This is a genomic window from Pseudomonas sp. Z5-35 (assembly GCF_051131945.1).
GTDB lineage: Bacteria > Pseudomonadota > Gammaproteobacteria > Pseudomonadales > Pseudomonadaceae > Aquipseudomonas > Aquipseudomonas marvdashtae.
In genome coordinates this window covers 3,345,767-3,403,437 of sequence record NZ_CP071640.1, presented here as the reverse complement: position 1 = coordinate 3,403,437, position 57,671 = coordinate 3,345,767, and the positions used below count along the sequence as shown (strand labels likewise).

General features: G+C 60.2%; 48 protein-coding genes and 1 riboswitch (2 of these 49 running past the window's edge). Of the genes, 29 read left to right on the top strand and 19 right to left on the bottom strand.

Features of this window, described 5'->3' with window-relative positions; genetic code table 11:
- Nucleotides 1-500 carry the 5' portion of an NAD-dependent protein deacetylase gene (locus tag J3P95_RS15535; RefSeq protein WP_434557682.1) on the bottom strand. It extends 328 nt beyond the left edge of the window, so only the first 500 of its 828 coding nucleotides appear in the window; the start codon lies at nt 498-500; its stop codon lies off the left edge, out of view.
- Nucleotides 501-677: 177 nt separating this feature from the next.
- On the opposite strand from J3P95_RS15535, the gene J3P95_RS15530 reads away from it, so the two are divergent.
- The 11 genes from J3P95_RS15530 (at nt 678) to J3P95_RS15480 (ending at nt 9,175) form a co-directional block, all read left to right on the top strand.
- Nucleotides 678-1,187 carry a ferritin-like domain-containing protein gene (locus J3P95_RS15530; RefSeq protein WP_434557681.1) on the top strand — a complete coding sequence of 170 codons (510 nt, stop codon included), beginning with the start codon at nt 678-680 and terminating at the stop codon, nt 1,185-1,187.
- Between the two features lie 72 nt (nt 1,188-1,259).
- Entirely contained in the window at nt 1,260-1,529 is a 270-nt protein-coding gene (locus J3P95_RS15525) for a hypothetical protein (protein WP_434557680.1), read from the top strand.
- Nucleotides 1,530-1,555: 26 nt separating this feature from the next.
- Nucleotides 1,556-1,804 (top strand): metallothionein, encoded by a 249-nt coding sequence (locus J3P95_RS15520; protein ID WP_305500228.1) that lies wholly within the window; start codon nt 1,556-1,558, stop codon nt 1,802-1,804.
- Between the two features lie 513 nt (nt 1,805-2,317).
- Nucleotides 2,318-2,695: a general stress protein gene (locus tag J3P95_RS15515; protein ID WP_039589227.1), complete on the top strand. Its 378-nt coding sequence runs from the start codon at nt 2,318-2,320 to the stop codon at nt 2,693-2,695.
- A gap of 270 nt (nt 2,696-2,965) precedes the next feature.
- Nucleotides 2,966-3,847, top strand: a complete 882-nt coding sequence (locus tag J3P95_RS15510) for a manganese catalase family protein (protein WP_434557679.1) — start codon at nt 2,966-2,968, stop codon at nt 3,845-3,847.
- Between the two features lie 107 nt (nt 3,848-3,954).
- Nucleotides 3,955-4,884 (top strand): ZIP family metal transporter, encoded by a 930-nt coding sequence (locus J3P95_RS15505; protein WP_434557678.1) that lies wholly within the window; start codon nt 3,955-3,957, stop codon nt 4,882-4,884.
- Nucleotides 4,885-5,010: 126 nt separating this feature from the next.
- Nucleotides 5,011-5,511: a ferritin-like domain-containing protein gene (locus tag J3P95_RS15500; protein WP_434557677.1), complete on the top strand. Its 501-nt coding sequence runs from the start codon at nt 5,011-5,013 to the stop codon at nt 5,509-5,511.
- Between the two features lie 245 nt (nt 5,512-5,756).
- The gene (locus J3P95_RS15495) at nt 5,757-6,416 is read left to right on the top strand and encodes a hypothetical protein (protein WP_434557676.1); all 660 of its coding nucleotides are present in this window, start codon (nt 5,757-5,759) and stop codon (nt 6,414-6,416) included.
- The gene (locus J3P95_RS15490) at nt 6,416-6,847 is read left to right on the top strand and encodes a phage holin family protein (protein ID WP_434557675.1); all 432 of its coding nucleotides are present in this window, start codon (nt 6,416-6,418) and stop codon (nt 6,845-6,847) included. Before J3P95_RS15495 ends, J3P95_RS15490 begins: the two co-directional genes overlap by 1 nt.
- Entirely contained in the window at nt 6,844-7,653 is an 810-nt protein-coding gene (locus tag J3P95_RS15485) for a DUF3618 domain-containing protein (protein WP_434557674.1), read from the top strand. Before J3P95_RS15490 ends, J3P95_RS15485 begins: the two co-directional genes overlap by 4 nt.
- A 115-nt stretch (nt 7,654-7,768) precedes the next feature.
- Nucleotides 7,769-9,175 carry a saccharopine dehydrogenase C-terminal domain-containing protein gene (locus J3P95_RS15480; protein WP_434580645.1) on the top strand — a complete coding sequence of 469 codons (1,407 nt, stop codon included), beginning with the start codon at nt 7,769-7,771 and terminating at the stop codon, nt 9,173-9,175.
- Nucleotides 9,176-9,180: 5 nt separating this feature from the next.
- On the opposite strand, the gene J3P95_RS15475 is transcribed toward J3P95_RS15480, so the two are convergent.
- Nucleotides 9,181-9,375, bottom strand: a complete 195-nt coding sequence (locus J3P95_RS15475) for a hypothetical protein (protein ID WP_434557672.1) — start codon at nt 9,373-9,375, stop codon at nt 9,181-9,183.
- Between the two features lie 139 nt (nt 9,376-9,514).
- Here J3P95_RS15475 and glsB point away from each other — a divergent pair, with 139 nt between their 5' ends.
- A complete protein-coding gene (gene glsB / locus J3P95_RS15470; RefSeq protein WP_434557671.1) occupies nt 9,515-10,423 on the top strand; it encodes a glutaminase B in 909 nt (302 codons plus the stop codon).
- Between the two features lie 54 nt (nt 10,424-10,477).
- On the opposite strand, the gene J3P95_RS15465 is transcribed toward glsB, so the two are convergent.
- Both J3P95_RS15465 and J3P95_RS15460 read right to left on the bottom strand, forming a co-directional pair.
- The gene (locus J3P95_RS15465) at nt 10,478-10,807 is read right to left on the bottom strand and encodes a hypothetical protein (protein ID WP_434557670.1); all 330 of its coding nucleotides are present in this window, start codon (nt 10,805-10,807) and stop codon (nt 10,478-10,480) included.
- 681 nt (nt 10,808-11,488) lie between these two features.
- Entirely contained in the window at nt 11,489-13,435 is a 1,947-nt protein-coding gene (locus tag J3P95_RS15460) for a DNA topoisomerase III (protein ID WP_434580647.1), read from the bottom strand.
- Between the two features lie 241 nt (nt 13,436-13,676).
- Here J3P95_RS15460 and J3P95_RS15455 point away from each other — a divergent pair, with 241 nt between their 5' ends.
- Nucleotides 13,677-14,084 carry a response regulator gene (locus J3P95_RS15455; RefSeq protein ID WP_434580648.1) on the top strand — a complete coding sequence of 136 codons (408 nt, stop codon included), beginning with the start codon at nt 13,677-13,679 and terminating at the stop codon, nt 14,082-14,084.
- A 60-nt stretch (nt 14,085-14,144) separates the two neighbouring features.
- On the opposite strand, the gene J3P95_RS15450 is transcribed toward J3P95_RS15455, so the two are convergent.
- Together J3P95_RS15450 and J3P95_RS15445 are read right to left on the bottom strand one after the other, a co-directional pair.
- Entirely contained in the window at nt 14,145-15,767 is a 1,623-nt protein-coding gene (locus tag J3P95_RS15450) for an MFS transporter (RefSeq protein ID WP_434557667.1), read from the bottom strand.
- Between the two features lie 124 nt (nt 15,768-15,891).
- Nucleotides 15,892-17,535: a GMC family oxidoreductase gene (locus tag J3P95_RS15445; protein ID WP_434580649.1), complete on the bottom strand. Its 1,644-nt coding sequence runs from the start codon at nt 17,533-17,535 to the stop codon at nt 15,892-15,894.
- Nucleotides 17,536-17,666: 131 nt separating this feature from the next.
- On the opposite strand from J3P95_RS15445, the gene J3P95_RS15440 reads away from it, so the two are divergent.
- The 7 genes from J3P95_RS15440 to J3P95_RS15410 all read left to right on the top strand — a co-directional run bounded on the left by J3P95_RS15440 (nt 17,667) and on the right by J3P95_RS15410 (nt 27,172).
- Nucleotides 17,667-18,551 carry a LysR family transcriptional regulator gene (locus J3P95_RS15440; RefSeq protein ID WP_434557665.1) on the top strand — a complete coding sequence of 295 codons (885 nt, stop codon included), beginning with the start codon at nt 17,667-17,669 and terminating at the stop codon, nt 18,549-18,551.
- 131 nt (nt 18,552-18,682) lie between these two features.
- Nucleotides 18,683-19,300, top strand: a complete 618-nt coding sequence (gene lexA / locus J3P95_RS15435) for a transcriptional repressor LexA (RefSeq protein WP_434557664.1) — start codon at nt 18,683-18,685, stop codon at nt 19,298-19,300.
- Nucleotides 19,300-19,923, top strand: a complete 624-nt coding sequence (gene imuA, locus J3P95_RS15430; RefSeq protein ID WP_434580652.1) for a translesion DNA synthesis-associated protein ImuA — start codon at nt 19,300-19,302, stop codon at nt 19,921-19,923. Before lexA ends, imuA begins: the two co-directional genes overlap by 1 nt.
- A gap of 7 nt (nt 19,924-19,930) precedes the next feature.
- Nucleotides 19,931-21,352 carry a Y-family DNA polymerase gene (locus J3P95_RS15425; RefSeq protein ID WP_434580653.1) on the top strand — a complete coding sequence of 474 codons (1,422 nt, stop codon included), beginning with the start codon at nt 19,931-19,933 and terminating at the stop codon, nt 21,350-21,352.
- A complete protein-coding gene (locus tag J3P95_RS15420) occupies nt 21,328-24,426 on the top strand; it encodes an error-prone DNA polymerase (RefSeq protein WP_434580655.1) in 3,099 nt (1,032 codons plus the stop codon). Before J3P95_RS15425 ends, J3P95_RS15420 begins: the two co-directional genes overlap by 25 nt.
- A 258-nt stretch (nt 24,427-24,684) precedes the next feature.
- Complete coding sequence (locus tag J3P95_RS15415; RefSeq protein ID WP_434580656.1) at nt 24,685-26,796, top strand: ATP-binding protein; 2,112 nt, start codon at nt 24,685-24,687, stop codon at nt 26,794-26,796.
- 94 nt (nt 26,797-26,890) lie between these two features.
- Nucleotides 26,891-27,172, top strand: a complete 282-nt coding sequence (locus tag J3P95_RS15410; RefSeq protein WP_434557659.1) for a hypothetical protein — start codon at nt 26,891-26,893, stop codon at nt 27,170-27,172.
- An 81-nt stretch (nt 27,173-27,253) separates the two neighbouring features.
- On the opposite strand, the gene J3P95_RS15405 is transcribed toward J3P95_RS15410, so the two are convergent.
- On the bottom strand, nt 27,254-27,907 hold the full coding sequence (locus J3P95_RS15405) for a Pr6Pr family membrane protein (protein ID WP_434580657.1): 654 nt from the start codon (nt 27,905-27,907) through the stop codon (nt 27,254-27,256).
- A gap of 225 nt (nt 27,908-28,132) precedes the next feature.
- A complete protein-coding gene (locus J3P95_RS15400) occupies nt 28,133-28,654 on the bottom strand; it encodes a DUF4142 domain-containing protein (protein ID WP_434557657.1) in 522 nt (173 codons plus the stop codon).
- Between the two features lie 217 nt (nt 28,655-28,871).
- On the opposite strand from J3P95_RS15400, the gene J3P95_RS15395 reads away from it, so the two are divergent.
- Nucleotides 28,872-29,105, top strand: a complete 234-nt coding sequence (locus J3P95_RS15395; RefSeq protein ID WP_434557656.1) for a YdcH family protein — start codon at nt 28,872-28,874, stop codon at nt 29,103-29,105.
- A gap of 67 nt (nt 29,106-29,172) precedes the next feature.
- Here the strand turns inward: J3P95_RS15395 and J3P95_RS15390 are convergent, their stop codons facing one another.
- The 3 genes from J3P95_RS15390 to J3P95_RS15380 form a co-directional block, all read right to left on the bottom strand.
- Nucleotides 29,173-30,036, bottom strand: a complete 864-nt coding sequence (locus tag J3P95_RS15390) for a LysR family transcriptional regulator (RefSeq protein WP_434580659.1) — start codon at nt 30,034-30,036, stop codon at nt 29,173-29,175.
- 152 nt (nt 30,037-30,188) lie between these two features.
- A complete protein-coding gene (locus J3P95_RS15385; RefSeq protein WP_434557654.1) occupies nt 30,189-30,506 on the bottom strand; it encodes an SCP2 sterol-binding domain-containing protein in 318 nt (105 codons plus the stop codon).
- Between the two features lie 52 nt (nt 30,507-30,558).
- Nucleotides 30,559-31,269: a histidine phosphatase family protein gene (locus J3P95_RS15380; RefSeq protein WP_434580661.1), complete on the bottom strand. Its 711-nt coding sequence runs from the start codon at nt 31,267-31,269 to the stop codon at nt 30,559-30,561.
- A gap of 258 nt (nt 31,270-31,527) precedes the next feature.
- On the opposite strand from J3P95_RS15380, the gene sohB reads away from it, so the two are divergent.
- Entirely contained in the window at nt 31,528-32,559 is a 1,032-nt protein-coding gene (gene sohB / locus J3P95_RS15375) for a protease SohB (RefSeq protein ID WP_434580663.1), read from the top strand.
- Between the two features lie 76 nt (nt 32,560-32,635).
- Here sohB and J3P95_RS15370 read toward each other — a convergent pair whose 3' ends face one another.
- The 3 genes from J3P95_RS15370 to J3P95_RS15360 form a co-directional block, all read right to left on the bottom strand.
- Complete coding sequence (locus J3P95_RS15370) at nt 32,636-33,130, bottom strand: DUF934 domain-containing protein (RefSeq protein ID WP_053121484.1); 495 nt, start codon at nt 33,128-33,130, stop codon at nt 32,636-32,638.
- Nucleotides 33,114-34,772: a nitrite/sulfite reductase gene (locus tag J3P95_RS15365; protein WP_434580665.1), complete on the bottom strand. Its 1,659-nt coding sequence runs from the start codon at nt 34,770-34,772 to the stop codon at nt 33,114-33,116. The genes J3P95_RS15370 and J3P95_RS15365 overlap by 17 nt, the downstream gene beginning before the upstream one ends.
- Nucleotides 34,773-35,246: 474 nt before the next feature.
- Nucleotides 35,247-35,465 (bottom strand): DUF2970 domain-containing protein, encoded by a 219-nt coding sequence (locus tag J3P95_RS15360; RefSeq protein ID WP_186640381.1) that lies wholly within the window; start codon nt 35,463-35,465, stop codon nt 35,247-35,249.
- Between the two features lie 168 nt (nt 35,466-35,633).
- Here J3P95_RS15360 and J3P95_RS15355 point away from each other — a divergent pair, with 168 nt between their 5' ends.
- Nucleotides 35,634-42,542 (top strand): NEL-type E3 ubiquitin ligase domain-containing protein, encoded by a 6,909-nt coding sequence (locus tag J3P95_RS15355; RefSeq protein WP_434580667.1) that lies wholly within the window; start codon nt 35,634-35,636, stop codon nt 42,540-42,542.
- Nucleotides 42,543-42,620: 78 nt separating this feature from the next.
- Here J3P95_RS15355 and metH read toward each other — a convergent pair whose 3' ends face one another.
- Nucleotides 42,621-46,331 (bottom strand): methionine synthase, encoded by a 3,711-nt coding sequence (gene metH / locus J3P95_RS15350; RefSeq protein ID WP_434580669.1) that lies wholly within the window; start codon nt 46,329-46,331, stop codon nt 42,621-42,623.
- Between the two features lie 254 nt (nt 46,332-46,585).
- On the opposite strand from metH, the gene nfuA reads away from it, so the two are divergent.
- Nucleotides 46,586-47,170 (top strand): Fe-S biogenesis protein NfuA, encoded by a 585-nt coding sequence (gene nfuA / locus J3P95_RS15345; RefSeq protein WP_025214551.1) that lies wholly within the window; start codon nt 46,586-46,588, stop codon nt 47,168-47,170.
- 79 nt (nt 47,171-47,249) lie between these two features.
- Here nfuA and cobM read toward each other — a convergent pair whose 3' ends face one another.
- The 4 genes from cobM to J3P95_RS15325 all read right to left on the bottom strand — a co-directional run bounded on the left by cobM (nt 47,250) and on the right by J3P95_RS15325 (nt 49,363).
- Nucleotides 47,250-47,996 (bottom strand): precorrin-4 C(11)-methyltransferase, encoded by a 747-nt coding sequence (gene cobM / locus J3P95_RS15340; protein WP_434581192.1) that lies wholly within the window; start codon nt 47,994-47,996, stop codon nt 47,250-47,252.
- Nucleotides 47,997-48,066: 70 nt separating this feature from the next.
- The gene (locus J3P95_RS15335) at nt 48,067-48,471 is read right to left on the bottom strand and encodes a cobalamin biosynthesis protein (protein WP_434580671.1); all 405 of its coding nucleotides are present in this window, start codon (nt 48,469-48,471) and stop codon (nt 48,067-48,069) included.
- A complete protein-coding gene (locus J3P95_RS15330) occupies nt 48,468-49,163 on the bottom strand; it encodes a CbtA family protein (protein ID WP_434580673.1) in 696 nt (231 codons plus the stop codon). The genes J3P95_RS15335 and J3P95_RS15330 overlap by 4 nt, the downstream gene beginning before the upstream one ends.
- A gap of 11 nt (nt 49,164-49,174) precedes the next feature.
- Entirely contained in the window at nt 49,175-49,363 is a 189-nt protein-coding gene (locus tag J3P95_RS15325) for a CbtB domain-containing protein (RefSeq protein WP_434580675.1), read from the bottom strand.
- Nucleotides 49,364-49,462: 99 nt separating this feature from the next.
- Nucleotides 49,463-49,683, bottom strand: a riboswitch (cobalamin riboswitch).
- A 93-nt stretch (nt 49,684-49,776) separates the two neighbouring features.
- Between J3P95_RS15325 and J3P95_RS15320 the strand changes: the two genes are divergently transcribed.
- The 5 genes from J3P95_RS15320 to J3P95_RS15300 all read left to right on the top strand — a co-directional run.
- Nucleotides 49,777-50,964, top strand: a complete 1,188-nt coding sequence (locus tag J3P95_RS15320) for a pyridoxal phosphate-dependent aminotransferase (RefSeq protein WP_434580677.1) — start codon at nt 49,777-49,779, stop codon at nt 50,962-50,964.
- A 195-nt stretch (nt 50,965-51,159) separates the two neighbouring features.
- Nucleotides 51,160-53,988, top strand: coding sequence for a hypothetical protein (locus J3P95_RS15315; RefSeq protein WP_434580679.1), 2,829 nt, complete (start codon nt 51,160-51,162; stop codon nt 53,986-53,988).
- Between the two features lie 603 nt (nt 53,989-54,591).
- Nucleotides 54,592-56,745: an autotransporter outer membrane beta-barrel domain-containing protein gene (locus J3P95_RS15310; protein WP_434581194.1), complete on the top strand. Its 2,154-nt coding sequence runs from the start codon at nt 54,592-54,594 to the stop codon at nt 56,743-56,745.
- A gap of 181 nt (nt 56,746-56,926) precedes the next feature.
- Nucleotides 56,927-57,628 (top strand): response regulator, encoded by a 702-nt coding sequence (locus J3P95_RS15305; RefSeq protein WP_434580680.1) that lies wholly within the window; start codon nt 56,927-56,929, stop codon nt 57,626-57,628.
- 3 nt (nt 57,629-57,631) lie between these two features.
- Nucleotides 57,632-57,671, top strand: partial view of an ATP-binding protein gene (locus J3P95_RS15300; protein WP_434580682.1) — the beginning only. The gene runs 1,274 nt beyond the window's last position; 40 of the gene's 1,314 nt are visible here — the first part of the coding sequence; the start codon lies at nt 57,632-57,634; its stop codon lies off the right edge, out of view.

Here is a 57,671-nt window from a genome sequence, read left to right as displayed (position 1 = left end):
GTGTCGCCGTCGGGTGCCTGCACCGCATCGACGCCTGCCAGGTAAGGATTTTGTGCCTCCATCAATAATTGTATCCGCTGCCGCTCGCTCCGCTGGCTGCAATCCAGGCACAGCACCCGGTGCAGGTTGCCGTGCAGCTCGATGACCTGCTGGCTGCCGGCCTGGTCGTGCAGGGCGTCGACATTCTGGGTAATCAGGCCACTGATGCGTTCTTGTCCCTGCAACGCCGCCAAAGCTTCGTGGGCCTGGTTCGGCCGGGCTTGACGCATGCGCGGCCAGCCCAGCATCGCCCGCGCCCAGTAGCGCCGCCGTGCCTCGGGCCGGGCGAGAAACTCTTGATACATCATTGGCTGGCGGCCCCGTCGCACGCCGTCGGTGTCGCGGTAATCGGGAATGCCGGAGGGGGTGCTGATGCCCGCGCCGGTCAACACCAGGAAGCGGCGTCCGGCCATGTATGCCTGAAGCTGTTCGATAGGGTCACGGTGAAGATCGTCGGACATTTGCATTCTCCGCTGGGCTTGAATCCTGAGGTTAGCATCGGGCTCGCTGTGCGCCTTTCGTCGCCCTCCCTGGGTCTTTCTTCAAACTTTCCCGGCGCGAGGAACATCCACCTTATGTGCGGTATTTCAGATTTTTCGCACAACGGTGCGCTATGGATACTGAATAAGGAGAACGCAATGGCAACCCCTAAAGACAACCTGCTGGATTGGCTCAACGACGCTCACGCCATGGAACAGCAAGCGGAGAAAATGCTCAAGGCCCAGGCCGAGCGCCTGGAACATTACCCGGTGCTCAAGGCGCGGATCGAACAGCACATCGAAGAGACCCTCGGGCAGCAGAAACTGGTGGAGCAATGCATCCAGCGCCTGGGCGGTAGCCCGTCGATGCTCAAGGACATGGCCGGCAAGCTGATGGCGTTCGGTCAAGCCATGGGCGGCATGGCGATGAGTGACGAAGTAGTCAAGGGCGCCATGAGTGGCTACGTCTTCGAGAACCTGGAAATCGCTTCGTACACGGTGCTGATCGAAGCGGCGAAAGTAGCCGGCGATGTAGAAACGCAAAAGGCCTGCGAGCAGATTCTGCCCCAGGAAATCGCCATGGCTGAATGGCTGCGCGATCATCTGCCGGAAATCACCCAGGCGTTCCTTGAGCGTTCGGCCAATCCGCATACCGAAGCCAAGCGCTGAGGTGCAATGCGAGGCGCGGCCCGGCACGGTTCGGCCGCGCCAAACCTGCCATCAACCGCAAAGAGGACAGGTATGAAGCAGACCACCGGTGAGGTTAGAGCCATCAATCGACAGAGTGCCAGGGTGGGAGTCTACGTGGCGGAAGAGGAAGGCCACACGGTGCTTGAGCTGGGGCCCGCCAATGACGTCGATATCGGCGACGTCATTGAATGGGACAGCGGAACGGCCTTGGGCACACAGACTTATCGCAACCTGACCAAAGGCTGGACCGATGAAGTGTATGTAGCGAAGCACGGCGTCGCGGCGGCCAATCTTGAGGTTCAGCTACTGGTGGGATCCTGACAACCGCGGACCCTTGGAGGACAAACATGAGCGAACTGCAGTGTGGCTGCCCCGGCTGCCATTGCGAGGTAGATCCCGAGCGGGTGTTCAATCACGACGGCGAGGCCTATTGCAGCCAGGCCTGCGCAGAACAACACCCGAATGGCGAGCCATGTCCGGCGGCGGATTGTCATTGTGAACAAAGTGGCAAGGTCGGCGAGCGGGACATTACCAATAACCAACTGGATGAAGCGCTGGAGGAAACGTTCCCGGCCAGCGATCCGATTTCACCCTGAACATCGCTTTATCCGGGCATCGGCGACAGGGTGCCCGGACACCGCAAGCCGGTCAGTGCGGTGGTGCAAGACAACACCGGCAGCTCGCGAGTTTTGGCTTCCTGGAACGGCGCGCGGCCTGAGTGACGAGACCGGTGCAGTGGGGTGCCGGCGCCATTCGGCCTTTGGCGGACAGCGTGGAAAGACACGCACTGTTTTTACATGCTTGAGGTGAGAACTTTGTGGGAGCGAGCCTGCTCGCGAATGCAATAGAAAGTTCAAAATTTAGTATCGATTGATAAATTGCATTCGCGAGCAGGCTCGCTCCCACATGGCTCTGCATTTGATAGTGCTAATTGATCGCCGCTTGTTCGATAGCGATTTTCAATACATGACAAGCGCAGCGGTAGATAAACAACAGAATGACCGCTCGTCGCCGTTTGAAGAACTTTATTCAAACCTTGAGCGGTTCAGGTTTTCCGAATAAGTACGAGCCAACGGGGTTCGCAAATAGCAACTAACGAGGTGAATGAAATGGCAAATACAGGTAATAACAACCCTGGCAATTTCGCTAACGATCGTGAGAAAGCATCGGAAGCCGGCAAGAAAGGCGGCCAGGCATCGGGCGGCAACTTCGCTAACGATCCGGAACGCGCAGCCGAGGCCGGCCGTAAGGGCGGTCATATGTCGGGTGGCAATTTTGCCAACGATCCGGAACGTGCCGCAGAAGCCGGCCGCAAAGGGGGTCAAGCCTCGGGTGGCAACTTTGCCAATGACCCTGAAAGGGCTTCTGAAGCGGGCCGCAAAGGTGGCCAGGCGTCGGGTGGCAACTTTGCCAACGACCGGGAAAAAGCTTCCGAAGCTGGCAAGAAAGGCGGTGAAAACAGCCACGGTGGCGGTCGTAAATCGTAATGTCCCGTGGTATCCGCAGACCCCATGCCGTTGGCATGGGGTCTGTTCCGGCCTCACCATCAGTTCTATTCAACGTCGGTCATGTCATGCCCGGCTTCGTTGAATGATTCATATATATCAAGGCTTGGACGAGTTTGGGTCGCTTGCAACTACCATTCGTCTTCTGCCTTGAATAAAAAACAAATTTTATTCGTTTAACTTCTTCTGACTTTCATGGGCCTGCCGCCGGCAGTGTTCTCATGAACTGTGTCCTGAACGAGGAGTTTTACCATGTTCGTACATAACAAACGACTGCAATATACCGTGCGTGTCGCTGAGCCCAATCCAGGACTGGCCAATCTGTTGCTTGAACAGTTTGGCGGTGCCCAGGGCGAGTTGGCGGCGGCGTCGCGCTATTTCACCCAGGCCCTGTCCGAAGATGATCCAGGCCGCAAGGACCTGCTGATGGACATTGCCACCGAAGAGCTCAGCCATCTGGAGGTGATCGGTTCGATCATCGTCATGCTGAACAAGGGCGCCAAGGGCAAGATGGCTGAAGGCGTCGAGCAGGAGGGCCAGCTGTACCGGGAAATCAATGGGGCCGGCAATGATTCGCACATCACCAGTGTGCTGTATGGCGCCGGCTCGCCGTTGACCAACTCAGCCGGTGTGCCATGGACCGCCGCCTACATCGATACAATCGGCGAACCGACGGCGGACATGCGTTCGAACATCGCCGCCGAGGCCCGGGCAAAAATCGTTTATGAGCGGCTGATGAATGTCACTGACGATCCTGGTGTGAAAGAAGCCCTGGGCTTTTTGATGACCCGTGAAATCGCCCACCAACTGTCGTTCGAAAAAGCCCTGCACTCCATCCAGCCCAACTTCCCGCAAGGTAAACTGCCAGGCATGCCGGAGTTCACCAACGTGTACTTCAACATGTCCCAGGGTGAACCTACCGTGCGCGGCCCATGGAACCAGGGTGACGATTGGGAGTACGTTGAAAACCCAACGCCAGCGGTCGACGGCGGCGATGGCCTGGCCAGCGTGCAGTTGAGTGAAAAGGACGAAGCGCTATTGATGGACATGAAGGCGCGGACGATGTCCAACCCTGAAAGCAATCCCACCACGGGCGCCGACTTGGGTTCGGGGATGCAAGGTGACAAACTGTAAGAAGCCGGCGAGGGGGCTTAGCCCCCCCGCCTGAAAATATCGCCTGATCGTTATGCCATTGCGCTTGACGGTCGGGCATCGCACGGCCAAATCAACAAGGACCTTTGATGGACCAGCCCACCTCCCGGATCCGATCACCCTGGCGTACCTGGCTCGATCCTGTGCAAAACAACCTGCTGCTGGGCGTGAGCTTCTGGCTGGGTTTGGCGCTGGTCGCCGTACTGCTGTTGTACAGCGGTTACAACGCCTTGGTGGGGGCCGATCGTCAGCACCTGAGCTATGCGGCGTTGGGAGGGGTGTCCGGTTTTGCCGCTACCGCGTTGGGGGCGATGATGGCGGTGGTGCTGCGCGATATTTCATCGCGGACCCAGGACATCATGCTCGGTTTCGCTGCCGGGATGATGCTCGCGGCCAGCTCGTTTTCGCTTATCCTGCCGGGGATAGAGGCTGCACAGATCATCTGCGGCAACCAGTTGCTCGCCGCCCTGGTGGTCGTTATCGGCCTGGGGCTGGGCGTCGCGCTGATGGTCGGGCTCGACCGCTTCGTGCCCCACGAACATGAGCTGAGTGGGCGCCGCGGTCCTGAAGCCAAGCGCATCAACCGGGTGTGGTTGTTCGTCCTCGCGATTACCTTGCACAACCTGCCGGAGGGCATGGCCATCGGCGTCAGCTTTGCCAATGGCGACCTCAAGGTCGGCCTGCCCCTGACCACCGCCATCGCGATCCAGGACATCCCCGAAGGCCTGGCCATTGCCATGGCGCTGCGTGTGACCGGGATCAGCACTCTGCGGGCCGCGCTTATCGCGGTCGGTTCGGGACTGATGGAACCGCTGGGCGCGGTGATCGGCCTGGGCATGTCCTCGGGCGTGGCCGTGGCTTACCCCATCAGCCTCGGATTGGCGGCGGGGGCGATGATCTTCGTGGTCTCCCATGAAGTCATTCCGGAAACCCATCGCAACGGTCACGAGACCCCCGCGACCCTGGGCCTGATGATGGGGTTCGCGGTGATGATGTTCCTCGACACCGCGCTGGGTTAAAACGCACCCGGAACCCTCCGTCCAGGCGTTCACGGATTTTCTTGAACATCCGCATTTTGCTCCGGGTCAGTGTTGATGACAGGTGAAGCGGCGCTTCACCACTTCAACCCGAAGGAGGATGCCGAGATGGCCAGAAAAACCGTGACGGACCTGTTCATTCACGAACTGTCCGATGTCTACAGCGCCGAAAAGCAGATCACTCGTGCCTTGCCACGCATGGCCCGGGCCACCACCAACCCCTTGCTGGCGCAAGCCTTCAACGATCACCTTGAAGAAACCCAAGGCCAGATCGAACGCATTGACACCCTTGTCGAAGTGGCGGGTATCAAGCTCAAGCGCATGAAATGCATTGCCATGGAAGGGCTGGTGGAAGAGACGAAGGAACTGCTCGAGGAAATCGAGAAGGGCGCGGTGCTTGATGCGGGGCTGATCGCTGCGCAACAAAAGATCGAGCACTACGAAATCGCCAGCTACGGCACGCTGATCGCCATGGCCAAGCATTTGAACCTGGGCGACGAAGTGGTCGGTTTGTTGCTGGCCACGCTCAAGGAAGAGAAGGCCACCGATGAGAAACTTTCGAAGATCGCCGAGCAGGGCGGCAACCAGGCGGCGACGATGGAGACTTGAGGCGAACTGGCGAGGTCCCTCGCCACGGGTGCAGTGTTGAATAGGGCATTGGAGCTCATCCCAATGCCCTTTTTTTAAGCGAAACCCAGCTAAACGCCCCCAACGACCGCACAGCGTCCGGCAATAAAAATCGTTGGAACTACGCTCCAGCGCGTCCCGTCACTTGTTCTGAGAGGCACTTATCCAGGCAGCGTTTCGGCGCTTGCCTGTTGTTGAGTTTTTCATCACGGAGGCGATGGACAGACATGACTATCCCGGACAACAACCCCGAGCGACAAAGCGGCACTTCAAGTCAGGGGCGACCTGACGAGTCCCTTAACCACATCAAGGAGGACGTGAACGAAGCCATCGGCAGCGCCCGCGAAAAGGCCGATGCGCACTTCGGCCAATACCGCGATACCGCGGCGGACCAGATCGATGCCTTGGCGCGTGGCGCCAAGTCGGCCATGTCGGAACTCGAAGCCAACGACACCCTTGGCCTCTCGCATTACTTGGCGGACATGGCCGATAGCATGAGCGGTCTGGCCGGCAAGTTGCGCAACAAGAGCGCCGAAGAGTTGCTGCACGACGGCTCTCGCCTGGCACGGGATAATCCCGGTCTGTTCCTCGCCGGCAGCATCGCCGTAGGCTTCGGCCTGTCGCGGTTCCTCAAGGCCGGCACCTCGCCGGTGGCCACTGAGGTCGACGACCCTGCGGCCGGGAATTCGAATCCACCGGCCGGCGGATTCGGCGCCCAGCGACCCTTCGAGCCAACCCCTGACCCCATCGGTCCGGGTGCCGCAACAACACCAAGCAGTGGCCTGGCCACTGGCGTTACTCCGACTTCACCCAGCGTCCAAGACCATCCCAGTGACTCAGCCACCGGCTCGCTGCCGGGTTCGGCCAATACCAGAGGAGAATTGTGATGAACCGACCAGACCCCGATCTGCAGCGTCCCACCGGGACCACGGCGCCCGACAACGATGCATCGGTCATGGGCTTGCTCAGGCAACTGACCCATGAAGTCCCTTCGCTGTTCACCAAGGAATTGGCGCTGGCCAAGGCTGAGTTCCAAGCCAGTCTCAACTCGCTGAAGGCGGGCATCGCCGGGGTGGCCGGCGGCGCGATGGTGCTGCTGGCCGGTTTTATCATCCTGTTGATGGCAGTGGTGTATGGCCTGAGTACGATGATGGCGCCGTGGCTGGCCGCGCTGATCGTTGGTGTGGTGGCGATGATCATCGGCTTCGTCATGGTCCAGTCGGGCAAGAAGCAGTTCGAACCGTCCCACTTCAAGCCTGACCGAACGCTCGATGCCTTGAACAAAGACCAGGAAGCCCTGCGGAGGAAAGCCTCATGAAGGATGAATTCAAAACCGAATCCGAAAAGAGCCCGGAAACCATCGAGCGCGAGATCGATGAGCAGCGCGCCCATATCAGCCACATCGTCGATGCCTTGGGCAGCAAGTTCACCCCGGGCCAAATGCTCGATCAGGCACTGGGCCTGGTGAAGGGCAATGGCGCGGAATTTTTCGGCAACCTCGGCACCACGGTGCGCAATAACCCGGTGCCGACCGTGTTGACCACGGTCGGCTTGTGCTGGTTGATGCTCGGCCAGAACCACCCGCCGCGGGTCGGCTATCGCGTCGGACCCGACCAGGACGGCAGCGGCTGGAGCGAGGGACTTGCCGGTGGCCTGGGCAGCGCCAAGGATCATTTGCATGACACCACCGATTCGTTGCGCGAAGGCTTCCACCATCTCAAGGACAAGGCTTCGCACCTGGCTGACGGTCTCGGTGCCGGCGCCCGTCATGCCCGCCACAGCGCCCATGAAACGGGGGCGCGAATGAGCCAGGGTTCCCAGGACCTGGGCGAGCAGTTCAGTCGCTTGCTCAAAGAGCAACCGCTGATGCTGGCGGCTGCGGGTATCGCCTTGGGCGCCATGCTGGGGGCTGCGTTGCCTAGCACGTCGACCGAACAGCGGGTGATGGGCAGGACCAGCGCCGACCTGGCCGACAAGGCCAAGCAAAAGGCGCGCGAAGGCTATGAAACGGTGCGCGATACGGTGAGCAAGACCACCGAACATCGTGACCAGCCAGCCGCCACGCCAGCCCCTGGACACGCGCATTCCGGCGCGGATCTGTCCGGCGGGTTGGGTACCTCGTAGGCGAGCGCAAGAGGCGGTGCGGGATGTTCCCGCGCCGTACCTGTCAAGGTTGGCAGAGCCTCGGCTGTTGTGCGGTTATTTCATCTGAAGTACACCGTTCCCAAGGAGGCAGCACATGAAACATCAGGTCCCGTTCAGCGGCCATCTGGTCTTCATCGGCTTCGGCTCCATTGCGCGAGCCACGTTGCCCTTGCTACTCAGGCAGGATCACATCGAGGTCGAGCGCATCACCGTCATCGCACCGGTGATTGAGCAGGAGATCTGGTTCAAGGAGCGGGGCATTCGTTTTGTCCGCAAGGCGCTGACCGAGCAGACCTTTGTACAGACGCTGGATCGCTTCGTGAAGCCCGGTGACTTCATCGTCAACGTGTCGGTGGAGGTCAGCTCATTGGCGGTCATGGCGTACGCCTTCGATAAGGACGCCCTGTACTTGGACACCTGCGTCGAACCCTGGGCCGGTGGCTATGACGATCCGCACCTGGACCTTCCCCACCGCACCAACTATGCGTTGCGCTATCAGGTGCTGGACCTGCGCAAGAAGTTGGGCAAAGGCCCGACGGCAGTCGTTGCCCATGGCGCCAATCCAGGCTTGATTACCCATTTGCTCAAAGCTGGACTGATGGAGTTGGCAGTGCAGTTGGACCATCCGTTGCCCCAAGACCGCGAAGGCATCGACTGGGCGCGGTTATGCATGGAGATGGGTATTAAGGTCATCCATTTTGCCGAACGCGATACCCAGCGTTCGCAGCGTCTCAAGGAGGACGATGAGTTCGTCAACACTTGGTCGGTGGAAGGCTTCATCAGCGAGGGCAGCCAGCCGGCGGAACTCGGTTGGGGCAGCCATGAGCGCAGTTGGCCGACGTCTGCCCGACGTCATCGCTTCGGCACGCGCAACACGATTTATCTCGAGCGTCCCAGTGCCCGCGTGCTGGTCAAGACGTGGACGCCGTTGGGCGGCCCCTGCCTGGGGCTGATGATTACCCATCATGAAACCGCATCGACGGCTGACCTGCTGACCGTCAAGGAGCAACGCAGATTGGTCTATCGACCGACGCTGCATTACGCCTATCACCCTTGCAATGACGCGCTGCTGTCGATTCATGAGCTGGTCGGTCGCGGCTGGGAAGCGCAAACCCGGCAACGCATCCTCAATGGCGAAATCGACAGCGGCGGCGCCGACGCCCTCGGTGTCTTGCTGATGGGCCATGAGCTGAATGCCTACTGGTTCGGCTCGGTGCTGAGCATCGACGAAGCCCGGGCGCTGGTGCCCTTCAACAACGCCACCAGCCTGCAAGTGGCGGCGGGGGTGCTGTCGGGCATCGTCTGGGCGGTAGAGCATCCGGACCGTGGCATCGTCGAGCCCGAGCAAATGGATTACCAGCGTGTGCTGGAAGTCGCCCGGCCTTACCTCGGCACGCTGGTGGGCCAGCGCACCGACTGGACGCCGGGTGGCGCGGTTCATAAACAGTCCGAGGATGGCGCTGCGAATAGCTGGCAATTCGAGCATTTCACGACACCCTAGTCGGGTCATTCAGACCCCAGCGTCACGCGGCAGCCCTTGCGATGGCGGATCTGTTCGTCCGAGGGGCGCTCCAGGATGAATTCGAAACGCGGCTCGCCTTCGCTGTAGATCACCAGCCAGCCCCATTCCAACTCGTTTTCATCCTGCCCTGGGCGGGGCGGCGCGGCCCACCAGGGTTCTTTTTGCATGATCTGGCGCATCGTTTACCTCCTGCCGGTTGGTCTTTTGAACTATAGACTGCGGGATTTTCATCCAGCTCAGTGTGCTCTGCCCACGCCCAACGGCGTCTAGCGTCTGTATCCCCGCACTCGAACGGGGAATGATCGGACCCATGCGCACATGCAAGCACTGTTGAACGAGATCCTCGACGCGGTTCGCCCCCTGATCGGCCAGGGCAAGGTAGCCGATTACATTCCTGCTCTGGGCACGGTGCCGGCCAATCAGCTGGGCATTGCCGTGTACAGCAATGACGGTGAGATGTATCGCGCAGGCGATGCTGACACGCCGTTTTCGGTACAGAGTATTTCCAAGGTCTTCAGCCTGGTGCAGGCGATCGAGCATTCCGGCGAAGCCATCTGGGAGCGCTTGGGCCACGAGCCGTCCGGCCAGCCTTTCAACTCGTTGGTGCAGCTGGAGTTCGAACGCGGCCGGCCGCGTAATCCGTTCATCAACGCCGGGGCCCTGGTGATCTGCGACATCAATCAATCACGCTTCGCCGCTCCGGCGCTGTCGATGCGTGATTTCGTACGTCGCTTGTCGGGCAATCCCCAAGTGATGGTGGATGGCAAGGTCGCCGAGTCGGAATACCAGCACCGCGCGCGAAACGCGGCGATGGCCTATCTGATGCAATCTTTCGGCAATTTCCATAACGACGTGGAAGCGGTCTTGCGCAGCTATTTCAGCCACTGCGCGCTACGAATGAACTGCATCGACCTGGCCCGTGCGTTCTGCTTCCTGGCCAACGATGGTTTTTGCAAGCACAGCGGCGAGCAGATCCTCAGCGCTCGCCAGACTCAGCAGGTCAACTCCATCATGGCCACCAGCGGCCTGTACGACGAGGCGGGCAACTTCGCCTATCGCGTTGGCCTGCCGGGCAAGAGCGGCGTGGGCGGTGGGATTGTCGCCGTGGTGCCGGGGCAGTTCACGGTCTGCGTCTGGTCGCCGGAACTCAACGTTGCCGGCAATTCCCTCGCCGGCATGGCGGCGCTGGAACTGCTCAGCCAACGGATCGGCTGGTCGGTTTTCTGATGACAAAAAAAAGGCCCGCTGCTGATTCAGGAGCGGGCCTTTTGCTAAGGAATGTCAGCAGAGGCGGTCAATGACCCGAACCTCAGCGCTGTCCTGCACCGACGGCCAGGCCTGGGTCAGCGTTTGTAGCACGCGGCCCATGAAGTCCTTGTCGGCGGCGGCTTTCTTGCCGACGTAGCCTTGGCCACGGCGGTACATTTTCAGCCGGGCGCATAGGTCTTGCTGGTGCTTGTCGAACTCGTCTTCCTGGGTGAAGGGCGAGAGGCAGTCCATATGGACCTGGCCGGTCTTGCTGATCCACAGGATGTGGCTGTCCAGGCTGTCTTTGTGTGCTGCGAACATGCGAGCCAGTTCATCAATAGATGGTTGATTATTCAGATTCATGTGTAAGCCCCTTGACCATTTGGTTGATCTGTCTGGTGGTTCGCAAAACTTCGCTGTTCGGTGATGTTTGCCTGTCACCGAAACCAGGCCGTCAGCGTTCATCCGTCGAGCTTCGACGGGGTCGTGCATCAGTTATGTAGTGTTATCGAAGGGCTGCTACGCAAATGCGCTACAACGAAGAAAAACAGCGAAGAATCTTCAGGCCAGTGTCGACTTTGAGGGTCGAGCCCATGCGTCATGAGGATTGATCGCCAGCGTTTCTCGTCCTTGTCACCGGACGGTCATGCCAGGTCAGCACCTTCAATCTGCCTTGTGGGCAGTCCCTTTACCAAAAAAACAGCTCGGCGGTCAGACGAGCTTGCTCAAACATTTGCCTGTACTCCCGATCGGGGAGACGTCTGCATCATGCAAGGGCAAATCGGAGGCGTCAACGGTTTTGTAGTGATTATTTTTTGGCACTACATATTGTCGGACAAAATGGTTTGGGTATGGAAAAACAACTGCGGGTGGTTTCCCGTGGCGAGGGAGCTTGCTCCCGCTGGGGCGCGAAGCGGCCCTAAAAAAGGCACATGCGATGTGTCAGACATATTGTGTGAGGTTACTTGGGGCTGCTACGCAGCCCAGCGGGAGCAAGCTCCCTCGCCACGGGATCGCATCTGGCTTGCTCTTCTGCGGCAGGGCTCAGGTGGCCTTGGCCGTGCTCGCCTTGCGCGGTGCGCCGTCAGTTTTGCGCTTGGCCGGCTTGCGTTTTTTCTTCCACGGCGCGGCCCCACGTCCGGCGGGGCTGGCCGGGCCGTTGATGGTCAGGCTCATGCCTTGGCAGCGGGCGACGTGCTTGCTCATCCAGGCGGCTTGCCGGGTGACGAATTCTTCCAGGCTCATTTCGCCGCTTTGCACCATGTCCAGCGCTTGTTCCCAGATCGCAGTGGTGCCGGGGTCGGCGATCGCCCTAGGCACCGCGTCGATCAGGCTGAACGCCGCTGGAGTGGCGGCCAGGGCCTTGCCGTTCTTTACCAGATAACCACGATCGAGCAAGCCCTGGATGATCGAAGCGCGGGTCGCTTCGGTGCCGATGCCGGTGGTGTCCTTGAGCTTCTGCTTGAGCAACGGATCCTCCACCAGCTTGGCGACGTTCTTCATCGCCTTGATCAGGTCGCCCTCGGTGAACGGCTTGGGTGGCTGGGTCCACAGGTCTTTGTGAATCACCTCGTCGACTGTGCAGTCGCGGCCTTCGGCCAGCGGCGGCAAGGTTTGTGGCACGGGTGCTTCGCGTCCCCGTGCCGGTGCGAGTGCTTCGGGCAGGGCGCGCTTCCAGCCGGGTTCGACGATCTGCTTGCCGACCGCGCGCAGGGCCTGGCCGGCACAATCGAAGTCGGCCTGGGTCCGGTCGTATTCATGGTTGGGCAGGAACTGCGCCAGGTAGCGCGCGCGAATCAGCGTGTAGACAGCGCGCTGCTTGCCGGCGAGCTTGTCGAGGTTCTTCGCCGCAGCCGTGGGAATGATGCCGTGGTGCGCGCTGACCTTGGCGTCGTTCCAGGCGCGGGATTTGCGTTGGGGTTGCAGGTGATCGCGCAGCGGTGCAAGGCCCGGATCGGCCTGGGCAAGGGCGGCGAGAATGGCGGGCGCTTCGCCGTGCTGGCTCACCGGCAGGAAACCGCAATCGCTGCGCGGATAAGTGATGAGCTTGTAGGTTTCGTAGAGCGACTGGGCAACGTCCAGGGTTTCCTGGGCGCCAAGGCCGAGCTTCTTCGAGCAGACTTCCTGCAGGGTGCCCAGGTCGAACGGTAGCGGCGCCGCTTCGCGCAGGCGTTCGGTGCGTACCTTGATGACCCGGGCGGTGGCAGCGTTGCCCATGGCCTGGGCGGCGTCGCGGGCCAGGGCCTGGTTCAGGCAGCGTTCCTGGTCGTCGCAGGCGTCCGGATCGGCGCGCCATTGAGCGGTGAAGGCGGTGCCGGTATCGCTCAGTTGCACGTCGATGGCCCAGTAGGCGACCGGTACGAAATCGGCAATGCTGCGGTCGCGATCCACCACCAGTCGCAGGGTCGGCGTCTGCACGCGGCCCACCGGCAAGACGCCTTGATAACCGGATTGGCGCCCCAGGAGCGTGAACAGGCGACTCATGTTCATGCCGATCAGCCAATCGGCCCGTGAGCGGCCGAGGGCCGAATGGTACAGGTTGAAGGTTTCCGTGCCGGGCTTGAGTGCGCCGAGGGCCTTGCGGATCGACGCGTCGTCCAGGGCCGACAACCACAGTCGCTGGATCGGCCCGCGATAGCGGCAATGCTCGACCAGCTCCCGGGCGATCATTTCGCCCTCGCGGTCGGCATCGGTGGCGATGACCAGTTCCGTCGCTTCCCCCAGGAGCCGCTTGACCGCTTTGTACTGCCCGGCGGTTTTCGGCTTGACCGTCATTTTCCATCGCGCCGGCACGATGGGCAGGTCGGCCAGCACCCAGCGCTTGTAGCGCGCGTCGTAGGCGTCGGGTGGGGCGGTTTCCAACAGATGGCCGATGCACCAGGTGACCGTGACGTTCGCGCCCAACCAGCAACCGTCGCCGCGCCGCGTGGCGCCCAGCACTGTGGCGATGTCCTTGGCCTGGGACGGTTTTTCACACAGGTACAACCGCATAACGCCTCTTCCTAAGCAGGTTTCATGGGGCGCTAGCATGGTCAGGGATCGGCGCCGGAGCAAGCTTTATCTGTATGGATATACAGATAAAACGTTGCGCTGCGTTGCAACAGCCCGCTTGGCTTGTCGCTTGGCGACTGAATAGGCAAGCAGAATGAATTTCTCGCAAGGGCATCGCTCATAACTTGCAGAGCGATTGAAACCGCAGAGCAAGTTAATGGAATCAAGGAGAGTCACTTTCATGAATTCGATGCCGAGGGGCAACGGACAGGCGACCACGCGTTTGATTCTCGTTGTTGAGGATGATCCGACCATCCTGGAGTTTTTGTGTGAAATCCTCGAGGAAGAGGGGTTTGTCGTCGAGCCCCGGGAGAGCGCTGATTCGGCACTGACCTTTCTCGAAGAGAGCGCCGATTACGTGGACCTGCTGCTGACCGATATCACCATGCCTGGGGCGATGGACGGAGCGGACCTCGCCAACCTGACCGGGGATCGCTGGCCACAGATACCACTGCTGATCATGTCGGGCTTCGAGACGCCGGAAAGCGCGGGGATCAAGCACCAGGCCTCGTTCATCGCCAAGCCGTGGGCGCTGGGGCAGATGCTCGATCTGGTGGAAAGCACGGTGAAAGATCACTCGGTGCATTGATGGCTGTAATGCAGCTCCCGTGGCGAGGGAGCAAACTCCCTCGCCACAAGGGACAGATCCTCAGTTGGTATCCAAATCCACGTTCCTCGTTTCCCGCAGGCAGATCATCCCCACCACCAGGCTCACGCCCGTGATCACCACCGGGTACCACAGCCCATAGAAAATATCCCCGGTATAGACCACCAGCGCGAACGACACGGTGGGCAGGAAGCCGCCGAACCAGCCATTGCCGATGTGGTACGGAAGGGACATCGACGTGTAGCGAATGCGGGTCGGGAACAGTTCCACCATCAGCGCCGCCAGCGGACCGTAGCACATCGCCGAGATGATGATCAGCGCCACGATCAGGGCGACGATCATCGGCCGGTTGATCTGCTGGGCGTCGGCCTGTTGCGGGTAGCCCGCCAGCGTCACTGCGCCGCGCAGGGCGGCTTCGTCGTAGCCTTCGAGTTTCACGTCACCGACGCTCACTTGCACGCTGCTGCCGGCAGGCGCCGCGACGCTGCTGTAGGGCAGGCCTTGCTTGACCAGGAAGGTCTTGACCTTGTCGCAGGGGCTGTCGAAACGCGCCTTGCCCACCGGGTCGAACTGGAAGGTGCAGGTGGCCGGATCGGCGACCACGGTGATCGGTGCCTGGCGGCTTGCCAAGTCGATGGCCGGGTTGGCGTAATGCGCAAGCGTCTTGAAGATCGGAAAGTACAACGCCGTCGCCAACAGCAGGCCGATCATCAGTATCGGTTTGCGTCCGACCTTGTCCGACAGCCAGCCAAAGAAGATGAAGAACGGTGCGCCGATGATGACGCTGACGATCAGCAGGCTATTGGCGAGTGCCGGGTCCATCTTGAGGAACTGGGTGAGGAAAAACAGCACATAGAATTGCGCGGCATAGAAGGTCACCGCTTGCCCGGCGTTGATGCTGAACAGGGCGATCAGCACCACCTTCAGGTTTTCCCATTTGCCGAACGATTCGCGGATCGGCGCCTTGCAGCACTTGCCTTCTTCTTTCATTTTCAGGAAGGCCGGCGACTCGTGCAGGCTCAGGCGGATCCAGGTGGAGATGCCCAGCAGCAGGATCGACAACAGGAACGGAATGCGCCAGCCCCAGACTTCGAACTGGTCACCGGTAAAGTAACGGCACCCCAGCACCACCAGCAGCGAGAGCAACAGCCCCAGGGTGGCGGTGGACTGAATCCAACTGGTGTGGAAACCGCGCTTGCCCATCGGCGCGTGCTCGGCGACATAGGTGGCCGCGCCGCCGTACTCCCCGCCCAAGGCCAGGCCCTGGAGCATGCGCAACACCACCAGGATGATCGGTGCGGCGATGCCGATGCTGGCGTAGTTGGGCAGCAGGCCGACGCAGAACGTGGCCAGGCCCATCAGCACGATGGTCGCCAGGAAGGTGTATTTGCGCCCGATCATGTCGCCCAATCGACCAAACACCAAGGCGCCGAACGGACGCACGATGAAGCCGGCGGCGAAGGCCATCAAGGCAAAAATGAACGCCGTGGTGTCGTTCACCCCGGCGAAGAACTGCTTGCTGATCACCGCCGCCAGGGCGCCGTAGAGAAAAAAGTCGTACCACTCGAACACCGTCCCCAGGGACGAGGCGAAGATGACTTTCTGCGTTTCCTGACTGGTGCCGGCGCTGCGCGTGGCTTCCAGGGGCTGAACATGCTCAGACATAGCGGTATCCCTCACAGTGATTGTTTTTGTTGTTCCACTGCAACGCCGGGTGGGGCGTCTCCTGACTTGACGCATTTTCCTTGGTTTACATTTGTTCCCTCGCCACGGGGGCTCTTGGTGTTTTTCAGACCGTGGCGGGCTGCTTTTGTGTCGTGATGCTGGTGATCGCTGGCGCTAGCATCATCTGCGCCGCCTTCTCGGCAATCATCAGCGTCGGCGAGCAGGTGTTGCCCGAGATGATGTGCGGCATGATCGAGGCGTCGGCGATGCGCAGGCCCTTGATGCCATGCACGCGCAATTGCGCATCCACCACGGCGTCGGCGTCCGGGCCCATGCGGCAAGTGCCCACCGGATGGAAAATCGTCGTGCCGATGCGCGCGGCGGCCTGGTGCAATTCTTCTTCGGTTTGCAGGCTGGGGCCGGGCAGGTATTCCACCGGCTTGAAGGCGCCCAGGGCCGGGGAGGCGACGATGCGTCGGGTCAGGCGGATGGCGTCGGCGGCGACCCGCAGGTCTTCGGGATGGCTCAGATAATTGGGCTGGATCAACGGCGCGTCACGGGGATCGGCTGAGCGGATATCTACGCGGCCGCGGCTCATCGGACGCAAGTCGCACACCGACGCGGTGAACGCCGCAAAGCTGTGCAGCGGTTCGCCGAAGCGCTCCAGGGACAATGGTTGTACGTGGTATTCGAGGTTGGCCGAGGTCTGTTCCGGCCCCGAGCGGGCGAACGCACCGAGTTGGCTCGGGGCCATGGAAAGCGGGCCGCTGCGGTCGTACAGGTAGCGCAAGCCCATGCCCATCTTGCCCCACAGCGTGCCGGCGATCTGGTTCAGCGTACGGGCGTTTTCCAACTGGTAGATCAGCCGCAACTGCAAGTGATCCTGCAAGTTGCCACCAACGCCGGGCAACTCGTGGACCACGCCGATGCCCAGGCGCTGCAACAGGCTGCGCGGGCCGATCCCGGAGCGCTGCAAAATACTCGGCGAGCCAACGGCGCCGGCGCACAGGACGATTTCCTTGCGGGCCTTGAACGTCATGTTTTCGCCTTGCCAGCGGGCGCTGACGGCGTGGGCACGATCGTCACGCAACAACACGCGATCCACCTCGACCTCGGTCAATATCGTCAGGTTGGGGCGATTGCGAATCGGTTTGAGAAAGGCCTTGGCGGCGTTCCAGCGCACCCCGGCTTTCTGGTTGACCTGGAAGTAGCCGCAGCCTTCGTTGTCGCCACCGTTGAAATCGTCGACGCTGGGGATACCGCTCTGCTCGGCAGCGGTGCGGAAGGCATCGAGAATCGGCCATGACAGGCGCTGGCGTTCGACTCGCCATTCCCCGCTCGCGCCATGAAAATCGGAGTCTCCCGCGAAGTGGTTTTCGCTCTGCCTGAACAGCGGCAACACGTCTTTCCAGGCCCAGCCGGGATTACCCTCGGCGGCCCAGCCGTCGTAGTCCGCGGCCTGGCCGCGCATGTAGATCATGCCGTTGATCGATGAGCAGCCGCCCAACACCTTACCGCGCGGATAGTTCAGCGCGCGACCTTGCAAGCCCGGTTGTGCTTCGGTCTTGAAGCACCAGTCGGTGCGCGGGTTACCGATGCAGAACAGGTAGCCGACCGGGATATGAATCCAGGGGTAATTGTCACGGCCACCGGCTTCGAGCAGCAGCACCCGGTGTTGCGGGTTGGCTGAAAGGCGATTGGCCAAAAGGCATCCGGCGGGGCCGGCGCCCACGATCACATAATCGTATTCATCGACGACAGGTTGCATTCGCGACCTCATTTTTTGTTCTTGTGGGACTCATCCTAGTTGTTAGTTTTCGTCAAAAGAATGTTAGTTTTTGCGCAGCGGCTGTGCGTTTATAAACAGCCCTCACTTTCAGGCGTTTGCAAGGAAGGCTCATGTTCGATTGGAATGACCTGCGCTACTTCCTGGAACTGCAACGCAGCGGCCGCTTGTTGACCGCCGCGCGACGGCTCAACACCACCCATGCCACGGTGGCGCGGCACATCGAGGCCATCGAGAAAAGCCTCGGCACGGCGTTGTTTGTCCAGCACGCCCAGGGCTACGAACTGACCCCAGCGGGTGAAGCACTGCTCAAGCATGCCGAAGCCATGGAGAACGTCGCGCTGCTCGCCCAGGAAGACATCACCCAGTCCAGCGCACCCCTGGGCAAGATCCGGTTAGGTGTGACGGAAGGGCTGGGCATCATGTTCCTGGCCAGTCGCATGAATGGGTTGTTCGAGCGTTATCCGGGGTTGGAGGTGGAGCTGGTCGCCGTGCCGCGGTTCGTCAGTATCCTCAACCGCGAGGCGGAAATCAGTATTCACCTTGAACGGCCGGCGGCCGACCTGCTGGTCACTCGCAAACTCACCGATTACCGCCTGGCCCTGTATGCCAGCCAGGGCTACCTGGACCGCTCGCCGCCGTTGCACAGCCGCGAGGACCTGGCTCGTCACGCCTGGATCGGCTATGTCGACGACCTGTTGTTCAGCCAGGAATTGATGTTCCTCAACAGCTTTTGCCGCAAGCCGCGGGTCGTCTTCCACAGCACCAGCGTCATCGCCCAGCAGCAGGCCGCGCGTTCGGGCCTGGGAATCGCCGTGCTGCCGTGCTACATGGCCAGCAGCGATCCGACGCTGGTGCCTTTGCTGCCGGACGAAAGCATCTGCCGCAGCTACTGGATCAGTACCCGCCGCGAGCTGCACAAATCCGTCCGGTTACGCGTGTTGTGGGATTACGTGGTGCAGTTGTGCGAGCGTGAGCAGGGGCTGCTGCTGCCTTAGCCGCGCTGCCAAATCCTCCGTCAGTCTAGAACCCTGTGGCGAGGGAGCCAGCGGCCTCGCCACAATGATTTGTACAGCCCACCTGTGAACTGACTGGCGGCGCTTGTCAGAAAAAACCGACAGGAGTACAAATGTACTCCATGACGACTCTCACTCCTCGCCGCACCGCTATCCTGACCTTTATCCGCGAACGCATCGCCGAGCAGGGCCAGCCTCCGAGCCTCGCTGAAATCAGCGAGGCGTTTGGTTTCGCCTCTCGCAGCGTGGCGCGCAAGCATGTGCTGGCGTTGACCGAGGCCGGTTTCATCGAGGTCAATCCGCACCAGGCCCGAGGCATTCGGCTGCTGAACCAACCGCCACGCCCCGAGTTGCTGGACGTGCCGGTGCTGGGGCGGGTGGCTGCCGGGCTGCCGATTGGCGCCGACGCCGAGGTTCACAGCCGCCTGCTGCTGGACCCGGCGATTTTCACCAAGGCGCCGGATTATTTGTTGCGGGTCCAGGGCGATTCGATGATTGAGGACGGCATTCTCGACGGTGACCTGGTGGGTGTGCAGCGCACGCCCCAGGCCGCCAATGGGCAGATCGTCGTGGCGCGCCTGGACGGGGAAGTGACTATCAAGCGCTTCGAGCAAGTCGGCGAGCGCGTGCGCCTGTTGCCCCGCAACCCGGCCTATCAGCCAATCATCGTTGCAGCCGACCAGGACCTGGCGATCGAAGGCGTGTTCTGTGGCTTGGTGAGACAAGGCTGATGGGCGCTGTCGTTGCGCTGGACACGCTGTTCAATGGCGGCCAGGTCTGGAAGGGGCGACCTGCGCCGCCGGCCGCCAGCCCGCAGCCCACCGGTCATGCGGCGCTGGACGCGGCATTGCCCAATGGCGGCTGGCCGGAAGCGGCACTGACGGAAATTCTCATCAGCGCGCCGGGCGTGGGCGAGTTGCAACTGGTCTGGCCGACCCTCGCGCGGCTGTCGGCGGCGGGGGAGCGGATCGTGCTGGTGGCGCCGCCGTTCGTACCCTATCCCCAGGCTTGGCGAAATGCCGGGGTCGACCTGCGCCAACTGTCGATCATCCAGGCCGATCAACGCGATGCCTTGTGGGCCACTGAGCAATGCTTGCGTTCGGGCAGTTGCGGCGCGGTGCTGTGCTGGCCTCGGCAGGCGGATGACCGGGCCTTGCGCCGTTTGCAAGTCGCGGCGGAAACCGGCCAGACCCTGGCGTTCGCCTGGCGCTCGATCCAGGAAGCCATCAACCCGTCTCCGGCGGCCCTGCGGATTGCCATCGATGCCCGGCCGGCACAATTGCGAGTGCTCAAGTCCCGGGGCGGGCTGGCTCGTTCGGCACCGATTGCGTTTCCCACGCACACCGAGCATTGAGGTTGCGATGCGCTGGGTCTGTATCCTCTTTCCGCAATTGGCGTTGGACGCCGCGTTGCGCCAGCGCCCCGATCCCGACGAGCCCCTGGCGCTGCTGACCGGTCCGGCCCAGCGTCGAGTGTTGCAAGCGGTCAATGAACCGGCCCGCGCCCTGGGCTTGCGGCCCGGGCAGACCATGACCGCCGCCCAGGCCCTGAGCAAAGGGTTTGCCACGGCCGAGTACGACGCGGCGCAGATCGAGCATTGGCAACAATTCCTGGCAGCCTGGGCCTACCGCTTCAGTTCCCAGGTCAGCGTGCATTACCCGCGCACGGTGGTGTTCGAAATCGAATCGAGCCTGGGGCTGTTCGGGCCCTGGCCGGTATTCGAGGCGCGCTTGCGGGACGAACTGACGGAACTGGGCTTTCGCCATCGCATCGTCGCTGCCCCCAACCCGGTGGCAGCGCGGGTACTGGCCAATGCTTATGATGCCCTGGTGGTGCCCGATGGCGAGACCCTGCAAGCGTACCTGGGGCACATGCCCGTGGACCGCATCGGCCTGGCGCCCGACGTGGCCACGGCGTTGTCGCGCATGGGGCTGCGCCGCCTGGATCAGGTCCAGGCCTTGCCCCGACACACCTTGGCGCGGCGCTTCGAGGCCGACGTGCTCAAGCACTTCGACGCGCTGACGGGCAATCGCCCCCTGGCGCTGTCGTTCTATTTGCCTGCGGACCGTTTCGATGTGCGTATCGAGCTCAATTACGACGTGCAATCGCACCAAGCGTTGCTGTTTCCGCTGCGCCGCTTGACCGGTGATCTGTCGGCCTTTTTAGCCGGGCGCGACAGCGGCGTGCAGCGCTTCGACCTGCATCTGGAGCATGCGGGTTTGCCCGACACGGTGATCAAGGTCGGCCTGCTCAGCGCCGAGCGGGACCCTTCAATGCTGTTCGAACTGGCTCGTGGCCGTCTCGAACAGGTACAGGTCGAGGCACCCGTGCGCGGTGTTCGGTTGTGCGCCGAAGACCTGCCGAGCTTCGTGCCCCAGCGCCTGGAGTTGTTCGACGAACGTCCCCAGCAGTCCTTGCCCTGGGAGCAATTGCGCGAACGACTGCGGGCGCGCCTGGGCGACGATGCCGTGCAAGGGCTGGGGTTTGGCGACGATCATCGACCCGAGTGCGCTTGGCAACTGACGCCCGAGCCTTGGCGCCAGGCCTGTCCTCTGCGCGATGAAATCCAGCGTCCCGGCTGGCTGCTTGGCGAGCCCCAGGCGTTGCCCGAGAGTCAGGCGCGCATCCTCATGGGCCCGGAACGCATCGAGTCCGGCTGGTGGGACGGCGCCGACGTGCGCCGCGATTACTACCTGATCGAAACCCGTACCGGGCAACGCGCCTGGGCCTATCGACCGGTGGGTGAAAGCGGGCCGTTATGGCTACAAGGCTGGTTCGCATGAACATCGACTACGCCGAACTGCATTGCTTGTCGAACTTCAGCTTCCAGCGCGGCGCCTCCAGCGCCCTGGAGCTGTGTCGCCGTGCCAGACAACAGGGCTATCGGGCCCTGGCGATTACTGATGAATGCACCCTGGCCGGGATCGTCCGGGCCTGGCAGGCGGCCAAAGAGCTGGAGCTGCAACTGATCGTGGGCAGCGAAATCCAGGTCGAGGATGGCCCCAAGCTGGTGCTGCTGGTGGAAAACCTCGAAGGCTATCAAGCCTTGTGCCGGCTGATCACCCGCGCCCGGCGTCGCAGCGAGAAGGGCCGTTATCGCATCGTCCGGGAAGATTTCGACGAACCCCTGCCGGGACTGTTGGCGTTGTGGGTTCCCGGCGGCAAGGATCCCGAGGCGCAAGGCCGTTGGCTCCAGCGTTTTTTTGCCGGGCGCCTGTGGCTGGCCGTGCAGTTGCATTGCGGACAGGACGACCGCAAGCGCCTGGCCGACTTGCTGGCGTTGGCCACACGCCTGGATCTTCCTGCTGTCGCCACGGGCGATGTGCACATGCATGTTCGCGGTCGCCGCGCCTTGCAAGACACCATGACTGCCATCCGCCACCACGTCACCGTGGCCGAGGCGGGCCAGCGTCTGCATCCCAACGGCGAGCGTCATTTGCGCAGCCGCAAGGATCTGGCCGATCTCTACCCTCGCGCCTTGCTCGATGAAACCCTGGAGATCGCCCGGCGTTGTACCTTCGATCTCGATCAGTTGCGCTATGAATACCCGCGCGAGCTGGTGCCTGAGGGCCACGACTCGGCATCCTGGCTGCGGGAGCTGGCCGAACGCGGCATGCGCGAGCGGTGGAAGGACGGCGTGGAAGACAAGGTGCGGGTGCAGATCGACAAGGAATTGAAGTTGATCGCCGAGCTGGGTTACGACAGTTATTTCCTCACGGTCCACGATATCGTCAGGTTTGCCCGCAGCCGCAATATTCTCTGTCAGGGACGCGGGTCAGCGGCCAACTCGGCGGTGTGCTTTGCCCTGGGCATCACCGAAATCGACCCGAGCCGTACCGAGATGCTGTTCGAGCGTTTCCTGTCCCGCGAGCGCAATGAGCCGCCGGACATCGATGTCGATTTCGAACATGAGCGCCGTGAAGAAGTCTTGCAGTACGTGTTCCAGCGTTATGGCCGACATCGCGCGGCGTTGACCGCAGTGGTCAGCAGTTACCACGGTGCCGGGGCGGTGCGCGACGTGGCCAAGGCCCTGGGCCTGCCGCCGGACCAGGTCAATGCCCTGGCCGATTGCTGCGGGCGTTGGAGTGACGAGGCACCGCCATTGAACCGCTTGCGTGAGGGCGGTTTCGACCCGGACAGCCCGGTGTTGCGTCGGGTGCTGGGGCTGACCCAGCAGTTGATCGGCTTTCCCCGGCACTTGTCCCAGCACCCCGGCGGCTTCGTGATTTCCCAGCAGCCCCTGGACACCCTGGTGCCGGTGGAAAACGCCGCCATGGCCGAGCGCACCATCATCCAGTGGGACAAGGACGACCTCGATGCGATCGGGCTGCTCAAGGTGGACATCCTGGCCTTGGGCATGCTCAGCGCGATTCGCCGATGTTTCGATTTGATCGCGCACTACCGGGGCATACGCCATACCTTGGCGTCGCTGGCCAAGGACGACAAAGCCACGTTCGATATGATCAGCCGCGCCGACACCATCGGCGTGTTCCAGATCGAATCCCGAGCGCAGATGGCGATGTTGCCGCGGCTCAAACCCAAGGAGTATTACGACCTGGTGATCGAAGTGGCGATCGTGCGGCCGGGACCGATCCAGGGCGGCATGGTCCATCCGTATCTGCGTCGGCGAAACAAGGAGGAGGCTGTCACTTACCCTTCGCCAGAATTGGAAGAAGTATTGGGACGTACCTTGGGTGTTCCGCTATTCCAAGAACAGGTCATGCAGATCGCCATCGTCGCCGCGGGTTACAGTCCGGGTGAAGCGGACCAGCTGCGTCGCTCCATGGCTGCCTGGAAACGCCACGGTGGGCTTGAGCCTCACAAGAAGCGGCTGGCCGACGGGATGGAGGCCAGGGGTTACAGCCTTGAATATGCCGCGCAAATCTTCGAGCAGATCAAAGGCTTCGGCAATTACGGTTTCCCTGAATCCCACGCCGCCAGTTTCGCCTTGCTGACCTACGCCAGCAGCTGGCTCAAATGCCACGAACCGGCGGCGTTCGCCTGTGCCTTGATCAACAGTTGGCCCATGGGGTTCTACAGCCCGGACCAGATCCTCCAGGATGCTCGCCGCCATCAGTTGCAGATCCGTCCGGTGGACGTGCGCGCCAGCGATTGGGACTGCAGTCTCGAACCCTTGGAAGGCCAGCAACCGGCCATTCGCATGGGCCTGCGCATGATCAAGGGTTTTCGCGAGGACGATGCCAGGCGCATCGAGGTAGCTCGCGGGCAGCGGGCTTTCAGCGATGTGGCCGACCTCGGCGAGCGTGCTCGACTTGATGCCCGGGCCTTGGCACAACTGGCTGACGCCAGTGCCTTGCGCGGTCTGGCCGGCGATCGCCACCGCGCCCGTTGGGACATTGCCGGGGTACAAAAACAACTGGGCCTGTTCGCGGGCCTGCCCAGTCAGGAAGAGTCGCCCGTGGATTTGCCAAAACCCACCGTGGGAGAAAATCTGTTCGCTGACTACGCCACGCTGGGCACGACGTTGGGCCCTCATCCGCTGGCCTTGCTGCGTCCCGAACTGCGCGCCCGGCGCTGCCGCAGTTCGCGGGAGTTGCAGGACGTTGAACATGGTCGCAACGTCAGCGTCGCCGGTCTGGTCACCGGTCGCCAGCGCCCGGGCACGGCCAGCGGCGTGACCTTCGTCACCCTGGAAGATGAATTCGGCAACCTCAACGTAGTGGTTTGGCGCGACCTCGCCGAACGCCAGCGCAAGGTCCTGGTGGGATCGCAATTGCTCAGGGTGGATGGGCGCTGGGAGAGTGTCGGTGAAGTCCGCCACCTGATCGCCGGGCGCTTGAGCGACCTGACCGGACTGCTGGCGGGCATCCATGTGCGCAGCCGGGATTTTCGTTAGCGCTGCAGCCCGTGGCGAGGGAGCTTGCTCCCGCTCGGCGGCGCAGCCGTCGCAATACAGCTGGCGCGGTCCGTCTGAAGAATCAGGAAAACCGATTTGGGGCGGCTGCGCCCCCCAGCGGGAGCAAGCTCCCTCGCCACGGGGAGCGGCGCGCACCTGCCGCATGAAACCAATTGCCAACCTTGCGCTCGAAGCACTAGCACAAGGGACTTGTGGTATGCCGCTTCCCTGCTGGTAGTTTGAGGTGAGAGTCGTTCCATGAAGTTCTTATCCCAGAATAACGGGTGTCCCGGATGGGACGGCGAAATGGCCCGGCGCATCCGGGCGTACGATTGGGGTCGCACCGAACTGGGCGCGATCGAGCACTGGTCCGCCAGCCTGCGCAGCGCCGTCCAATTGATGTTGGCTTCGCCCTTGCCAATGGTCATGTTGTGGGGCCGCCAGGGCTTCATGATTTATAACGACGCCTATGCCGAGTTTGCGGGCGGCCGTCATCCCTATCTGTTGGGACGCGCGGTGGAGTTGGGCTGGCCGGAAGTGGCCGAGTTCAATCGCCACGTGCTGGACGTGTGCCTGGCCGGTGGCACGTTGTCCTATCGCAGCAAGGAGCTGGTGCTGCTGCGCGATGGCAAGCCCGAAGATGTCTGGATGGACCTCTATTACAGCCCGGTGCCCGACGACGATCACACACCGGCGGGCGTGTTGGCCATCGTCGTGGAAACCACCGAACTGGTACTGACCGAGCGGGCCCGGCAAGAGGCTGAGCGCGGTTACCGTGCGGTGAATGAACGCATCCAACTGGCGCTCTCGGCCGGGCCGTTGCTGGGTTCGTTTGTCTGGGATATCCAGGCCGACACCCTGTCTGGCGATGAGCGTTTCGCGCGTACGTTCGACTATCCGCCGGAATGTCCGCTGGACGCATTGCCCATCGAAATCGCACGCCAGCGTATCCATCCGGATGACCTTGAAGACGTTGAGCAACGGGTCGATTTGACGGTGCGCACGGGCACACCCTACACCGCTGAATACCGTCTGCGCCGTGGCGAGGGCGATTACCTTTGGGTGCTGGCCAGCGGTCGATGCGAGTTCGATGCGTTGGGCAAGCCCCTGCGCTTTCCCGGTGTGCTGATCGATATCAACGAGCGCAAGACCGCCGAAGCCTCATTGCTCAAGTTCACCCGCGATCTGGAGCAACGCGTCGCCGACGAGGTACAGGCACGGTTGGCGGCTGAAGATCAGTTGCGCCAGTCGCAGAAACTCGAGGCCATCGGTGGGCTCACCGGCGGCGTGGCCCATGACTTCAATAATCTGTTGCAGGTGATCGCCGGCAACCTGCACTTGCTGGCTCGTCACGAACCTGACAATCCCAACGTGCAGCGGCGGGTGGGGGCTTCAATCGAAGCCGTGGAGCGGGGCGCCAAGTTGTCATCGCAACTGCTGGCTTTTGCCCGACGCCAGCCATTGTCGCCGGCGGTCTACAACCCACGGCGCATCTATGATGGCCTGGGCGAGTTGCTGCAACGGGCCTTGGGCGAAACCATTCGGATCGAGGTCTCGTTGCCCGTTGAGCCTTGGTGTATCCATGTCGATCGCAACCAGTTGGAAAATGCCCTGTTGAACTTGGCGATCAACGCCCGCGATGCCATGGGCGGCGAAGGCGTCATCAGCATGATCGGCGACAACATCGTGCTGGATGAATCATCCTGCGTTGGCAAGGGCGTCGCTGCCGGCGATTACGTACGACTGTCGGTGATCGACAGCGGCGCAGGCATGGCGCCGGAAGTCCTGAACCAAGTGTTCGAGCCATTCTTTACCACCAAGACCGACGGCCAGGGCACCGGGCTCGGGTTGAGCATGGTCTTCGGGTTCGTCAAGCAGAGCGGCGGTCATATTGAAATCTCCAGCCGCCCGGGGGAAGGTACCCAGGTGCACATGTACTTCCCGCGCAGCCACCAGCCTGAAGCCTCGGATCCGGCGCACCAGCGCACACTCGCCTCCGGCGGACAGGAAACGATCCTGGTGGTGGAAGACAACGATGAAGTGCGCAGCGCCTCGGTGGACTTGCTCGAACTGTCCGGTTACCGGACCTTGACCGCCGCCAACGGCGACGAGGCAATGAAGCTCTTGCTGGAAGGCGTCGCGGTGGATCTTATTTTCACTGACGTGGTCATGCCCGGCCTGATCAAGAGTTCCGACCTGGCGGCCTGGGCCAAGGTCCAGATCCCACCGGTGCCCGTGTTGTTCACCTCGGGGCACACGCGCGACATCATCTCGCGCAACCATCAATTGAGTCCCGACACTTATTTGCTGAGCAAACCCTATAACCCGGAGGCGCTGACCCGGATGGTCAGGTCAGTACTGGGCGGGTGAACGCGACACTGTAAACAAAATGGAACCCAGGCCCCTTCGCGACCTTCGAATAACCAAGGCCGGTCATTAGCCGGCCCTGTCATGAGAGGTGCCTATGAACGACAAGCCTGCAAATACGCAGCAGCAAGGCCAGACGCAGACCACGTCCCCGCGCAACGACCCGGCCATTGATCCGCAGACCCAGGCCAACTCGTCGGGCGCCCAACCGGTGAGCCCACCTGGGGCGGACGAGGCCCAGAGCGCTGATAGCGAGGTCGATCAGAAACAACATCACCAGGACAATGACAACACCTTCAGTCCAGGTTTCGAGCCTGATCCTGATCGGCCTAAGTCCGATGACAGCACGGATGCTGACATCGACACTGACGGCGGTTGATTGCCAGATGGACAGGTTCCCCCCGGTGTGCGGCAAGGCAGTGCACACCGGGAATGGATCATACCCCTTGGCTTCAGCCGCTCAGCGCGTGCCCTTACAGCGATCCAGGGCGACCACCACCAGCGACACCAGCACGAACCCCACCAGCACCATGACCGCGTTGATCAACACTTGCGTAAGCCCCAACGTGTTCACTTCGATAAACGGATAAGGATACGAGTCGACAATGGCGCCCCGCACCAGCGCATAAATGAAATAAGCCAGCGGATAAAGCAGCCATGGTCCGATATCCCGCCATTGCAGCGGTGCCTTGGGCACGCAGAACCACCAATAGAGCATAAACACCACTGGCATCACATCGTGCAGCAATTCGTCGGCCACCCATTGCCAACCTTGCGGATCCCAGACATGGCGCAGCAGCAAGTTGTAGGCCAGCCCGACCAGTACAATCGAAGCGGCCACACCGCCCTGGACCTTGGGGTTCAGGAAAAACCGGCGCAATGCCGAATCCCCTGAGGTGGCGGCATAGCTCAACACCAGTGCGACGAGAATATTGGTCAACACAGTGAAATAGCTGAAGAAAATGTCCACCCCTCCCAGCAGACTCTTGCCGCCCTGCCAACGCGAGACAAGGATCAGGCAGAGTTGGAGAGTCAAGGCAAACCATCCCAACAGTGCTGCAATCTTCACGGCGATGCCGCTGCCGCTTCGAGTCAATACCAGCTTATCGCTCATGATTTCGCTCCTGGCTAAACGAAACCTGCAACGGCAAAGCCCCCATTAGGTTGGACGCTCATGAACAGGTGTCTGTTGAGCGGGACCCTAGGAGAGCACAGCAACAGTTTCTACTGTAGGAATTGACAGTGCCGACCGGCGGTAGCAGGGGCAGGGAGTTATTGCAGGGCAAAGAGAAGGGAGCGGGGCCGTCTTTCCGTGAGGACGGCCCCGGGACTTGCGGTGTTACTTGCTTGGATGAGCAGCCTGAAGTTTCTTGGCCATTTCGAGATGATGCTGCAGGTCCGGCAACATTTTCTGGGCGAACGCTTTCAGTTCGGTATTACCGGGCTTCTTGTCGTCGGTGACGGTCTCGGCCTCCTTCTTGAACAGGGCGATGGTTTCTTCATGGGCCATCACCTGGTTATTGGCGTAGGCCGGATCGAAGGACTCATCGCGCACATCAAGAATCTTGGCCTTGGCCTTCTTCATCAACGTGGTGTCGTCAGGGACTTCGATGTCATGTTTTTGCGCCAGCGCCTTCAGCTCTTCATTGGCTTTGGTGTGGTCGGTAATCATCTTGTTGGCGAACTCCTTGATGTCCGCCGATTGGCTTTTTTGCAATGCCAGCTTGCTGGTTTCGATTTCCGCAATGCCGCCGGCCGCCGCGTTGTCGACGAAGTCGTTGGACGTCGCGGCCCATGCCATGCCCATGCTGGTACTCAAGGCAACTGCCAGGCCGAGTTGACGCAGGGTAAATCTGTCCATAGGTAAGTCTCCACACAGGTTGTACAAGTGTTTCTTGTGGTCACTGATCAATGGAGGGCGATACGCGGGTGAAGGTTTGATCGCAGCGCATGGCGGGACGACGAACGGTCACCGCTGGTCGGATTGGCGGTCGACAGAAGCCGACCGGCAAGGCCATGCTGATGACAGGCAGTGCCAAGAAAAGCACGTGCCACCGAACTCATGAAGGAGGTGCTCCATGCCGGTGTCCCATGATCTTTGCCAGGATCTTGATTGCACAACAGACCACATCCAGCAAAAACGTAGCGAGGATCCGACGCTCGACGAATTGCTCAAGAAGTATGCGCGAATCGATGCCGAGGTCGTGAACGCCGAGAAGCCGCCCGTCACGCTTTCCGATCCTGCTTTGGAGACACTCAAGAAAGAACGCTTGCAGACCAAGGACAAGATCGCCAAGTTGGTGCAGAGGTAGCAGGATGGCGATTAGCTAAGAACCGTTGTGGCGAGGGATAAATCCCCTCGCCACAGATACCGGGGCATCAGCCCAGCGGATCCCAGCGCTGGGACCAATCGCTGCCCGTCTTGACGATCCCCCGCAACACCTCGAATGCCTGCTGCAACGCCGCCGAATCCCGATCCCTGGAATACACCAGGTAGGTCGGGTAGTTGAACTCCGGCGCCTTGGGCACCCGCTCGAGGATTCCACTGTCCAGGTAGCTCTGCACGACCCGCGTGCGGAAATAACCGCTGCCACCGTTTTCCAGGATGTACTGCAACGCCAGGGGGCCGAGATTGAAGGTCACGGCGGCCTTGGCCTTGTCCGGCAGCGCTGTATCGTGCTGCCGGCGAAAATCGGCGCTCCAATCGATGTACACGTAGGGTTCGGGGTGAGCAGCCAGGCGCACGAGGATGAGCTTTTCTTCCAAAAGCTGTTCGACTTGCAGCCTTGGCCAGTATTCGGGCTGATACACCACCGCTGCGTCCAGCAGCCCCAGCTCCAGTTGTTGCAACAGCTTTTCCCCGTCACGGATGTCCATGCGCAGGGCGTGGCCGGGAATTGCCTGGCGCAGCGCCCCGGCCCAGGCAAGCATCAAGGGGTTGCACAAACTGACTTCTCCGCCGAGGTGCAGAACGTTGCGATAACCCTCGGGCAACGGCAGGTCGCGGCGAGCGGCCTCCCAGGTTTGTACGAGCTGATTGGCATAGACCACGAAGGCTTCGCCATCGGCGGTCAACCGGGCGCCGGCCCGGTTGCGCACGAACAACCCACAGCCGAGCTGGCTCTCAAGCTTCTGTACCCGGGCGGTAATTGCAGTCTGGGTGACGTGCAGCTTTTCAGCCGCGGCGGCGAGGCTGCCGTGGCGGACAATTTCCAGGAAGGTGCGGGCGAGGTCGATGTCCATGGTCGGGCCGTTGCGGGGGAAGCGGGCATTGTAAGAGCTGGCAGTTTTGTCCGATACCACCATGATCCGCTCGCGATGCGGTGGCCATGCAGAGGAAACAAAAATCCCGCCACAAGGGCGGGATTCGGCTACAGCGGTGGCGCGAGCCGATCTCAGGAAGGGAACAGCTCGGACAGCTTCATCGATAGCATCATGTCGCCTTCGACGCGCAGCTTGCCGCCCATGAAGGCTTGCATGCCGTCAGTTTCGCCGCTGACGATGCCCTTGAGGGTTTCGCTGTCCATGATCAGTGTGCAATTGGCGTCGGGGTTCTCGCCTTCCTGGATGTCGCAAGTGCCATCCTTGACGATCAGCGCGTACTGCTTGTCTTCGTCAGTGATATTGAAACCAAACACCAGGTCCAGGCCGGCAGCGGCGGCTGGGTTGAACTTGGCTTGCATGGCTTTTACGGCGTCGGCTACGGAGGTCATGGTTTCGGTCCTTATTTGGGTGGTACAGCAAGGGTCTGCAAGTAATCCGGACTCAGCGAAAGGTGATGAGGTCCGGGGTCTTCAGCAGTTGCAGGTGCGCATGACTGTTGAAGGAAGCCAAGGCCACCTCGCGGCCCCTGAATTTCAGGTGGTTGAGCGAGGTGTTGACGATCTGCCAGTTCAGTTCGAAGGCCTGCCGGGCAGGCATCTGGGTAATCAGGTGGAGCAGGGCGGTAATGGTTCCGCCGGAGGTGAACACGGCGATCTTGTCGGTCTTGTCGGCCTTTTCGAGGAGGCGCTGCAGGCCAGCCTGGACGCGCTCGACGAAACCCAGCCAGCTTTCCAGCCCCGGCGGGTCGTATTGGCCAGCGAGCCAGCGCTCGACGATCAAGGCAAAGATACGCTGGAATTCGGCGCGGTTCTGCGCAGCATTACGCAGGATATGCAGGGCCTCGGGCTCTTCGGGCAGCATGTCCGGCAACAGGGCGCGGATCACTGCGTCGGCATCGAATTCATTGAACGCGGCGTCGATTTCCAGTTCTGGAACCGGCAGCCCGGCGGCGGCCATCTGGCCTAGCGCGCCGATGGCGGTGTCCTGCTGGCGACGCAGGTCGCCCGAGAGGCAGCGATCGAACACGACCCCGAGCTCCGCCAGATGGCTGCCCAGCACTTGCGCCTGGTGTATGCCGTTGGGCGAAAGGACATCGTAGTCGTCCGCACCGAAGGAGGCCTGGCCATGTCGAATCAGATAAATGCTGCCCACGTCCGCGTCATCCCGGTACGTTGAAGGTTTGGCGAGGTTATGAGGATGGCGTTGGCCTGTCAATGAAAAAACATACGCTTGTTTGAAATGGTCGTTACAGCCCATAGCGAGGGAGCCTGCCCCCTTGAGTGCTTGGCTTCACCTTGGCGGACGCTAAGGTAACCACAGATTTCATGGCTGGCAGCAGGGCAGGCGCATGGGTATGCTGGCAGCGTTACGCGCCTGCGTTCAGTGGCGCATTGCATTTAAGGAGTCGCTGTGGAGTTTTTTGTCGAATACGCCGGTTTCCTGGCCAAGACGGTGACGCTGGTGATCGCCATCCTGGTGGTCATGGCCAGTTTTGCTGCGCTGCGCAGCAAGGGGCGACGCAAGTCGGCCGGGCAGTTGCAGGTCAGCAAGCTCAACGATTTCTACAAAGGGTTGCGCGAGCGCCTGGAGCAGACGCTGCTGGACAAGGACCAGCTCAAGGCCCTGCGCAAGTCCGAAGGCAAGGCTGAAAAAGCCGGGAAGAAACAAAAAGACAAGCCGGCCGCCAAGCCTCGGGTGTTCGTGCTGGATTTCGACGGTGACATCAAGGCTTCCGCCACCGAAAGCCTGCGCCACGAAATCACCGCGCTGCTGACCCTGGCGACCCCGAAGGATGAAGTGGTGCTGCGCCTTGAAAGCGGTGGCGGCATGGTTCACAGCTATGGCCTGGCCTCGTCGCAACTGGCGCGGATCCGCCAGGCCGGCGTGCCGCTGACGGTGTGCATCGACAAAGTCGCGGCGAGCGGCGGCTACATGATGGCGTGCATCGGCGAGAAGATCATCAGCGCCCCCTTCGCCATCCTGGGCTCCATCGGCGTCGTCGCCCAGTTGCCCAACGTCAATCGCCTGCTGAAGAAACACGACATCGATTTCGAAGTGCTGACAGCCGGCGAATACAAGCGGACCCTGACCGTGTTTGGTGAAAACACCGAGAAGGGCCGGGAGAAATTCCAGGAAGACCTGGACATTACTCATGAGCTGTTCAAGAACTTCGTGGCCAACTATCGCCCGCAACTGGCCATCGATGAAGTGGCGACCGGTGAAGTCTGGCTGGGTGTTGCCGCACTGAGCAAGCGTCTGGTTGACGAGCTGAAAACCAGCGACGAATACCTGGCCGAACGGGCCAAGACCGCTGAGCTTTATCACCTGCACTATGCCGAACGTAAAAGCCTGCAAGAGCGTATTGGCATGGCCGCCAGCGGTTCGGTGGACCGCGTGCTGCTGAGCTGGTGGAGTCGCCTGACGCAGCAGCGGTTCTGGTAACGCGCGGTCATTGACCGGTGAATAAGAAAGCCCTGATCCGGTGCACCCGGATCAGGGCTTTTTCGTTTTCCCGTTATCAGCGACGACGAAACAGCGGCAGCGGCTCGTCGGTAGCGGCCTGGTAGGTCACGGAGAAGTCCTTGAGGCTTTCGAGAGCTTCATAGGGGTCTTTGTCGGCCCGCAGGGCAAAGGCGTCGAAACCGCAGCGGCGCATGTAGAAGAGCTGGTCGCGCAGCACGTCGCCAATCGCCCGCAATTCGCCTTTGAAGCCATAACGGTCACGCAACAGGCGGGCGTTGGAGTAGCTGCGCCCATCGGTGAAGGCCGGGAAGTTCAAGGCAATGACCTGCAACTGATTGGCGTCATCGCCGATTTCTTCGGCTTCCTCGTCGGCGTCCAGCCACACGCCCAGACCGCCGTCGCGGGCCTTGAGGGCGTGGGCATGGTCGCGCCACAGGGCCAAGGGCACGATCAAGTCATCGCAGTTGGAAATGCCATCGAAGGTCGCGTCCTTGGGCAGCAGGTGCCAGGTTTCGTCGATGACCTCGTTGTTCTTAATGATTCGCTGCATAGACGCGTTCCTTGAAGAGGTCGATGCCAATACGTTGATAAGTGTCGATGAAACGCTCGTCTTCGGTACGTTGTTCGATGTACACGTCGATCAGTTTCTCGATCACGTCAGGCATGGCGTCCTGGGCAAACGACGGGCCAAGGATCTTGCCCAGGCTGGCGTCGCGGTTGCCACTGCCGCCGAGGGAGACCTGGTAGAACTCTTCGCCTTTCTTGTCCACGCCCAGGATGCCGATGTGGCCCACGTGGTGGTGGCCGCAGGCGTTCATGCAACCTGAAATGTTCAGGTCCAGCTCGCCGATGTCGAACAGATAATCGAGGTCGTCGAAGCGGCGCTGGATCGATTCGGCGATCGGGATCGACTTGGCGTTTGCCAGGGAGCAGAAATCACCGCCGGGGCAGCAGATGATGTCGGTCAGCAGGCCGATGTTCGGCGTGGCGAAACCTTGCTCGCGCAACTCGCCCCACAGGGTGAACAACTGGCTCTGCTCGACGTCCGCGAGGATGATGTTCTGCTCGTGGGAGGTGCGCAGCTGGCCGAAGCTGTAGCGGTCGGCCAGGTCGGCGACGGCGTCCAGTTGTTTGTCGGTGATGTCGCCCGGCGCAACGCCGGTGGGCTTCAGGGACAGGGTCACTGCAACGTAGCCCGGCTTTTTGTGGGCCAGGGTGTTGCGGGTACGCCAGCGGGCGAAACCGGGATGTTCCTTGTCAAGGGCAGCCAGTTCGGCGTCCCCATTGTCCAAAGCCTTGTATTGCGGGTCGACGAAATGCTTGGCGACGCGTTGCACTTCGGCTTCGGTCAGGGTGGTCTGGCCGCCGCGCAGGTGGGCCATCTCGGCTTCGACCTTCTCGGCGAACACTTCAGGCGTCAGGGCCTTGACCAGGATCTTGATCCGCGCCTTGTACTTGTTGTCGCGACGACCGTAGCGGTTGTATACGCGCAGGATGGCGTCGAGGTAGCTCAACAGGTCTTGCCACGGCAGGAACTCGTTGATGAACGCTCCGACCACCGGGGTACGGCCGAGGCCGCCACCCACCAGCACACGGAAGCCCAGCTCACCTGCGGCGTTGTAGACCGTTTCCAGGCCGATGTCATGGACTTCAATAGCGGCGCGGTCCGAGCCCGAGCCGTTGATGGCGATCTTGAACTTGCGCGGCAGGTAGGCGAATTCCGGATGGAACGTCGTCCATTGACGGACGATTTCGCACCATGGGCGCGGGTCGATCACCTCGTCGGCCGCAACACCGGCAAACTGGTCGGTGGTGACGTTGCGCAGGCAGTTGCCGCTGGTCTGGATCGCGTGCATCTGCACCGTGGCCAGTTCCGCGAGAATTTCCGGCACGTCTTCCAGGGCAGGCCAGTTGTACTGGACGTTCTGCCGGGTACTGATGTGGGCGTAGCCCTTGTCATAGTCGCGGGCAATCTGGGCCAGCTTGCGCACCTGGCGCGAAGTCAACTGACCATAAGGCACCGCCACGCGCAGCATCGGGGCGAAGCGCTGGATATACAGGCCATTCTGCAAGCGCAGAGGGCGGAATTCTTCTTCGCTCAGCTCGCCTGCCAGATAGCGTCGGGTCTGATCCCGGAACTGCTTGACGCGGTCCTCGATGATCCGCTGATCGTACTCGTCATATACGTACATATAAGTCTCGTTCTCAGGCTTGGGCCGATCAGAAACAGCTGCAGGTGGCTCGCTGAAATCGGGTTCTGCCTCGGCAATTCTGCGCGCACGGCCGCGCACTCCTAGAGGAGCCGGTGCAAGATACCTGTTTTGAGTTATGCGCAAAAGTGATGTTTGAGTATATGTAAAGAACCAAATCGACTAATGAGATCGATTATTGCCTAACCCACATTTGTCGTACGGGCAATCATCGTCTTAACTGTGGTCGAGTCCCTATGCAATCACCTACAAAACCGACAAGAGGCGATGCAATGAGCAATCCGACCAAAGCAAGGAAAAGCGACAGTACCGTTGATGCCTGGGCCATTCTGTTCCTGATTATCCTGGTGGTGGGCACGGCGGTGTTCTGGGTCAGCCATCAATAATCTGCCGCCCACGCAATGCCAATGCGGGAGCCGGTTCGCCAGCTCCCGCAGGGGTTGATGCCGGAGGTTTCTACAAACCCGCCAGATGCACCACCAGCTTGACGATGCCAAACAGCGTCAGGGCAAAGATCACCGTGAACGCGATTCCCAATATCACAAAGTGACTCGGCTTGCCGTGGGTGAAATCCCGGGCGCGGTTCTTGTTGCTCTGCACACCGAGCGCCGCAGCCAGCACGCTGTGCATCATCTGCAACAGCGTTGGCGGTTTGTTGTCGACTGGATCGTCCATACATCCCTCACTGAAAGTCGTCCCGACAAAGCATAGTCAAACTGCGCATTCGTGGATTGAATCTGCTCATCCTCGTTCTGTTACACAGTGCCGATCCCTCCATAACTATGTACCGCACATGCGCTTCGCCGAGCTGGTTTGCTGTCGCTTCATTCAAAGGAGCGACCTATGTCACCCAGTTCCACACATACGCCGGAAAAAGCACAACAGACAAGACCGCGGGCTACGGAGAGTTTGCACGCAGGTTTTTTGGAAACCGCAATGCCCGCCTGGCTTATCGAGGCTTCGACACTCCGCAAACAGGAAATCAAACAAGCCGGAACCCAAGCGCCGGCCTGGTATAGGAACGCTTCGCCAGCGCAGCGTAAGGTTGTGGATGCCTGTTTCAAGGACAAATTCGCAGCACAGACCCAGCTGGATAAAACCCTGTCAACGTTCCAGGACATCGACAGTTTTGCCAGGCCGCTACTGCGCCAGGCACTGAAAGATCGGTTCAAGATTGAGGTGGACGTCGACAAGACCCAGCTAAGCCTCAGGCGACCGCTGAAATTGGGTGTGTTTAATACCGAAGTGACTTGGTTCGAACTGTTCAAGTTGCCCCTGCTGCAAGCCGCGCTGCACAACTTTGAACGCTGGGAGTGTGACCAGGACGCCTACCACGAAAGCTCCAGATTTGTAGTTGAAACGGACCCGCCCGGCACTGACACGTCGGTGGCGTTGGACATGTCGGTCGGTCAATTCCTGACCTTGTGCCGCACGCTGGATATCGGTGCGAAGTACCAGGCCTACCTCAAGTCATTTTTCTACCCGGCTGACGCGACGACCGACACGACGCTTCGCCAGCACTTCATTGCCAGCCAGAAAACCGCGCTGAGGGCCGCAGCCGAGCAAGCGCTGCTGGCAAAGGATATCGAACCCAAGGATTACGCGATGATCCTCTCGGTCATCAAGGGACAGAACAACCCCTGGATCGATGAAAAACCGGTCTGGTTCGAAGACATGACCCTGATGAAGCAGAGGCTGGTGGGCTGTATCGCGTTCTCGATTTGTGAGATGCATCGTTACAGCACTGAAGTGATTCTCTACGTTCCCCATGACCCCGTGCATCCATTGAAACGCTACAACAACGACCAACTGGATAGGCGTTTCAAGCAGTTGCTGACCACTCCCGATACCGGGAAATCGCAAGACACCAAGCCGACGTCCTATCAGCGTTTCTTCAGCCAGTTCGTGCCCTACGACAAGCGACCCTATTTCTTCAGCCAGTTTGTCCAGGAAGTGGCCGGGTCATCGAGCGATCCATTAAGTGTGCAGTGGCTGCCTTTCGTCGATCCTTTTTCGCTTCTGACGCAGCCCAATGAGCTTCCTCCTAAACGTCCAAAGATGCAGCGCAATCCTGCCCCGTACATCGCCACTTCAACGCGCCCTCAGGAAGGCCGGGCGTTGTGGGCTGATAACCTGGATCTGTGGACCTACCTCTACGACCAGCATCGTGAAAGGGTGCTCGCCGATGCGCGCAGTCATGCAGTTCCCACCAATGACGTCGACGTCAAGACTAGAGCCGCAAAACTCGCCCATCTGGAGCAGCTGGGTCTGTTTGCCGTGAATATGCTGTCCATGTTCGTTCCGGTGTTGGGTGAGGTCATGATGACGGTCATGGCGGGACAACTGTTGTACGAAACCCTTGACGGTGCAGTCGAGTGGGGTGAAGGCGATAAACGAGCCGCCAAGGCGCACTTGGTCGATGTCGCGCAAAACCTGGCGATGATTGGCGTCATGGCCGGCGCGGGCGCTGGGTTCAGCAAGCTGGTCGCTATCAAACCGGAACCGGTGATCGAGCGCCTTCAGGCCGTGACATTGCCCAATGGCGAAATTCGCCTGTGGAGGCCGGATCTGAGCGGCTATGAAAGCGCGGTAACGCTCGACGGCAGGAGCGCTCCGAACGCGTTGGGGCAATACGAAGTCGATGGCAAGACCTATATCCGGCAAGGGGGTAAGGCCTACGAGCAGTTTTTCGACGAGTCGATTCACAAATGGCGCGTCAAGCATCCGACGGACACCGCGGCGTATCAACCCATCCTCGTGCATAACGGTACTGGCGCCTGGCGACATTCGCTTGAACGTCCGATGACGTGGGATCGCCTGACACTGCTCAGGCGCATCGGGCATGAGACCGCAGCGTTCTCGGACGAGGTGCTGCTCCGGCTCGCCGATATCAGCGGCGTCAGCGACGACACCTTGCGCAAAATGCACATGGACCGTGCGGCTCCCCCGCCTGGGCTGAGGGATGCAATGCGCCTGTTCAAGGCGGATGCCGAGGCAGGCCAGGTGGCGGGCCGGTTGCACGGTGCGACACCCTCCAAAGTGACCATCCGGCAACCGGAGGATTTTGCCCAATCCCATGAGCCGGCGATTTTCGACAGTCTCTACTACGCGGAATCGACGGACGTTCGAATCAGGATCTTGCAACGTGAGTGTCCCGGCCTTAGCGAGGCTGCCGCGCAGGAGGTGATCGCCCATGGCAGTTCCGCTGATCTGGCTGGTCTGGATGCAACGCGACGCACGCCGTTGAAGCTGCTGGAAGAGGCTCGCTGGTATGCACGACAAGGACGTCAGCTTCGGGCGTATGCACGATTGCGCAGCGACAATATCACTTCGGCTGACAGCCGGCGCCTGGCATTGCGTGCCTTGGAAAGGCTGCCGGGATGGCCGGATGCAGTGCGTCTGGAAGTCCGCGAGGAAAGCACCAAGGGTGTACTGCTGGATAGCATCGGCGACAAATATGCGCGTGAAACAAAGTACCTGATCAAAAACGGACCTCGTTATCAGGCGTTCAATGAGCGTGGGGAAACGCTCGACAGCATCCCCCGCCAGGGTGACAACTTCTACGGCTCGCTCCTGCAAACCTTGCCTGATGATGCGCGTTCCGCACTGGGGTTGTCGCGTGTCGATCCGAGCGGCGAACTGCAACGCAAAATCATCGATTACGCTGACTCGCATCACGAGGTACTGACAGAGTTCCTGGAGCCTCACGCCAAACGCTTCAAGCCACCGGTTCGAATAAGCGCGACGCTCAAGGGCTATTACGCCAGCGGGCGTGGCAGGGGGATGAATCCTTCCCTGGAGGCGCGGGTGGAGGCGCTTTATCCGGAGGGACAGCAGGCCCAGGCCTTTATCCGGCAGCAGCGGGGCAAGACAGATCAGCAGATCTATTCGGTACTGCAAACGCGCCAGCGTGAGTGGGACGCGCTCAGTGATGCGCTCGATCAGTGGCGGGGAGCGGCGACGGGCACTTCGGCCGACTTTCACAAAAATCAATTTGTGCTGGCGCTCAAGGACAGCTGGCGCAATGGCCCGCTGGCACAGGAGCTACCTGAAGCAGCGCGCTTGGCGCTTTCTTGCGAGGAGTCGCCGCCGGCAATCAGCGCCGACTTTTCACACGTGCGTGAATTGTCGATCGTGGGCAGCGGCCTGACCGACGCCAATGCGGATGCCTTCCTGGCGCATTTTCCCGGCGTGACGAAATTGTCGATTGGCGGGCGGGAAAACGCCTATATCGATCTGTCCATCCAAGCACAACCGCTGACCACATTGCCGCAAGCCGTGGGCCAGATGCCAAAGCTCATCAATCTGCGGTTCACCACCGGCGCTTCCATGTTGGCAGCGGATTTCCCGGCGAGACTCACAGCGTTGACTTCACTGGAGGCGTTGCACATCTACTACTCAGGTTTCGACTCGGCCATCATCCAAGGTCTTGATCTGACGCCGTTGAGCCGTTTGCGAACGTTGAAGATCGAGGCGCCCTATGCGTTATCGCGATGGCCTGACTCTGTGCAGAGCCTGCCGCAACTCGAACGCCTGGACTTGACGCACACGTCTATACACACGTTGCCTGAGGCGATATTCGAAGGGCACGAAAAGCTGTGGAGCGGGTTGTCGCTGGATTGGTCAAAACTGACTCCCAACGCCTTCAAGCGTGCCTACCGGTATGTCAGCAGCTACTCCGGTGAGTTCGGTCATCTGGTTGATCTGGACCGAATGGTGGACGAGTACTGTCACGAGCAATTGCAGCTCATGGTCGGGAGGAGCGAGTACCTGGGACGCCTGCCCGAGCGATTCAAGAACGCTTCGAACACCCCCCAGGAACGATTTGATGCGCTGGAAACACTCAGGGCTGAACACGATGCAATCTTTACCCAGTTTTATGAGCCGACTGAGCCTGCCGGATTGACACATGCTGTTCTTTCAGCGCACTGGAGACAGCCCGAAGGCGGACGCTTGTTTCGCGTCTTGCGAAACAGCTGGACCGATGCTCTACACCGGCGTTTTGGTCTGCAGGTGGGTAGCGCCAGGTTTGAGCTGCCTCCATCCGGATCGAGTCTTGCCACTGAAAAAATAACGACGCTGCCGGTGTTGCCCACCGGCAGTTTTTCCCATGTTCGAACATTGAACCTTGGGTCGTTGGACGTTTCCCTGGAGCAGGCACGCAACTTCTTCAGGGCCTTCAGTGGCACGTTGATCATGGACATCAGTGACAGTGGCTTCACCGAATTGCCTTTTGTCGCCGGCGACTTGCCGGCCTTAAGGCAACTGGACATGCGCAACAACAACCTGCTCGTCCAACCTGCTCTGCAAGCACAATTCAACGACTTGAAGAATCTTGTAGAGCTGAACCTGGAAAACAACCCGCTCAACACCTTCGATGTCAGCGCCTTGACGCAGCTCAGGGCGTTGAATCTCAGGGCAACCCAATTGCAGGCTTGGCCGACCGGGGCCGAGCACCTCTCGCAACTGGCTTGGCTGGACTTGCGTGACAACCAGCTGCGGTTGCTGCCATCGACAGTGCTGTCCAGTGACGAGGTTTTGCTGAAAGTCAACTTGACCGGGAATCCCTTCAGCCCTGAAGGCGAAGCAGCCCTAGGCGCGGCGCAGCAACGCGTCGAGCATGCAACAGGACTTCCCCAAGGCGCGTTGGCGCGATTTGCCCAGGAAACGATACCGCTTCATTTCCCGCCTTCAGAAACAGGCTGGTCGATCGCTCAACTTTTATTGCCTCTGCCAGAGGAATCGGCAGTGGCCGAGGGAGATGCCGGGCTGCAACTTCGCCTGCAGCGTGTGGATCCAAGCATGACGTCGGAACAGACCGCGCTGAAGCTTGAGCAGTGGCGCAGGGACGGGATGACCAACAGGCAAATCGACGCGCAGATCAGTCAGTGGCACCAGGCACGTCACTCGCTGACTCGTCAGTTGAATGGTTGGATCTTTACACGGCAACTGCGCCAAGGCAGGAGCATAGTGTCTTCCCAGAACCGAGTGTTTGCGGCGAAACGCATTCGCGACGCGTGGCAAGAAGGCTTGACGCGCTTGGATGGGGCAGGGCAGACACTGAGTCTGCATGGTCTACAGCTGGGCGACTTGCCTCAGATGGTTGAACGACTACCTGGTGTAACGGACCTGGATCTTTCGGGGGTCTTGTTAAGCGAACAGGGTTCGAACGGTTTTTTAGCGTCCTTTCCCCATATGAATCAATTGAACCTGAGCAGCAATGGACTGAGCGCGCTGCCAGACGCTGTCCTTCATATGAATCGTTTGGAATACCTGGAGGTGGCTTATAACAACCTGGCGCCGGAGGCGGTTTATCCGCTATTGGCCAACGGTCGCTTGCGTGGACTCAACCTGCGCAGCAACGGGCTGGATACGTTCGATCCTGCGGATTTCGGCCAGCTCGAAACGCTGGATCTAAGCGACAACGAGATAGAGGAATGGCCCCAGCACGTATTGAGTGCGCAACATCTGCGTGTATTGAACCTCAGCAGCAATGCGCTTACCGATATTCCAGAGGGACTGCTGAACGGCAATCACGACGCGCTCGTGGCCGGGACGGATCTGAGTCACTGTGAAGAACTCTCGTTCGACGCCCTCTGGGAACTTCGTAGCTACAGTGAACAGCACAATCGCACGAGCCTGATGGGCTTTTCCCTGGACGAGCTGGACAGCTGGATAGCCGTGCTAGAGACGGGAGAGGGTGAAGGTGGCACTTCGGATTTTGACGACTCCGAGGGCGAAGTCCATGGAGACGGCCACGATCCTCACGCCGCCGTCGCCCCGGTCGAGCCTCTCCTTGATCCTTCGCGTGATACATCGCCCATGGCGTTGGAGCCATGGTTGGTCGGCTCAGATGTTGAACAGACAAGCCTGCGGAGCAGAATCTGGACGCAATTGGCCGAAGAAAACGATCATGAGCGGTTCTTCCAGTTGATTGCACTCTTGCAAGACACGTTCGATTTCAGATTTGGCCGCGCAGAGCTGACGCGAAGGGTGTGGAATGTCATGGAGGCTGCCGGCGAGAACAGCGAGTTGCGCCAGTTGCTGTTCCAGAACGCTGAGACCCACGGTACCTGCATCGACGGTCGTATTCTGACGTTCAGCGAGCTGGAGGTTCGGGTATTTGTCTACCAGGCCCTGCGCGACATTCCCCAGGACCGCCCGATATTAAGGGGCCAGGCCTTGCTGCGCTTGTCGCGGCAATTGTTTCGGCTGGACAGGGTCGATACGTTGGCCGAAGTAGCAGGCGCGGGCACTGACCGGGCAGAAATGCGTCTGCGCTATCGCATTGGTCTGACGACAGGATGGGGTGATGGCATCGATTTGCCGGCGCAGCCCTCTCATATGGCCTACGGCGCCCCGATCACCGGAGCGCGGCTGGCACAGACGCGTGCCTCGATTCTTGAGGCAGAGCAGACCGATGCGCTATTGGTGAGCATGGTCTCGCGGGAATACTGGACGAACTACCTACACGAGCGATATCCGGAGCAAATGAGCGACATCAGTGATTCCGTTGCCCATCGACGTGATCAACTGCTGAGCGAACTCGAAGACCGCCGGGCTGACGGCGAAGTCGATACGCAGCAGTACAACCTGCAACTGAACGCGTTGAGCAGAACAGTGGATACCCTGCGCACGCAGAAACTGGTCGAGCTGACGCGAAGGGAGCTGAATGACTTGCGGGGCGTCGCCGCTGAAACGGAGATCTCCGGGAACGGATCACCTCAACCTGGGCCGTCACACCGCAACTGATCCGAGTCTGCGCTTAAGCGGCGCAGACGAATGCCGACCTCTCGATGTTGGGGGCCATCGACGGTCGGCATTTTTTGCTCAGTTGTCGTAACCCAGGTTCGGCGACAACCAACGCTCGGTCACGCTCAAGTCCTGCCCCTTGCGGGCGGTGTAGCTCTGGACTTGGTCCTTGTCGATCTTGCCCACGGCAAAATATTGCGCCTGTGGATGGGCGAAATACCAACCGCTGACCGCTGCCGCCGGGAACATGGCGTAGTGCTCGGTGAGGAACACGCCGCTGCGTCCGGCCTTCAGCTCGCTGGCTTCGGGATCGAGCAGGCGGAACAGCGTGGCCTTCTCGGTGTGATCCGGGCAGGCCGGGTAGCCGGGGGCAGGGCGGATGCCGGTGTATTGCTCTTTGATCAGGGCGTCGTTGTCCAGGCTCTCGTCCTTGGCGTAACCCCAATGTTCCTTGCGCACCTGCTGGTGCAGCCATTCGGCGCAGGCTTCGGCCAGGCGGTCGGCCAGGGCCTTGACCATGATCGAGTTGTAATCGTCGCCAGCTTCCTGATAGGCCTTGGCGACTTCTTCGGCGCCGATGCCGGCGGTGGTGATGAAGCCGCCGACATAGTCGGTCACGCCGCTGTCCTTGGGCGCAACGAAGTCGGCCAGGGAGAAGTTCGGCTTGCCGTCGGTCTTGATGATCTGCTGGCGCAGGTGATGCAGGCGCGCCAGCGGCTTGCCGTCGTCGCCGTAGACTTCCAAGTCGTCGTCATGCACCTGGTTGGCCGGCCAGAAGCCGAACACGGCGCGGGCGCTGATGAGTTTTTCGTCGATCAGCTTGCGCAACATCGCCTGGGCATCGGCGTACAACGCGGTGGCCGCTTCGCCGACCACTTCGTCGGTGAGGATGCGCGGGTATTTGCCGGCCAGGTCCCAGGAAATGAAGAACGGCGTCCAGTCGATGTATTCGGCGAGGACGTTCAGGTCGATGTCGTCCAGCACTCGCGCGCCGGTGAAGGTCGGCTTGACCGGCTGGTAGCTGCTCCAGTCGAACTGCGGCTTCTTCGCCACGGCCGCCGGGTAGCTCAGGCGTTCGGTGCGAGCGCTGCGGTTGGACGTGCGCTCGCGCACATCGATGTATTCCAGGCGGGTTTTCTCGACGAACGCCGGTTTCAATTCCTTGGACAGCAACTGGGTCGCCACGCCCACGGCGCGGGAGGCGTCGGTGACGTAGATCACCGCGTCGTTGCTGTACTTGGGTTCGATCTTCACCGCCGTGTGGGCCTTGGAGGTGGTGGCGCCACCGATCATCAGCGGCAGGTGAAAGTCCTGGCGCTGCATCTCGCGGGCCACGTGGACCATTTCATCCAGGGACGGGGTGATCAGGCCAGAGAGGCCGATGATGTCGCATTTCTGCTCCTTGGCCACCTGCAGGATCTTCTCCGCCGGCACCATCACGCCCAGGTCGACAATGTCGTAGCCGTTGCAACCGAGCACCACGCCGACGATGTTCTTGCCAATGTCATGGACGTCGCCCTTGACCGTGGCCATCAGGATCTTGCCCTTGGCCTCCGGCTTGTCGCCTTTCTCCGCCTCGATGAACGGGATCAGGTGGGCCACGGCCTGTTTCATCACGCGGGCGGACTTGACCACTTGCGGCAGGAACATCTTGCCGGCGCCAAACAGGTCGCCAACGATGTTCATGCCGGCCATCAGCGGGCCTTCGATGACCTCGATCGGACGGCTGAAGGACTGACGCGATTCTTCGGTGTCTTCGACGATGTGGGTGGTGATGCCCTTGACCAGCGCATGCTCCAGGCGCTTGTTGACCTCCCAGCCGCGCCATTCCTCGGTTTCCGCTTCCTTGACGCTGCCATCGCCCTTGTACTTGTCGGCGATGGCGAGCAGGGCGTCGGTGCCTTCGGGGGTGCGGTTGAGGATCACGTCTTCCACGGCATCGCGCAGTTCCACCGGGATCTGGTCGTAGATCTCCAGTTGGCCGGCGTTGACGATGCCCATGGTCAGGCCCGCCCGGATCGCATACAGCAGGAACACCGAGTGGATCGCCTCGCGCACCGGGTTGTTGCCGCGGAACGAGAACGACACGTTGGACACGCCGCCAGACGTCAGCGCGTACGGCAGTTCGTCGCGGATGTAGGCGCAGGCGTTGATGAAGTCCACGGCATAGTTGTTGTGCTCTTCAATGCCGGTGGCGACGGCGAAGATGTTCGGATCGAAGATGATGTCTTCCGGTGGGAAGCCGACTTCATTGACCAGGATGTCGTAGGAGCGCTTGCAGATTTCCTTCTTGCGCGCCTCGGTATCGGCCTGGCCGGCTTCGTCGAAGGCCATCACCACCACGGCGGCGCCGTAGCGCTTGCACAGCTTGGCGTGCTGGATGAACTGCTCGACGCCTTCCTTCATGCTGATGGAGTTGACGATGCCCTTGCCCTGGATGCACTTGAGGCCCGCTTCGATCACTTCCCACTTGGACGAGTCGATCATGATAGGTACGCGGGAGATGTCCGGTTCGCCGGCGATCAGGTTGAGGAAGGTCACCATGGCCTTCTTCGAATCGAGCATGCCCTCGTCCATGTTGATGTCGATCACCTGGGCGCCGGCCTCGACTTGTTGCAGGGCCACTTCCAGGGCTTCGGTGTAGTTGTCCTCGCGGATCAACCGGGCGAACTTGGCGGAGCCGGTAATGTTGGTCCGCTCGCCGACATTGACGAACAACGAGCTGCGATCAATGGTGAACGGTTCCAGTCCCGATAGGCGGCACGCCCGAGGAATTTCCGGGATCTGTCGTGGCGCATACCCGGCCACGGCCTTGGCAATGGCTTCGATGTGCGCCGGGGTGGTGCCGCAGCAACCGCCGACGATGTTCAGGAAACCACTTTGGGCGAACTCCTCGATGACCTTGGCCGTCTCGGCCGGCAGCTCGTCGTATTCACCGAATTCGTTGGGCAGGCCGGCGTTCGGGTGGGCCGATACGTGGGTGCTGGCCTTGTTCGACAGTTCTTCCAGGTACGGGCGCAGTTCGCTGGCGCCGAGGGCGCAGTTCAGGCCCACGGAGATGGGCTTGGCGTGGGCCACGGAGTTCCAGAACGCCTCAGTGGTCTGGCCGGAGAGGGTGCGACCGGACGCGTCGGTGATGGTGCCGGAAATCATGATCGGCAATTCGACGCCTAGTTCTTCATAAACGCCTTGTACGGCGAAAATCGCTGCCTTGGCGTTCAGCGTGTCGAAGATGGTCTCGATCAGGATCAGGTCGGCGCCACCTTCGATCAGGCCCTTGGTGGCCTCGGTGTAGTTCTCCACCAGCTCGTCGAAGGTCACGTTGCGGTAGCCAGGGTTGTTCACGTCCGGCGACAGCGAGCAGGTGCGGCTGGTCGGGCCGAGCACGCCGGCGACGAAGCGCGGCTTGTCGGGGGTTTCGAGGGTCTTGGCGTCGGCCACCTGGCGGGCCAGGCGCGCACCTTCCAGGTTCAGCTCGTAGGCCAGGCCCTGCATGCCGTAGTCGGCCTGGGACACTTGGGTGGCGTTGAAAGTATTGGTTTCAAGAATGTCGGCACCCGCGTCCAGGTAGGCTTTTTCAATGGCGCCGATTACGTCGGGACGGCTGAGCACGAGCAGGTCATTGTTGCCCTTGACGTCGCTCGGCCAGTCGGCGAAGCGCTTGCCGCGGTAGTCCTGCTCCTCCAGCTTGTAGCTCTGGATCATCGTGCCCATGCCGCCGTCAAGGATCAGGATGCGTTCCTTGAGAGCTTGCTGGAGAAGATAAAGGCGAGCGCTGCGATCGGACATAGGACTACCTGGAAAAAAGACCATTACGAAGGGCGGGATAATAGCAAACCTGCACGGGATTTGATCATGAGTGACTTTTGCATGAAAACCGCTCATGTTTGCAAGGCCATGCTGGCCCACGTCACCTACGGCTTGAGCGCGGCGAAAACGGCAGTCATCCTGCTTGCCGTCGGGTGCTTTCCTGACAAAAATACTAGGACTTTGTCCGGCGCGATGATTGGCGTAAACTGCCGACAAGCCTGCGAGGAGTTTCCATGACCGCCATTACCATTACCGATGCCGCCCACGATTACCTGGCTGACCTGCTGTCCAAGCAGAACACCCCGGGTATCGGGATCCGCATCTTCATCACCCAGCCCGGCACCCAGTACGCAGAGACGTGCATTGCCTACTGTAAGCCGGGGGAAGAAAAACCTGAAGACACCGCGCTGGGGCTCAAGAGCTTCACCGCGTACATCGACTCGTTCAGCGAAGCGTTCCTGGACGATGCGGTGGTCGACTACGCCACCGACCGCATGGGCGGCCAATTGACCATCAAGGCGCCGAACGCCAAGGTGCCGATGGTCAATGCCGACAGTCCGGTCAACGAGCGCATCAATTATTACCTGCAAACCGAGATCAATCCGGGGCTGGCCAGCCACGGCGGCCAGGTATCGCTGATCGACGTAGTCGAAGACGGCATCGCCGTGCTTCAGTTCGGCGGCGGCTGCCAGGGCTGCGGCCAGGCGGACGTGACCTTGAGGGAAGGCATCGAGCGCACGCTGCTTGAACGCATCCCGGAGCTCAAGGGCGTGCGCGACGTGACCGACCACACGCAGAAAGAAAACGCCTACTACTGATAGGTGTCACTGCCAGCAAGAGCTGTGGCGAGGGTGCCTGCTCCCTCGCCACATGGTTTTTGCCGTCTGATCGATTGTTTCAGGGCCTGTAGAGATGCGCATGGCCGGCGCGGTACAGCGAAGACTCGCTGAACACCTCGTTGCCCAGTACCCGCCCCACCAGGATCAGCGCCGTGCGGCGGAAGCCCTTGGCCTGCACCTTCTCGGCAATATCCGCCAGCGTACCCACCACCCAATCCTGATCCGGCCACGTCGCCCGATGAACCACCGCTATCGGACAATCCGCGCCGTAGTGAGGCAGCAGTTCACCGACGATTTTTTCCAGGTGATTGACGCCCAGGTGGATCGCCATGGTCGTTCCATGCTGCGCCAGGCTGGCAAGTTCCTCTCCAGCGGGCATGGCGGTTTTGCCCGCGTAGCGAGTCAGGATCACACTCTGGGATACGTCGGGCAGCGTCAGTTCGGCACCCAACAGGGCGGCGCAGGCTGAGGTGGCGGTGACGCCCGGGATGATCTCGAAAGGGATGTCCAGCCCCCGCAGGCAGCGGATCTGCTCGCCGATGGCGCCATACAGGCCTGGATCGCCAGAATGCACCCGAGCCACATCCTGCCCATTGAGATGGGCATCCTTGATTACCTCGATGAATTGTTCCAGATGCAGCTCGGCGCTGTTGACCACCTGCTCGGCGCGGTGGCCTTCCAGCACGGCGGCGGGCACCAGGGAGCCGGCGTAGATGATCACGGCGCAACTGCGAATCAGCCGCTGGCCCTTGACGGTGATCAGCTCCGGGTCGCCGGGGCCGGCGCCGATGAAATAAACGGTCATGACCGGTTCCTGTTGAACGATGAAGGCTTGCATGAGCGACGCTCATGATTCGGCGGGCGATTATCCGGCGTTACGATGTCGTCACCAATGCCAAGGTGGCCTGCGGGCCTTTCTGACGGGTCACCCGCAAGGTTGCGGGCGAAAAACCCAATTGCTCGGCCAGTGCGAGGGCGGCGCTTTCGGCGATGCCGTGGCAGCCGGTACGCTCGAAGGCGATCCGGGAACGGTGGCTGAGCTGCCCTTGATAGCCCGACAACTGTTCGGCAGTGAAACACGTCAGCGGCAGCGCCAATTGCTCCGCCAGCTCCAACAGTCCCGGTTCGTCATGCTTCAGATCAATACTGGCCAGGGCCCGCACCTCATCGAGCGCAATGCCGTGGGCCAGCAGCGTCCGGTCAAGCAATGCCCGCAGCGCACTGGCCGGACAGCCGCGTTGGCAGCCCAGGCCGACCACCAGGATCGGCCCGGTACTCATGCTTCGTGCTGGGCCTGGGCGCCACGGCGAAACAGCCAGGCGCTGATCAGCCCCAAGGCGAGCCAGAACGCAATGTTGGTCAACTGTGAGGCGATTTTGAACTGACTTTCCAGCGTTTCGGGCGCCAGCATCGAATGAACCTCGGGTTGCGGCGCGCCGATCACGTGGGGCACCAGCAAGGTTGCCAGACCCAGCAGCTTGAGCAGCCAATGCCGACCGAACACCATCGGCGCGATGCCGACTGCCGTGGACGCCGCCGTGCCGATCCACCACATCTGCCGCTGGGCCAGATCAGCCGCCGCGGTGCCAGGCAATTCCGGCGGCAGGCCGAGGGTTGGCGCCAGGACAAAAGTGGCGTAACCGGCCAGGCCCCAAAGCAAGCCCTGGGACGTACGAGTCGGCGCGCGCAAGGTATACAAACCCGCCAGCATCAGGGCGAAACCCACCGCGACCACCAGGTTGCCTCCGGTGGTGGAGAGTACGCGTTGCCAGCCGTCTTCCGGTGCCCAGGCTTCGGCGTCGTGGGTGTGCGCCGCGCCCGAAGCGTGTTCATGGGCCTCGGCCACCGGAGCGTTTTCGTAGGTTTCGGCCTGCTGGATCAGCGGCGATACCCACAGGCTTTGCAGAAGAGTCAGCAGCAGGGCGGCCAGCAACCCGCTGAAACCGGCGGTCTGGGCGATACGCTTGATCATGTCGGCAGGTCTCAGTGGCAGGGGAACGCGGCGCTATGCCGTGTGTCGTGGGCCGCGTTGTGCACCGCTTCGATGTGGGAAAAACCGGCGAAATAGACCAGGCCCGCGCCGAGGATCGAGGCGAAGATTGCCGCGCTCAGGCGCTGGCTCAGGGTGACGGTGCTGCTGGTCGTGTGGGCGGTACTGCTGATGGTCGACATGGCGCTTCCCTCTGGTCTTTTCAGCGGGTAAATCGAGCGCAGTGAAAACCTGGGCGAAGGCTCGCCAGGATTCGAACAGCGCCCGCCCACCGCGGGTTTGTTGAGCTTGAGTCATGGGCCGGTCTCCGGGCTTGCGAGGGGCAGGGCCTTAGCCTTGCCTGCAAGCATCACCTTCCCATGCGCATGCACAGTGGATTCGACGCTTCGCTCGCTTACCGTTGCGGGGGCAGCACCGGACTGACGTGGCCTTGAAGTAAAGCACACGATCCACCGGTTTCCCGTTTCACCCTGTGAAGGGCACCCGTAACAAGGTGCACAGGAGACCATGGGCGGGGGTGGGCGTCAATGTGTCTGGCGCGCTTGGTGATTTGAGATAGGGTTGAGGCTGGACACCGCGCTCACAGGAGAAACACATGCGCTTTTCAGCCTTGACCCAACGCATCACCGGCGACGGCGCCGCCGCCTGGCAGATACATGATCGGGCGCTGGCCATGCGCGAGCAGGGCAGGGAGGTGCTGTTGCTGTCGGTGGGCGACCCGGATTTCGACACTCCGTCCGCCATCGTCGAAGCCGCCGTCGCCAGCCTGCGGGCCGGCGATACTCATTACTCGGATACTCGTGGTCTGCACGCCCTGCGGGCCAGCATTGCCCGCCGCCATCAAGCGCGTTGCGGCCAAACGGTGGACGCTGGGCACGTCACGGTGTTACCCGGTGCTCAGTGCGCCGCGTATGCCGTCGCGCAATGCTTGCTCAACCCCGGCGATGAAGTCATCGTCGCCGAGCCGATGTACGTCACCTACGAAGCGGTGTTCGGCGCCTGCGGGGCGACAGTGGTGCCGGTGCCGGTGAGCCCGGAAAACGCTTTCCGGGTCGAGCCGACCGACGTCGCCCGGCTGATCACCCCGCGCACCCACGCCATGCTGCTCAACAGCCCCAACAATCCCTCCGGCGCCAGCCTGCCGCTGCCCACTTGGCAAGCGTTGGCGCAGCTGTGCATTGATCATGACTTGTGGCTGATCAGCGACGAGGTCTACAGCGACTTGCTCTACGAAGGCGAACACATCAGCCCGGCCGGCCTGCCGGGAATGGCCGAGCGCACCGTCACTATCAACAGCCTGTCCAAATCCCACGCCATGACCGGCTGGCGCATCGGCTGGGCCATCGGACCCGAACCGCTGGCCGGCCACTTGGCGAACCTGTCGCTGTGCATGCTGTTTGGTTTGCCGGATTTCGTCCAGCGCGGCGCCCAGGTTGCCCTTGAGCAGGATTTGCCTGAAGTGGCGCGGATGCGCGAGCAATACCGCCAGCGGCGGGACCTGGTGTGCGCGGCGCTGGAAAATTGCCCGGGCCTCAAACCGGTGCGACCCGATGGCGGCATGTTCGTGATGGTCGATGTGCGTGAGACGGGGCTGGGTGCCCAGGCGTTTGCCGAGCGGCTGCTGGACGGGTATGGCGTGTCGGTGCTAGCGGGGGAGGCGTTTGGGCCGAGTGCCGCGGGACATATTCGGATTGGGTTGGTGGTGGGGCGGACGGCATTGAGTAACGCTTGTCGGAGCATTGCGTTGTGCGCTGCTGAGTTGTGCAAAGTGGTCCCAAGTTAAACAAAGGGCAGAAATGGATCGTGCGCGAGCATATGTAGAACCTTGTTGCAACATCTTGCCGCCCCCCAACGAGCGCCGAATTTAGCCGACAGACGGTCATCAAACCTGTCAGACCTGACAGTAGCCAGATATCTGGGGCCGGAGCTTAATTGTCTTCAGCAGAATAATTTGGCTCTCGCTAAGGTGATACAGCTCATGACAAAGCTTCGGTCCACTGTTTCAACTGCGCTTACACCGGGAGTGTTGGCAGAGCCGTTGTCTGTTGAAGGGGTGGATGATAATGACGCAGAAGGTTATGTGCCTCTTGATATATTGAACTCCGGCACGCGGATAGTTATTCCTCTGTGGGCTGATCCGGGACCTAATGATCAACTTTGGGTGCTCTGGCTACAAAGCGGAGTCGAAACTAGAATAGTTGATAGAACTTATCCAGCGATCGTTGTGGATCCCTTTATTTATGAGCCTTTGACACCTGCCCAAATGTCGTTGGACGGCGAGGCGTTTGTTTCCTACCGCGTCTGGAAACGCGGAGGCGGTAATTTTGACGATTCGCCATCACGAAAGTTAACCATCGATCACGCTCCTTTGTTAGTGCTGGCGGAGCCCAGCTTTCCTCATTCCACGTTGTGGGGATATCTGAACAATAAAACGGAGCCTCCACTTATTGTCGGCGTTACTGTAAGAATCCCTCCTGCCATTGGGATCGCTTTGCCAGGAGATCGCAATGAAGTTTATTGGACGGGATATCGGTCGCTAAATGGAAGCGGTGACCCCGTTCAAGGAACGCAAGGAGTATGGTCCAGGATACTGTCTTCAGATGATGTTAATAATGGTTATGAGCTGGTCGTCCCATTTGAAATTTATGTCCGACCGCTCATTGATAATGATTCGGCGCTAGTGTTTTGTCGCCTCTATCGAGGGGGACGATTGGTTGCCATGTCGAAAAAAGGATTGGTGAGAATAGACAGAGTGACACCTGGGGAAAGTGGGCCGACCGGTCTGAGTACAAAATCAATGAACGAAGGAGTAACGGAAATGAGAGCAAAACTACAACCTCCAAAAGCGCGTGCAAATGCAGTATCTACAGGCATTGTAACTGTCGATGCTGCAATCAACGATAAGCTGGCTGATGATTCGATTCCTGTCAGCGTTCTTGACTCGGGACTGTTAATTTTTACCGCTACAAATCTCGCCGATCCTCAGGATGGAGATGAGCTGGAAATTTATTACACCGTGGTGGGTGGCACTGAACAGAAGGTACCAGGATACTTTGATATGAAGCTAGTCGCAGGTCGTCCAGACCCGTTCGAAATGGAGGTGGACGCGAGTCTGTTTCCAGAGGCCCCGACGCCTGCCGATCCCACGCGTTACGAAGTTCGTTATGAGTTGTACAAGGGCGGTGGCGGTAACAAAGACGACTCGACGATTGTAGAGTTCGCCATTGACCGTACCGCACCGTTCGAGGTTAAAGTTCCTGCGCGACTGAAAAACAAACCGACACCTGATGTCACGATGACCAATCGGCCCGCCGGACCTGGCTACGTTCTTGATGAAGCCTGGATCACGACAAATCCGAAAATGCTTTGCACCGTGCCCGTCGGTTATCCGCTGCGCCGACTTGATGATGTTTTAAGTTATTATCTGTCTTCGGGTACCACCGTGCTAAAGGTGTTTGAGGGCACAGTGGATGCCACTGGCTCATTCGACGTTGACAGCGCGGAGCTCCGTAATTTACCTAACCTGACTCGGGTCTCTCACGCCTATGAATGGGAAGATTTGCCTGGTAACCTGAGCGCGCGCTCGGATGCTCGACCTTTGTTTGATCTACGGTTGGCACAAGATCCAGAATTACTTGAGCCCAAAGTTCCAAAGACCGACCCGAATCGAACGGTTCCCTTATATCTCGACGACTTCGTGACGGGCTCTGCACCTGTGCTGGCTATTGTCGAACAGCCGCTGCACGGTCTCAGCACGGATGAAATTGAGTTGTTTATTGAGGATGCTTCTGATTCGCTGGTTTTCGAAAGTTTTGGTAAAAAACCTCTAGGTACGGCGAATGTTGAGTTCACCCTTGATTACGTTAAGTTAGCCAGGCTTTTCGACGATTCGACACAACCCAAGGAGGTAAAAGTCTGGTACGAGCACACCCGCGTCGGATCTACTCCGCTTGATAGTCCGGTGATTTACATATTTTTGAATTTTGTGTATGCGGGCCCCGGCAACCCCGATTTACCCGACCTGATCAACCCCGACCTGCAGCTGGTTACAGTGAAAGGGGCTTCCAATACATCTAATATCATTACTCCTGGCGATAGGAATAGCCCCGGTACCATCAGTGTTCCAGTCTGGTTTGGTTTGCCTGATCTCGTAGGGGGTGAGCAAGTCGATTTCTATATTAATGGCACACTGGTTGACACGTTTCTACCCTTTGGTGGAGAGAGCGAATTAGTGGGGAACGTTACGGCAGCGTTCATCAAGGCATTGCCAACAGCTACGGTTAAAGCTTATTGGACGATTAAATACGTTGGTAGTAATAATAATATTATTAAATCGCCTGAGCAGGATGTGGTTGTTAATGCTCAGAAAATTGACCTGCTGCCTCCAACCATCAGGATGCGGACCCGTGACGAGATTTCTTGTTTTGCAATGGACAACCCTGTAACGGCTTGGACAATGGCCATGGGTATCCCTAAAGACGCAACGAACTTGCCGCCAGGGAAAAATATTACGGTTCATTTTGTGGGTGTCACGGATATAACCGGCACAGCCGAAGTGCCAGGCACGGCAGATTCACAACCCTACGTGATCAAGGCGGCGGATCAGGTCGATATTGCGCAGGTCGGCACGGCTGATAAGTTCAAATTGAACCAGCCTTTCAGGGGGGCAATTGCCTTCGGGAAATATTGGTATGAAACCGATATAAACGGTACTCAGTCATCCGAGGTGGTAATTAAGCTGTTCGATATCATCAATACCAGTTTTGAGTATTGCGATCGGATGGATGCGCCTGCGCCGACGCCATAATATTGTTGTCTGAGCAGATAATCACGTCCAGGGGTGTGAACTCCTGGCTTGATTCCCTGCGGTCGTAATCTTTGCTTTTTTTTTGTTTCGGAAAATTCTGAGCTCTTCGGAGGATTATTCCTACATTCGTTGTGCTCGATAATCTTTATTCTGCCGGGCGCTTTCGAGAGATGGTTTTTTTAAGAGAAATCATTTAACGGTTATGTCTATTGTCAGGAAAATACAATGTCTCGCATATCAGGTTCAAAGTGTGGAAAGGCAGGCCGCTATTTGCTCGGTTCGATTTTCTTTGTTTCCTCCTACTCTTTCGCGGCTATTCTCCTGCCGGGGCAGGATGGCACTGTGGACAACACATCCCCTCTTGAAGACTGGCGTGTGTCGGGAGGGGGGACACTCACAATCGATAACGGTACAGCGCTGACCGTTAGTGCCCAAGATGCCGATGTGGTTTTCAACGGAGGCCAGAGTCAGCGCATTGATGCCACCGCTTCTCGCGTGAACCTCTCGGGCGCAACGGTTAATAGTGCGGTGGACAGAGGAGGTCTTCAGCTGATCGACAGCTCCGCCACCATTGATGCCAGCACTATTACCAGTAGCAACAGTATGGGCCTGCTGTTGGGGCGCAATATCAACACCCCAACCGCCTCCAGCGCAACGGTCACAGGCGGAAGCACGATTACCGGCCTCCTCGGTGGTGCAAACGCCACCGGCTTCAGCGTCCTGACGGTCAACGATTCGACCTTGCGTGGCACCGGCGCCACCAGTTATGGCGTCCAGCTTGAAGGCGCAACGCTTTCGGCGACCGGCAGTACCATTTCCGGTGGGCAGGACGGCCTGCGAATCGGCGCGGACAATACAGGCGTCAACGCCAGTACGGTGACGTTGAACAATACGCTCGTAACAGGGGACACCGGCTCGGCGATCGTAGTGGGGTCCTTTGGTGCTGCTGGCGCCGTCGCTACCATCAACGTGCTCAATGGCTCGCAGTTGAACGGTGGTAACGGAACATTGTTGCAAGCCACCAACCGCTCCACTGCCAACGTCAACGTCGATGCCAGCGCGCTACGCGGCGACGTCATTGCCGAGACCGGCAGTACTGTCTCGTGGTTGATGCAGAACGCCTCCTCGCTTGAAGGCAATTTGCAGAACGTCACCAGCGTCAACCTCAACACCAACAGCACGTTGAACGGCAACGTACTGGCCGTTGCGGGTACGGGGGCCGCGGTCAATCTGAATAACGGTTCTGCAATCAACGGCAATGTGGAGAACGTATTCGACCTTAAGCTGGACAACAACAGCCAGATGACCGGCGACGTCCTCTCGGATGCCAACGGCAGCGTATTGCTCAATAACGGCTCTGTACTGACCGGCCAGATCACCAATTCGGGCAACCTGAATATCAACAATGCGGCGCAATGGGTGATGACCGGCGACAGCACCGTGCAGCGACTCGGCCTGAGCAGTGGTGTGGTTCGCATGGGCACTAATGAGCAGTTTCAACAGCTGAACATTGGCGAGCTGTCGGGTAACGGCACCTTTGTCATGGGCACCGACCTGGGGAACGGCAACACGGACTTCCTGAATGTCACCGGTACAGCCAGCGGGCAGCATCAATTGCTGGTCTCCGCGACCGGGACGACGCCAACCAGTGCCGAAGCGGTCAAGATCGGCAACATTGCTGCTGGCGACGCGAGTTTCTCGCTGGGCGGTCGTGAGACAGTCGACGCCGGTACGTTCGTCTATCGATTGAAGAAGGACGGCGAGGGTTTGTACCTCAATCCCGACCGAGACACCGTCAGCCCGTCCACTAATACGGCACTGGCTTTGGCCGGCAGCGCTCGCAGCGTATTGAATGCTGAAATGAATATGCTCAACGATCAGATCGGTGATCGGGGGCTCAGCGCACGGCCCGATGCGTCAATGCGTTCGGCCAGCGACAACGAGACCAAGTTGAGCAACAGTGTCTGGATACGGACTTACGGTAATCAGTACAGCGTCGAAAATGCCTATGGCGACGGTTACTCACAGAACCAGAACGGAATCACCGGCGGTGCCGATACGCTGGTAGATATTGGTGATCGCGCATGGGTGCTGGGTGGGTTCGTGGGTACCAGTCACACCAACATGGACCTGCGGTATGGATCCAGCGCAACGGTCGACAGCGTAAATCTCGGTGTTTACGGCAGTACATTCGATGTTCAGAGCGGTGTGTTCGTCAATGTCATGGCCAAGGTCAATCAGTTCAACAACAAAGCCAAGGTCACCATGAGCGACGGCACGCGCTCAAAGGGTGACTACAAAGCCTTGGGCGCCAGCGGTTCGGTTGCAGTGGGCAAGCATATTCGCCTGCAGGACAACTACTTCATCGAGCCGCAAGTGCAGGTCTCGACCGGCGTCACCCAGAGCGAGAGTTATCGCCTGGACAACGGTCTTGAGGTCAAAGCCGACACTATGCGTTCTGTACAAGGAAATGTAGGCGTAAGGGGCGGACGTGTAATCAGTCTCGACAACGGCAGCCTGTTGGAGCCTAGCCTGTCGGCCGGCGTCAACCATGAGTTCGTGAAGACCAACGAAGTTCGGATTAACGATGACAGCTTCGATGACGACCGCGCCAGTACCGCGTTCGAATACGGTGCAGGCCTGAAGTGGACGCCAGCCCAACGTAACTGGCAGGTTTCGGGCCAGGTTGGGGGCAGCAAGGGGACGACCGTCAGTCAGGATTGGAGCGGTAGCTTGCGGTTGAGTTATTTCTTTTAAATGACGGTTCCTGCCTTGGGATAATGTGAAATGCCCCGATAACGTCGGGGCATTTCTGTATCCGGAATAAAGATACGTTGAGGCTGTGTGAAATTATGTAAGGGTTTTGCTCAGCGGCGGACGAGGGCGTATATCCTTGGCGGCTTGAGATTCTCAGCGCCTTGTACCTTTGGATACACCCATGCCCAACATCCTCCTCGTCGAAGACGACGCCGCCCTCTGTGAATTGATCGCCAGCTACCTGGAGCGCAACGGCTATCACGTCAGCGTGCTCAACCGTGGCGACCATGTACGTGAGCGGGCGCGGGTCAATCCGCCGGACCTGGTGATCCTCGATCTGATGCTGCCGGGGCTGGACGGCTTGCAGGTCTGCCGCTTGCTGCGGGCCGATTCGGCGACTCTACCAATCCTGATGCTCACCGCCCGGGACGACAGCCACGACCAGGTGCTGGGCCTTGAGATGGGTGCGGACGACTATGTCACCAAACCCTGCGAGCCACGGGTGTTGCTCGCCCGAGTGCGGACGTTGTTGCGGCGCAGTAGCCTGACCGAGCCGCAGACGGTCAATGATCGCATCGTCATGGGCAACCTGTGCATCGACCTGTCCGAACGCACCGTGACCTGGCGCGGCCAAGCGGTCGAGCTGTCCAGCGGCGAATACAACCTGCTGGTGGTGCTGGCCCGGCATTCCGGCGAAGTACTGAGCCGCGACCAGATTCTGCAACGCCTGCGCGGCATCGAGTTCAACGGCACTGATCGTTCGGTAGACGTGGCCATTTCCAAGCTGCGACGCAAATTCGACGACAACGCCGGCGAAGCGCGCAAGATCAAGACCGTGTGGGGCAAGGGCTATCTGTTCAGCCGTTCCGAGTGGGAATGCTGACCGATGTGGAAGCTGCTGATTCGCCTTTACCTGGTCACCATCG

Excerpts from the sequence above, each read along its gene's own strand:
- lexA (WP_434557664.1), top strand. The coding sequence starts at position 18,683 with ATGTACTCCATGACGACTCTCACTCCTCGCCGCACCGCTATCCTGACC.
- J3P95_RS15420 (WP_434580655.1), top strand. The coding sequence starts at position 21,328 with ATGGCTACAAGGCTGGTTCGCATGAACATCGACTACGCCGAACTGCAT.
- J3P95_RS15355 (WP_434580667.1), top strand. The coding sequence starts at position 35,634 with ATGTCACCCAGTTCCACACATACGCCGGAAAAAGCACAACAGACAAGA.
- J3P95_RS15370 (WP_053121484.1), bottom strand. The coding sequence starts at position 33,130 with ATGCAGCGAATCATTAAGAACAACGAGGTCATCGACGAAACCTGGCAC.
- J3P95_RS15445 (WP_434580649.1), bottom strand. The coding sequence starts at position 17,535 with ATGCAACCTGTCGTCGATGAATACGATTATGTGATCGTGGGCGCCGGC.
- J3P95_RS15400 (WP_434557657.1), bottom strand. The coding sequence starts at position 28,654 with ATGGACAGATTTACCCTGCGTCAACTCGGCCTGGCAGTTGCCTTGAGT.
- J3P95_RS15440 (WP_434557665.1), top strand. The coding sequence starts at position 17,667 with ATGTTCGATTGGAATGACCTGCGCTACTTCCTGGAACTGCAACGCAGC.
- J3P95_RS15500 (WP_434557677.1), top strand. The coding sequence starts at position 5,011 with ATGGCCAGAAAAACCGTGACGGACCTGTTCATTCACGAACTGTCCGAT.
- J3P95_RS15495 (WP_434557676.1), top strand. The coding sequence starts at position 5,757 with ATGACTATCCCGGACAACAACCCCGAGCGACAAAGCGGCACTTCAAGT.
- J3P95_RS15385 (WP_434557654.1), bottom strand. The coding sequence starts at position 30,506 with ATGACCTCCGTAGCCGACGCCGTAAAAGCCATGCAAGCCAAGTTCAAC.
- J3P95_RS15415 (WP_434580656.1), top strand. The coding sequence starts at position 24,685 with ATGAAGTTCTTATCCCAGAATAACGGGTGTCCCGGATGGGACGGCGAA.
- J3P95_RS15305 (WP_434580680.1), top strand. The coding sequence starts at position 56,927 with ATGCCCAACATCCTCCTCGTCGAAGACGACGCCGCCCTCTGTGAATTG.
- J3P95_RS15450 (WP_434557667.1), bottom strand. The coding sequence starts at position 15,767 with ATGTCTGAGCATGTTCAGCCCCTGGAAGCCACGCGCAGCGCCGGCACC.
- J3P95_RS15510 (WP_434557679.1), top strand. The coding sequence starts at position 2,966 with ATGTTCGTACATAACAAACGACTGCAATATACCGTGCGTGTCGCTGAG.
- J3P95_RS15330 (WP_434580673.1), bottom strand. The coding sequence starts at position 49,163 with ATGATCAAGCGTATCGCCCAGACCGCCGGTTTCAGCGGGTTGCTGGCC.
- J3P95_RS15325 (WP_434580675.1), bottom strand. The coding sequence starts at position 49,363 with ATGTCGACCATCAGCAGTACCGCCCACACGACCAGCAGCACCGTCACC.
- J3P95_RS15490 (WP_434557675.1), top strand. The coding sequence starts at position 6,416 with ATGAACCGACCAGACCCCGATCTGCAGCGTCCCACCGGGACCACGGCG.
- J3P95_RS15395 (WP_434557656.1), top strand. The coding sequence starts at position 28,872 with ATGCCGGTGTCCCATGATCTTTGCCAGGATCTTGATTGCACAACAGAC.
- J3P95_RS15405 (WP_434580657.1), bottom strand. The coding sequence starts at position 27,907 with ATGAGCGATAAGCTGGTATTGACTCGAAGCGGCAGCGGCATCGCCGTG.
- J3P95_RS15390 (WP_434580659.1), bottom strand. The coding sequence starts at position 30,036 with ATGGACATCGACCTCGCCCGCACCTTCCTGGAAATTGTCCGCCACGGC.
- J3P95_RS15485 (WP_434557674.1), top strand. The coding sequence starts at position 6,844 with ATGAAGGATGAATTCAAAACCGAATCCGAAAAGAGCCCGGAAACCATC.
- J3P95_RS15320 (WP_434580677.1), top strand. The coding sequence starts at position 49,777 with ATGCGCTTTTCAGCCTTGACCCAACGCATCACCGGCGACGGCGCCGCC.
- J3P95_RS15410 (WP_434557659.1), top strand. The coding sequence starts at position 26,891 with ATGAACGACAAGCCTGCAAATACGCAGCAGCAAGGCCAGACGCAGACC.
- glsB (WP_434557671.1), top strand. The coding sequence starts at position 9,515 with ATGCAAGCACTGTTGAACGAGATCCTCGACGCGGTTCGCCCCCTGATC.
- nfuA (WP_025214551.1), top strand. The coding sequence starts at position 46,586 with ATGACCGCCATTACCATTACCGATGCCGCCCACGATTACCTGGCTGAC.
- metH (WP_434580669.1), bottom strand. The coding sequence starts at position 46,331 with ATGTCCGATCGCAGCGCTCGCCTTTATCTTCTCCAGCAAGCTCTCAAG.
- J3P95_RS15460 (WP_434580647.1), bottom strand. The coding sequence starts at position 13,435 with ATGCGGTTGTACCTGTGTGAAAAACCGTCCCAGGCCAAGGACATCGCC.
- J3P95_RS15465 (WP_434557670.1), bottom strand. The coding sequence starts at position 10,807 with ATGAATCTGAATAATCAACCATCTATTGATGAACTGGCTCGCATGTTC.
- J3P95_RS15455 (WP_434580648.1), top strand. The coding sequence starts at position 13,677 with ATGAATTCGATGCCGAGGGGCAACGGACAGGCGACCACGCGTTTGATT.
- J3P95_RS15520 (WP_305500228.1), top strand. The coding sequence starts at position 1,556 with ATGAGCGAACTGCAGTGTGGCTGCCCCGGCTGCCATTGCGAGGTAGAT.
- imuA (WP_434580652.1), top strand. The coding sequence starts at position 19,300 with ATGGGCGCTGTCGTTGCGCTGGACACGCTGTTCAATGGCGGCCAGGTC.
- J3P95_RS15360 (WP_186640381.1), bottom strand. The coding sequence starts at position 35,465 with ATGGACGATCCAGTCGACAACAAACCGCCAACGCTGTTGCAGATGATG.
- J3P95_RS15315 (WP_434580679.1), top strand. The coding sequence starts at position 51,160 with ATGACAAAGCTTCGGTCCACTGTTTCAACTGCGCTTACACCGGGAGTG.
- J3P95_RS15365 (WP_434580665.1), bottom strand. The coding sequence starts at position 34,772 with ATGTACGTATATGACGAGTACGATCAGCGGATCATCGAGGACCGCGTC.
- cobM (WP_434581192.1), bottom strand. The coding sequence starts at position 47,996 with ATGACCGTTTATTTCATCGGCGCCGGCCCCGGCGACCCGGAGCTGATC.
- J3P95_RS15515 (WP_039589227.1), top strand. The coding sequence starts at position 2,318 with ATGGCAAATACAGGTAATAACAACCCTGGCAATTTCGCTAACGATCGT.
- J3P95_RS15335 (WP_434580671.1), bottom strand. The coding sequence starts at position 48,471 with ATGAGTACCGGGCCGATCCTGGTGGTCGGCCTGGGCTGCCAACGCGGC.
- J3P95_RS15425 (WP_434580653.1), top strand. The coding sequence starts at position 19,931 with ATGCGCTGGGTCTGTATCCTCTTTCCGCAATTGGCGTTGGACGCCGCG.
- J3P95_RS15480 (WP_434580645.1), top strand. The coding sequence starts at position 7,769 with ATGAAACATCAGGTCCCGTTCAGCGGCCATCTGGTCTTCATCGGCTTC.
- J3P95_RS15310 (WP_434581194.1), top strand. The coding sequence starts at position 54,592 with ATGGGCCTGCTGTTGGGGCGCAATATCAACACCCCAACCGCCTCCAGC.
- J3P95_RS15505 (WP_434557678.1), top strand. The coding sequence starts at position 3,955 with ATGGACCAGCCCACCTCCCGGATCCGATCACCCTGGCGTACCTGGCTC.
- J3P95_RS15475 (WP_434557672.1), bottom strand. The coding sequence starts at position 9,375 with ATGCGCCAGATCATGCAAAAAGAACCCTGGTGGGCCGCGCCGCCCCGC.
- J3P95_RS15530 (WP_434557681.1), top strand. The coding sequence starts at position 678 with ATGGCAACCCCTAAAGACAACCTGCTGGATTGGCTCAACGACGCTCAC.
- J3P95_RS15525 (WP_434557680.1), top strand. The coding sequence starts at position 1,260 with ATGAAGCAGACCACCGGTGAGGTTAGAGCCATCAATCGACAGAGTGCC.